Origin of the sequence: Streptomyces sp. TS71-3, from assembly GCF_018327685.1 — a bacterium.
Lineage (GTDB): Bacteria > Actinomycetota > Actinomycetes > Streptomycetales > Streptomycetaceae > Streptomyces.
This window is the reverse complement of the sequence record NZ_BNEL01000001.1, coordinates 2243057-2300727: the sequence shown is the minus strand read 5'-3', so window position 1 is coordinate 2300727 and position 57671 is coordinate 2243057. Positions and strand designations below refer to the sequence as shown.

The 57671-nt window shown below is 73.2% G+C and carries 43 protein-coding genes (1 of these 43 cut by a window edge); 16 read left to right on the top strand and 27 right to left on the bottom strand.

Going from position 1 to position 57671, the window contains the following annotated elements; translation table 11 throughout:
- The 3 genes in view from Sm713_RS09420 to Sm713_RS09410 are tightly spaced (at most 49 nt apart) and all read right to left on the bottom strand, a layout consistent with a single transcriptional unit that may run on beyond the window.
- Positions 1-100: the 5' portion of an ABC transporter permease gene (locus Sm713_RS09420; protein WP_249416190.1), read on the bottom strand. Its footprint begins 884 nt before the window's first position; only the first 100 of its 984 coding nucleotides appear in the window; the start codon lies at positions 98-100; its stop codon lies off the left edge, out of view.
- A complete protein-coding gene (locus tag Sm713_RS09415; protein ID WP_212909188.1) occupies positions 97-1206 on the bottom strand; it encodes an ABC transporter ATP-binding protein in 1110 nt (369 codons plus the stop codon). Before Sm713_RS09415 ends, Sm713_RS09420 begins: the two co-directional genes overlap by 4 nt.
- A gap of 49 nt (positions 1207-1255) precedes the next feature.
- Positions 1256-2485 carry an ABC transporter substrate-binding protein gene (locus Sm713_RS09410; RefSeq protein WP_249416189.1) on the bottom strand — a complete coding sequence of 410 codons (1230 nt, stop codon included), beginning with the start codon at positions 2483-2485 and terminating at the stop codon, positions 1256-1258.
- Positions 2486-2874: 389 nt separating this feature from the next.
- Here Sm713_RS09410 and Sm713_RS09405 point away from each other — a divergent pair, with 389 nt between their 5' ends.
- Genes Sm713_RS09405 through Sm713_RS09395 form a run of 3 tightly spaced genes read left to right on the top strand, consistent with a single transcriptional unit; the run spans position 2875 to position 8937 of the window.
- Positions 2875-7812, top strand: a complete 4938-nt coding sequence (locus Sm713_RS09405) for a CHAT domain-containing protein (protein ID WP_212909187.1) — start codon at positions 2875-2877, stop codon at positions 7810-7812.
- A 40-nt stretch (positions 7813-7852) separates the two neighbouring features.
- Entirely contained in the window at positions 7853-8284 is a 432-nt protein-coding gene (locus tag Sm713_RS09400) for a hypothetical protein (protein ID WP_212909186.1), read from the top strand.
- Positions 8281-8937 (top strand): hypothetical protein, encoded by a 657-nt coding sequence (locus tag Sm713_RS09395; RefSeq protein ID WP_212909185.1) that lies wholly within the window; start codon positions 8281-8283, stop codon positions 8935-8937. The genes Sm713_RS09400 and Sm713_RS09395 overlap by 4 nt, the downstream gene beginning before the upstream one ends.
- A gap of 272 nt (positions 8938-9209) precedes the next feature.
- On the opposite strand, the gene ispG is transcribed toward Sm713_RS09395, so the two are convergent.
- From ispG to dxr, 3 genes are all read right to left on the bottom strand, one after another.
- Positions 9210-10364, bottom strand: a complete 1155-nt coding sequence (ispG, locus tag Sm713_RS09390) for a flavodoxin-dependent (E)-4-hydroxy-3-methylbut-2-enyl-diphosphate synthase (RefSeq protein ID WP_212909184.1) — start codon at positions 10362-10364, stop codon at positions 9210-9212.
- A 172-nt stretch (positions 10365-10536) separates the two neighbouring features.
- Positions 10537-11838, bottom strand: coding sequence for an RIP metalloprotease (locus Sm713_RS09385; protein WP_212909183.1), 1302 nt, complete (start codon positions 11836-11838; stop codon positions 10537-10539).
- Entirely contained in the window at positions 11835-13097 is a 1263-nt protein-coding gene (gene dxr / locus Sm713_RS09380) for a 1-deoxy-D-xylulose-5-phosphate reductoisomerase (RefSeq protein ID WP_212909182.1), read from the bottom strand. The genes Sm713_RS09385 and dxr overlap by 4 nt, the downstream gene beginning before the upstream one ends.
- Positions 13098-13569: 472 nt before the next feature.
- Between dxr and Sm713_RS09375 the strand changes: the two genes are divergently transcribed.
- From Sm713_RS09375 to Sm713_RS09365, 3 genes are all read left to right on the top strand, one after another.
- Positions 13570-13842 (top strand): hypothetical protein, encoded by a 273-nt coding sequence (locus Sm713_RS09375; RefSeq protein WP_212909181.1) that lies wholly within the window; start codon positions 13570-13572, stop codon positions 13840-13842.
- A 247-nt stretch (positions 13843-14089) separates the two neighbouring features.
- On the top strand, positions 14090-15403 hold the full coding sequence (locus Sm713_RS09370) for a helix-turn-helix transcriptional regulator (protein WP_212909180.1): 1314 nt from the start codon (positions 14090-14092) through the stop codon (positions 15401-15403).
- 258 nt (positions 15404-15661) lie between these two features.
- Positions 15662-16219, top strand: coding sequence for a hypothetical protein (locus Sm713_RS09365; protein ID WP_212909179.1), 558 nt, complete (start codon positions 15662-15664; stop codon positions 16217-16219).
- A 182-nt stretch (positions 16220-16401) separates the two neighbouring features.
- On the opposite strand, the gene Sm713_RS09360 is transcribed toward Sm713_RS09365, so the two are convergent.
- The 4 genes from Sm713_RS09360 to Sm713_RS09345 all read right to left on the bottom strand — a co-directional run bounded on the left by Sm713_RS09360 (position 16402) and on the right by Sm713_RS09345 (position 25270).
- Complete coding sequence (locus Sm713_RS09360) at positions 16402-18360, bottom strand: acyl-CoA dehydrogenase family protein (RefSeq protein ID WP_212909178.1); 1959 nt, start codon at positions 18358-18360, stop codon at positions 16402-16404.
- 651 nt (positions 18361-19011) lie between these two features.
- Positions 19012-20457 (bottom strand): aldehyde dehydrogenase family protein, encoded by a 1446-nt coding sequence (locus Sm713_RS09355; RefSeq protein WP_212909177.1) that lies wholly within the window; start codon positions 20455-20457, stop codon positions 19012-19014.
- Positions 20458-20773: 316 nt separating this feature from the next.
- Entirely contained in the window at positions 20774-22450 is a 1677-nt protein-coding gene (locus Sm713_RS09350) for a PucR family transcriptional regulator (RefSeq protein WP_212909176.1), read from the bottom strand.
- A 459-nt stretch (positions 22451-22909) separates the two neighbouring features.
- The gene (locus Sm713_RS09345; RefSeq protein ID WP_212909175.1) at positions 22910-25270 is read right to left on the bottom strand and encodes an ATP/GTP-binding protein; all 2361 of its coding nucleotides are present in this window, start codon (positions 25268-25270) and stop codon (positions 22910-22912) included.
- A 513-nt stretch (positions 25271-25783) separates the two neighbouring features.
- Between Sm713_RS09345 and gabT the strand changes: the two genes are divergently transcribed.
- Both gabT and Sm713_RS40240 read left to right on the top strand, forming a co-directional pair.
- Positions 25784-27118 carry a 4-aminobutyrate--2-oxoglutarate transaminase gene (gene gabT, locus Sm713_RS09340; protein ID WP_212909174.1) on the top strand — a complete coding sequence of 445 codons (1335 nt, stop codon included), beginning with the start codon at positions 25784-25786 and terminating at the stop codon, positions 27116-27118.
- Positions 27119-27751: 633 nt separating this feature from the next.
- Positions 27752-28273, top strand: a complete 522-nt coding sequence (locus Sm713_RS40240; protein WP_249416188.1) for a phosphatase PAP2 family protein — start codon at positions 27752-27754, stop codon at positions 28271-28273.
- Positions 28274-28297: 24 nt separating this feature from the next.
- Here Sm713_RS40240 and Sm713_RS40235 read toward each other — a convergent pair whose 3' ends face one another.
- Positions 28298-28957: a DUF4190 domain-containing protein gene (locus tag Sm713_RS40235; RefSeq protein WP_249416187.1), complete on the bottom strand. Its 660-nt coding sequence runs from the start codon at positions 28955-28957 to the stop codon at positions 28298-28300.
- 690 nt (positions 28958-29647) lie between these two features.
- Between Sm713_RS40235 and Sm713_RS09325 the strand changes: the two genes are divergently transcribed.
- Complete coding sequence (locus tag Sm713_RS09325) at positions 29648-30700, top strand: adenosine deaminase (RefSeq protein ID WP_249416186.1); 1053 nt, start codon at positions 29648-29650, stop codon at positions 30698-30700.
- 87 nt (positions 30701-30787) lie between these two features.
- On the top strand, positions 30788-31531 hold the full coding sequence (locus Sm713_RS09320) for a glycerophosphodiester phosphodiesterase (RefSeq protein WP_249416185.1): 744 nt from the start codon (positions 30788-30790) through the stop codon (positions 31529-31531).
- A 195-nt stretch (positions 31532-31726) separates the two neighbouring features.
- On the opposite strand, the gene Sm713_RS09315 is transcribed toward Sm713_RS09320, so the two are convergent.
- Entirely contained in the window at positions 31727-33184 is a 1458-nt protein-coding gene (locus Sm713_RS09315) for a gamma-aminobutyraldehyde dehydrogenase (protein ID WP_212909170.1), read from the bottom strand.
- Positions 33185-33655: 471 nt separating this feature from the next.
- Here Sm713_RS09315 and Sm713_RS09310 point away from each other — a divergent pair, with 471 nt between their 5' ends.
- The 4 genes from Sm713_RS09310 (at position 33656) to Sm713_RS09295 (ending at position 37817) form a co-directional block, all read left to right on the top strand.
- Positions 33656-34387 carry an ABC transporter ATP-binding protein gene (locus Sm713_RS09310; protein WP_212909169.1) on the top strand — a complete coding sequence of 244 codons (732 nt, stop codon included), beginning with the start codon at positions 33656-33658 and terminating at the stop codon, positions 34385-34387.
- Positions 34369-35568, top strand: coding sequence for a hypothetical protein (locus tag Sm713_RS09305; protein ID WP_212909168.1), 1200 nt, complete (start codon positions 34369-34371; stop codon positions 35566-35568). The genes Sm713_RS09310 and Sm713_RS09305 overlap by 19 nt, the downstream gene beginning before the upstream one ends.
- Positions 35569-35980: 412 nt before the next feature.
- Positions 35981-36388, top strand: a complete 408-nt coding sequence (locus Sm713_RS09300; protein ID WP_212909167.1) for a VOC family protein — start codon at positions 35981-35983, stop codon at positions 36386-36388.
- Positions 36389-36743: 355 nt separating this feature from the next.
- Positions 36744-37817, top strand: a complete 1074-nt coding sequence (locus Sm713_RS09295) for an LOG family protein (RefSeq protein WP_249416544.1) — start codon at positions 36744-36746, stop codon at positions 37815-37817.
- A 265-nt stretch (positions 37818-38082) separates the two neighbouring features.
- Here Sm713_RS09295 and Sm713_RS09290 read toward each other — a convergent pair whose 3' ends face one another.
- The 5 genes from Sm713_RS09290 to rlmN form a co-directional block, all read right to left on the bottom strand.
- Complete coding sequence (locus tag Sm713_RS09290; RefSeq protein ID WP_212909166.1) at positions 38083-38961, bottom strand: maleylpyruvate isomerase family mycothiol-dependent enzyme; 879 nt, start codon at positions 38959-38961, stop codon at positions 38083-38085.
- A gap of 19 nt (positions 38962-38980) precedes the next feature.
- The gene (locus Sm713_RS09285; protein ID WP_212911889.1) at positions 38981-40006 is read right to left on the bottom strand and encodes an ABC transporter ATP-binding protein; all 1026 of its coding nucleotides are present in this window, start codon (positions 40004-40006) and stop codon (positions 38981-38983) included.
- A gap of 147 nt (positions 40007-40153) precedes the next feature.
- The gene (locus Sm713_RS09280) at positions 40154-41761 is read right to left on the bottom strand and encodes an iron ABC transporter permease (RefSeq protein ID WP_212909165.1); all 1608 of its coding nucleotides are present in this window, start codon (positions 41759-41761) and stop codon (positions 40154-40156) included.
- Between the two features lie 194 nt (positions 41762-41955).
- Positions 41956-43038: a thiamine ABC transporter substrate binding subunit gene (locus tag Sm713_RS09275; protein WP_212909164.1), complete on the bottom strand. Its 1083-nt coding sequence runs from the start codon at positions 43036-43038 to the stop codon at positions 41956-41958.
- Between the two features lie 326 nt (positions 43039-43364).
- Positions 43365-44492 carry a 23S rRNA (adenine(2503)-C(2))-methyltransferase RlmN gene (gene rlmN / locus Sm713_RS09270; RefSeq protein ID WP_212909163.1) on the bottom strand — a complete coding sequence of 376 codons (1128 nt, stop codon included), beginning with the start codon at positions 44490-44492 and terminating at the stop codon, positions 43365-43367.
- A gap of 300 nt (positions 44493-44792) precedes the next feature.
- On the opposite strand from rlmN, the gene Sm713_RS09265 reads away from it, so the two are divergent.
- Positions 44793-45923: a serine hydrolase gene (locus Sm713_RS09265; protein WP_212909162.1), complete on the top strand. Its 1131-nt coding sequence runs from the start codon at positions 44793-44795 to the stop codon at positions 45921-45923.
- 125 nt (positions 45924-46048) lie between these two features.
- On the opposite strand, the gene Sm713_RS09260 is transcribed toward Sm713_RS09265, so the two are convergent.
- The 5 genes from Sm713_RS09260 to rpsB all read right to left on the bottom strand — a co-directional run bounded on the left by Sm713_RS09260 (position 46049) and on the right by rpsB (position 50705).
- Positions 46049-47065, bottom strand: coding sequence for a phosphatidate cytidylyltransferase (locus Sm713_RS09260; RefSeq protein WP_212909161.1), 1017 nt, complete (start codon positions 47063-47065; stop codon positions 46049-46051).
- Positions 47065-47622, bottom strand: coding sequence for a ribosome recycling factor (gene frr / locus Sm713_RS09255; protein ID WP_212909160.1), 558 nt, complete (start codon positions 47620-47622; stop codon positions 47065-47067). Before frr ends, Sm713_RS09260 begins: the two co-directional genes overlap by 1 nt.
- A gap of 180 nt (positions 47623-47802) precedes the next feature.
- Positions 47803-48570: a UMP kinase gene (gene pyrH, locus Sm713_RS09250; RefSeq protein ID WP_212909159.1), complete on the bottom strand. Its 768-nt coding sequence runs from the start codon at positions 48568-48570 to the stop codon at positions 47803-47805.
- 187 nt (positions 48571-48757) lie between these two features.
- Positions 48758-49594 carry a translation elongation factor Ts gene (gene tsf / locus Sm713_RS09245; RefSeq protein WP_212909158.1) on the bottom strand — a complete coding sequence of 279 codons (837 nt, stop codon included), beginning with the start codon at positions 49592-49594 and terminating at the stop codon, positions 48758-48760.
- Between the two features lie 175 nt (positions 49595-49769).
- Positions 49770-50705: a 30S ribosomal protein S2 gene (rpsB, locus tag Sm713_RS09240; protein WP_212909157.1), complete on the bottom strand. Its 936-nt coding sequence runs from the start codon at positions 50703-50705 to the stop codon at positions 49770-49772.
- A 664-nt stretch (positions 50706-51369) separates the two neighbouring features.
- On the opposite strand from rpsB, the gene Sm713_RS40230 reads away from it, so the two are divergent.
- Positions 51370-51903 (top strand): M23 family metallopeptidase, encoded by a 534-nt coding sequence (locus tag Sm713_RS40230; RefSeq protein ID WP_249416184.1) that lies wholly within the window; start codon positions 51370-51372, stop codon positions 51901-51903.
- Positions 51904-52070: 167 nt separating this feature from the next.
- Here the strand turns inward: Sm713_RS40230 and Sm713_RS09230 are convergent, their stop codons facing one another.
- From Sm713_RS09230 to Sm713_RS40225, 5 genes are all read right to left on the bottom strand, one after another.
- A complete protein-coding gene (locus Sm713_RS09230; protein ID WP_212911887.1) occupies positions 52071-52637 on the bottom strand; it encodes a TetR/AcrR family transcriptional regulator in 567 nt (188 codons plus the stop codon).
- Between the two features lie 308 nt (positions 52638-52945).
- Positions 52946-53782 (bottom strand): RNA polymerase sigma factor WhiG, encoded by an 837-nt coding sequence (gene whiG / locus Sm713_RS09225; protein ID WP_212909156.1) that lies wholly within the window; start codon positions 53780-53782, stop codon positions 52946-52948.
- Positions 53783-54069: 287 nt separating this feature from the next.
- Positions 54070-55224 (bottom strand): DNA-processing protein DprA, encoded by a 1155-nt coding sequence (gene dprA / locus Sm713_RS09220; RefSeq protein ID WP_212909155.1) that lies wholly within the window; start codon positions 55222-55224, stop codon positions 54070-54072.
- Positions 55221-56831: a YifB family Mg chelatase-like AAA ATPase gene (locus tag Sm713_RS09215; protein WP_212909154.1), complete on the bottom strand. Its 1611-nt coding sequence runs from the start codon at positions 56829-56831 to the stop codon at positions 55221-55223. Before Sm713_RS09215 ends, dprA begins: the two co-directional genes overlap by 4 nt.
- Positions 56831-57175: a YraN family protein gene (locus Sm713_RS40225; protein WP_249416183.1), complete on the bottom strand. Its 345-nt coding sequence runs from the start codon at positions 57173-57175 to the stop codon at positions 56831-56833. Before Sm713_RS40225 ends, Sm713_RS09215 begins: the two co-directional genes overlap by 1 nt.
- Positions 57176-57671: the final 496 nt, after the last annotated feature.

Genomic DNA, 57671 nt, shown 5'->3' with positions numbered 1-57671 from the left:
GGCCCGCCCCGCCGGATGCGGGGTCGGGCGCCGGGGAAACGCTCCCATGACCTGTGCGCGCGGTGGGCGGCCGGCCCGGGTCGGCCTCCGGGGCGCTCACGTGCCCACCGCCGGGGCCGGCGCGGGCGCGGCCGGGGCGTCCGGGGCGTCGTCCGGTGCGAAGACCAGGACGCGCTCGGGCGGTGCCACCAGGCGCACCTCGTCGTCGGGGGCGAGCCTGGTGCGGGTGCGGAAGTGCACCGGCTGGCCGTCGGCGAGGCGGGCCTGCACGGCCAGCTCGCGGCCGTGGTACTCCACGACCTCGGCGGTCGCCGGCAGCCCGCCGCCCGCGGCGTCCTGGGTGACGTCCAGGTCCTCGGGCCGGATGGCGACCGCCGCGCGGGCGCCAGAGGTCAGCCCGTCGCGGTCCTGCCCGGCCAGCCGGGCGCCCGCCACCTCGATGACCGGCTCCGCTCCGCCGGTGACGACGGTCGCGTCGAGCATGGTGCGGTAGCCCATGAAGGACGCGACGTAGCGGTTGGCCGGGGTGGCGTAGACCTCCTCGGGGGTGCCGATCTGCTGGGTGCGGCCGTCCCGCAGGACGACCAGGCGGTCGGCGAGGGACAGGGCCTCTTCCTGGTCGTGGGTGACGTAGACGGTGGTCAGGCCGAGCCGCTGGTGGAGGCGGCGGATCTCGGCGCGCATCTCCAGGCGGAGCGCCGCGTCGAGGTTGGACAGCGGCTCGTCCATCAGGACGAGGCGGGGTTCGAGGACGATGGCGCGGGCGATGGCGACGCGCTGCTGCTGGCCGCCGGAGAGCTGTCCCGGCCGCTTGTGGGCCTGGTCCGTGAGGTGCACCAGTTCCAGCGCCTCGGCCACCCGGCGAGCGGCGTCCGCCTTCGGCACCTTGGCCATCTTCAGGCCGAAGGCGACGTTGCCCTGCACGGTCATGTGCGGGAAGAGGGCGTAGTTCTGGAAGACCATGCCGAAGCCGCGCCGCTCGGGCGCGAGACGGTCGATACGGCGGCCGTCGAGCTGGATCGCGCCGCCGGTGAGCGGCAGCAGGCCCGCGAGGCAGTTCAGCGCCGTGGACTTGCCGCACCCGGAGGGCCCGAGCAGCGCGATGAACTCGCCGCCCGAGATCTCCAGGTCGAGGCCGGCCAGCGCCTGGTGCCGGCCGAAGCTGCGCGAGACGCCTTCCAGCCGGAGGGTGGTGAAGTGGGTCATCGCCGCCTCACCCGGGGCGCGGTCGCCGGCTGCCGGTGGATGTGGTGGGTCACTTGCCGGCCACCTGACGGTTCCACAGGTCGAACGCGGTGACCTGGGCGTCCGCGGGCAGGGAGGGCTTCTTGGGGAACTGGTCGATCCACTGGTCGAACTCGGGCACCCCGTACTCCTTGACGACCTGCTGGGACTTGGCCGGCGCCATGGACAGCGGCACGTCCTTGACGGCGGGGCCGGGGTAGAAGTAGCCGTCGTCGTAGGCCTTGGCCTGCTGCTTCGGCGTCAGGATCCACTTGATGAGGTTGAGGTCGGCGGACATGGTGTCGGCGTCGACGCCCTTGGGGACGACCGCGTACTGGGCGTCCGTCACCCACGTCATGTTGTCGAAGTGGGCCGCCTTGATCTTCTTCGGGACGGTGCCGAGCGCCCGGGGGTTGATGTACCAGCCGGTGGTGCTGGTGGTCATGTCGATCTGGCCGTTGGCCAGGTTCTTCATGGTCTCGGCGGTGCCGGAGGCGTACACGGCGGCGTACTTGTCCAGTTCCTTGAGGTAGGCCCAGGTCTTGTCCCAGCCGTGCTCGGGGTCGCTCGGGTCCTTGTCGCCGAGGAGGTACGGCAGGCCCATCAGCCAGGTGCGGCCGGGGCCCGAGTTGGCCGGATCGGCGTACTGGAAGCGCTTGGGGTGGGCCTTGGCCCAGGCCAGCAGCTCCTGCGGGGTCTTGGGCGGGGTCTTGACGGCGTCGGGGTTGTACTCGACGAGCGGGCCCGACGGATAGTAGACGATGGCGGTGCCCTTGCCCTGGGCGAGCCCCGCCATATCGGCGGCGGGCGGCAGGTAGTCGGGGTTGCCGATGGCCTGCTGGTGGCTGCTCATGTCGGACCACAGGCCCTGGGAGATGCCCGCGGCGAGGCCGTCGGTGCCGGTGAGGACCAGGTCGATCTGGACGCGGTCGGCCTGCTGCTGCGCCTTGATCTTGCCGGCGAGGTCCGGCGCGGGGGCCTTGGAGTAGGTGATCTTGCCAACGATCTCCGGGTGCTGCTTGCGGAAGTCGTCGATCATGGCCTGGGTGAGCTGGAGGTTTCCGGCGACGTCCAGGATCTCCAGGTCCACGGGCTTGCTCGGTTTGGCGGGGACCTTCTGGGACTTGCCCTGGTCGTCCGCGGTGCCGGAGTCGGGCGCCCCGCAGCCGAAGGCCGCGGCGGCGAGCAGCAGGCCGGTGATCAGCATGCGCTGAGGGCGGTGGCGGGTGGGACGGGCATGGTGCTGCGTACCGATGGTCAAAGCGACTCCCTGCGCGGCACCTGGCGGTGCACATAGCGCTTCTCGGGCGACGAGCCGCACGGATCGCCCCTACCCGTACGCCTCTTGACGCCGCAAAAGATCCCTCTCTCCACTTGGACATGTCAAGACGGCGCGGGCACCTCAGGTGCCGTTCAGCCGCTGCCCGGGGTGCCGCGGGCGCGTGGGGCAGTTGTCGGGGGTGCGCTGTTGCCCGTGCAGGGGCGGGGTGCGGCTCGCCCGCACCGAGCCCGCCCGCAGGCGGGGCCGGCCCGTACACCGGCGGCGCTCGCAGGGGAACGATCTCGATCCGGCACCGGTGGGCGGCCGCGTGCCGCCGTCACGAAGTCGGACCGCCGTACGGGAAAGCACGTTCTCGGTAGTCTGGGGCGATGGGGGAGGAACCGACATCCGACGCTGCCCTGGGCCCGGCCTCGGCCATCCGACGGAGAATCGCCCTGTTCGAGGCGGAGGGGGACCCTCGGCACCTGACCGCTCGTCAGGCTGACGCCGAGCACGCCGCGGCCTTGACCGCGGCGGTCCGGGTGGGCCGAGCGGGCGAGCCCGAATACGACGTGGCCACGCTGGCGGAGCTGGCCCGGTTCCGCGTCCTGCGTGGCATGGTGTCCGGCACCGCCGTCGGAAAGGTCGAAGTCGACGAGGCCATCGGCTTCTTCCTCGGGCTGCGGCAGACGTTCCCGGACCTGGTTCCCGCCGAGGTGGCGGACGTCGTCGGGACCCTCTCGACGAACGCGGGCCACCGCCTGCGCTGGGTGGTCGACTGCGCCGGAAGGCTGCTGGCCCTCTTCGACGGCACCGACCCCGGCCCCGTCGACCGGGCCATCGAGCGCGTGCTGTGGGGCCTCCGGACAGCGCCGCCGGATCCCGCGGGCAGGATTCCCGCCCTCTCGCGTCTGGGGGAGGCCTACCACCAACGCCACGAGGCCACCGGGGACGTGGCGGACGAGCGGAAGGCGGTGTCGGCCCGCCGGGAAGCCGTCCGTCTCTCACCGCCGGGCCGGGACCGGGCACGCAGGCTGTCGCTGCTGGCCGAGGCCCTGCTGGCCGTGTACGACCAGACCGGAGACAGGGCATGCCTCGAAGAGGCCGTCCGGGGCCTGGAAGAGTCGATCGCCAGCACGCCGCCCGGCGACCAGTTCCTCTGGCTGAGGCACCACCGGCTGGGGCGGGCGTACCGGCACCTGGCCGGGATCACGGGCTCGCCGGCCGACTTCGACGCGGCCGTGCGGTGGAGCCGGCTCGCCCGCGACACGATCCACGGCTCCGACGCGGAGTACGCGTCCGCCCTGACGACGCTCGACAGGAGCCTTCGGGCCCGGTACGCGAAGACTCGGGATCGGGCCGACCTGGACGAGGGCGTGGCGTCGTGGCGGACGGCGCTCGCCCGCATGCCGAGGGACGATGCCCGGAGGGTGGACTTCCTGGTCGACCTGGGCAACGCCCTGTACCACCGGTTCGACAACGAGGGTGATCCGGCCGATCTCGAAGAGAGCGTCCAGGCGTGCGAGGACGCGGTCGCCGGGGCGACCGAGGGCAGCCCCTCGCGGGTCCGGGCCCTGTCCGATCTCTGCTATCGACTGCGCCTCAGGTTCGAACACGGTGGTGACCTCGCCGATCTGCGACGATCGGTTCGTGTGGGGCGTCCCGCGGTCGCGCTGACCTCGCCGGGCGACGGCGAGGACGGGATGCTCACCTACGGGAATCTCCTCCATGCCGACCTCGCGCTGTACGACAAGACGCGCGACCTGCCCTGCCTGGACGAGGCGATCGGCCTCTGGGCGGCCATCCTGGCGGCAACGCCGCCCGACCACCCGGAGCGGGACGCGCGACTCGCCGGCAGGCTCCACGCCCTCGCACTGCGCTTCGAGCACACCGGTGACCGGACCGACCTGGACCGGGTGTTCGAGGCCGCCCGCGAGTGCCTCGCCGTCGCGCGCCCTGACTTCGGACAGGCGGCCGAGACGCTGCTGCGGGTCGTCCACCGCCTCGATGTCCGGGCCGAGGAAGCCAACCGCCCGGCCCATGTCGGACTCGAAATCGACAACGCCCGGTTCTCGATGCGATCACGCAGCACAGCCGACCTCGCCGCCATGGACACCCTGGTCGACCTGGCCAGATCGACCGCACCGCGCACCGCGGCCGACGACAGGGACCGCGAGATACGCCAGGGCTTCCTCGCGATGGCGCTCACCACCCGCTACCGGGTGACCGGCTCGCCGGAGGACGGCGCCGAGTCCATCAGGGTGATGAGGGACGTCACCGCCGCCGCGGATCCGGACGATCCGCAGTTCGGCATCTACCTGTCGAACCTTGCGGACACCCTGCTCAGCAGGTTCCTCAGGGACGGTGACGCGACCGACCTCGATGCCGCGGTCGAGGCCCATGAGCGGGCCTTGCACACCGTGCTTCCGACCGCCACGGACCGCGCGGCGCATCTCCCCAAGCTGGCCTTCGCCCTCCGACTCCGCTACGACGAACGCCGGGACCCCGGCGACCTGGAGCGCGTCGTCGCGGTCATCCGGGACGCGGTGGCCGACGGGCTTCCCTCGCCTGACTGCCGGCCGGCGAGCCTGGCCGAACTGAGCAGGACCCTCGTCTGGCGCTTCCGTCACACCGGCGACAGGGCCGACCTGGACGCGGCGGTGACCGCCGGACGGGAGGCGGTGCGTTGCGACACCGCGAACGCATCCTCGTCCATCACTTCGCTCTCCCGCCTCGCGTCGGCACTGTTCACCCGCTACCAGCAGACCGGGAACGCCGCGGACCTCGACGAAGCAATCTCGACCCTGGAAACGGCGCTCGCGGCCATGCCCGACGGCGACACGCAACGCCCGTTCAGCCTCCAGGCCCACGCTGTCTACGTGCAGGCCCGGGCACTGCTGACCGGATCGTCGGCGGACTTCGACCGGTCCGTGGCCGAGATGCGCGAAGTGACGGGTGCGGGCTCTTCCGACGAACGGAGGCGCTGGCTGGACTTCTACAGCCTGGGCATGGCGCTGCGGGTCCGGCACACGCACCTGGGCGACGTCCTGGACATGCACGCGGCGGTCGAAGCCCACCGCACCGCCCTGCGGGGGGCGTCCAGGGATCCGCTGCAGCGGGCGACGGCCGCCGTCGGACTCGCGCACGTGCTCATGGAGGTCCACGAGTGGACCGGCGACCGCGCGGTCCTGGACGAAGCGATCACGTTGGCCTCCGAGGCGGAACACGAGTTTCCGGAGGACATCGCCAGCCAGCCGCTCTCGATCCTCTCCTGGCTCCTCATCACGCGGGTCGGCCTCCCCGGCGAACCCGACGCCACAGACGTCGCCGAGATGCTGCGGGTCAGCAAGCGGATGATCGACACGGCCCGCCCGGGCTCCGCCGACCACGGCATCTTCCTCCGGAACCGGGCTGTGGCGCTGACCACGGCGGCCCAGGTCGGGCGGGACACGACCCTGCTGGACCAGGCTGTCACCAGCGCCAGGCAGGCCGTGGAGGCCACCCAGCCGGGAGACGCCCGCCGCACCGAGTGGCTGTGGTCCCTGGGCCTGATCCTCCAGCAGCGCCACCAGGCCACCGGGGACGACGGGGATCAGGCGGCCGCCCTGGCGTGCTGGCGCGAGGCCGCCCGGGACCCCTACGGCGACCCGGACATGGTCACGCGGTGTGCGCTGCACGCCGGCCGGCTCGCGGCGCAGCGGGGCGACATCGACGGAGCGCTCGCCGACTACGGTCTCGCGGTCCGGAACCTGCCGACGGCGGCCTGGCACGGGATGCGGACCGAGGTACGCAGCGACACCCTCCGCAGATGGTCGGGGCTCGCCTCCGAAGCCGCCGGGGCCGCCATCGCCGCCGGACAGCCGGCCACCGCGGTCGAGATGCTCGAACAGAGCAGGTCGGTCCTCTGGACCCAGGCACTGCACCTCCGCAGCGACCTCGGCGATCTGGCCCGCTCCCACCCCGCTCTGGCCGAGCGGCTCACGGCGCTGCGGACCCGGCTCGACGCCTTCTCGCCCGTCAGCCGGCCCGAGGCGTCCTCGCCCCTCGGCGAGCCGCACCGCCTGGCAGCTCAGGCCGACGGGATCCAGGGGCCGGTGTTCCCCGCGGAAGCCGCCGAGCGCCGCCGGGAACTGGCCCGGGAATGGGACGAGACGGTCGAGCGGGTCCGCCGGATCGAAGGGTTCGAGCACTTCCTCGGGCCGACGCCGTACGCCGAGCTGAAGCACGCTGCCGCGGACGGTCCGGTGGTCATCGTGAACGCCAGCGTTCACGGGTGCCATGCGCTGATCGTCCGCGACGAGGAGCCCGAACCCGAGGTCGTGGAGCTCCCCGGGGTCTCCACGGGCAGCGTGTCCGGCAAGGCCAAGGACCTGTTGTCCGCCCTGCGGGTCCAGACCGGCTCCAGCGCGTCGTTCCTGGCCCGTGAGCGGGCCCGGCACGTCAACCACGACGTCCTCGGCTGGTTGTGGGACGACATCGTGGGACCGATCCTGGCACGGCTCGAACACGAAGGCCGGCAGCTCCGCGTCCAACCGGACGGTGCGCCACCGCGGTTGTGGTGGTGTCCGGTCGGACTGCTCGGCCTGCTGCCGCTGCACGCCGCGGGCCACCACCCCCGCCACGGTTCGGCGACCGGATCCGACGGCATGTGGACCGCCGACCTGGTGGTCTCCTCGTACACGCCGACGCTTGCCGCGCTGTCCCGCGGCCGGACCCGGCGCTCGGAGCCGACCATGCGACGGCACCTGGCAATCGCGCTGCAGGAGACCCCGGGACTGCCCGCTCTGCCGGCGGTCGCCGACGAGCTGGCCGGCCTGCGCCGGCACGCCGTGCACACGACCGAGGTGGTGAGCCTGGCCGGGTCGGCGGCGACCCGGCGGGCCGTCCTCGACGAGCTCCCGCGCTGCGACCGCGTCCACTTCGCCTGCCACGCGGCCCAGGACTTCGCCGATCCCGCGGCGAGCGCCTTCAGCCTCCACGACGGTCCACTGTCCATCGCGGACATCGCGTCGGTGGAACTCGGCGACGCCGAGCTGGCTTTCCTGTCGGCATGCCAGACCGCCACGGGCGTCCCCGACCTCGCGGACGAGGCGATCCACCTCGCGGCGGCCGTACAGCTGACCGGCTTCCGGCACATCGTCGCTACCAGCTGGTCCGTCGGCGACACTTCGGCCGCGGTCCTGTCGGACCACTTCTACCGGGAGTCGGCGTCGTCCGGCAGCGGCGTGGAGCCCGCCACGGCGCTCCACCGAGCCGTTCGCGCGCTGCGCGACAGCGACCCCACGGAACCCGTGAAGTGGGCGTCGTACGTCCATTTCGGATCCTGACCCCTTCCATCCGCGAACCCGCGTCCCGGCAGAGGTGACCATGACCCAGCAGCCCCAGCCTCCCATCCCGTATGAACAGACCTCGGACTACCGCTGGACCGAGGCCGCGTTCCGTCTCCTGGAGTCGGGCGCCCTCACCGCGTCGGTGACGGCGAGTGACAACGTCTCCTCGGCCGTCGTCGAAGGCGCATGCCCGCGCTGCGTGCACCGCTTCACCGACCGGCGTCCTCTGACGGCCGTCTCCAACGGGCTCGGCGAGAGCCGCGCGGGCGTGCCGGGCAGCGGCGGCAGGGACCTGGTGGAGCCTGCCGGTTCGCGCGAGCCGGTCGTGCTGGACGTCACCTGCTCGTGCGGCGTCGCGCACCCGACCGGCGGCCCCGGGACCGCCGACGCCAGTGCCACCGGCGGCTGCGGCGTCAGCTTCCGCATCGAGCTCGCCGCCGACCGCGGACCCGCCGGCGGACAGCAGTGAACGACACGCCCCTTCGGCCGCGGCTGCCCGAGCGCCCTCCGACGCCGGCGGACCTGGCCGAGCGCGACCGCTTCGCCGCCCTGGCCGAAGCCTCCCTGCCCACGGTCCGTGCCAACGCGGAGGCCTGGCGCAACGGCCTCGCCGCCTTCGTGACGCTGGTCACCACGGGCGCGGTGATCAAGGGCCGCGACACGACGGCCCACCTCACCCTGGGCTGGCGCACGGCGGTCACCCTGCTCATCGGCGGCGGCATCGCGCTCTCCCTGGCGGGGCTCTGGCAGGCCCTCGGGGCGCAGGCCGGCACCCGTGAGGGCACCGTGACGCTGGCGGACATCCACCGCCGCCACGCATCGGTCGCGGCGTACCAGATCGCCCTGGCCGACACAGCGGCAGCCCGGCTGAGGCGCGCCCGCACCATCGTCGCCGCGGCGCTGGTGTGCCTGCTCATGGGGATCGTCGCGACCTGGTGGGCCCCGGAGGCGGCCCCGGCCCCGCCCGCGTACGTGACGGTCACGCACGACGGGAGGTCGACGTGCGGGAGGTTGGAGAGCGCTGACGGCGCGAGCGTGCGGATCCACCGGGCGGGAGAGGCGGAGGCGCTCGTCGTGCCGACGAAGAAGGTCACCGATCTGCGCGTCGTGTCCCGCTGCTAGGCCACGTCGGGGTGGCCTGTTCCCCGCCCACGAGCGGGGTGCGCTTGCGCGCCCCGAGGCGCACTCCGGGCCGGCCGGTACGTCGAACGCCATCCGCGCCCAGTCCCGCCGCTCCGGCAAGCAACCAACGACAAGGTGCCCGGCGGTGCCGAACCCGGCGAAACCGCCATCCCCGGCGTCGAGCGAGCGGAGCCGGACGGGCACTCCAGGCAACGTGCGCCGCCCGGCGCGAGGGGTGCCTCAAGCGCCGGGCGCGCAGCGCCGTGGGAGCGTCAGCTCACCGAGATCTCGGGCTCCCCCGAGACGACGCCGTCCTTCTCCATCTGCTCGGCGATCTTCATCGCCTCGTCGATCAGCGTCTCCACGATCTTCGACTCCGGCACCGTCTTGATGACCTCGCCCTTCACGAAGATCTGCCCCTTGCCGTTGCCCGAGGCCACCCCGAGATCCGCCTCACGCGCCTCACCCGGACCGTTCACCACGCACCCCATGACCGCCACCCGCAACGGCACCTCCATCCCCGTCAACCCGGCGGTCACCTCCTCCGCCAGCTTGTACACGTCCACCTGCGCACGACCGCACGACGGACACGACACGATCTCCAGACCCCGCTGCCGCAGATTCAACGACTCCAGAATCTGAATACCGACCTTCACCTCCTCCACGGGAGGCGCCGACAACGACACCCGAATCGTGTCCCCGATCCCCTCCGACAACAGCGCACCGAACGCCACCGCCGACTTGATCGTCCCCTGGAACGCGGGCCCCGCCTCCGTCACACCCAGGTGCAACGGATAATCACACCGCTCAGCCAACAACCGGTACGCATTCACCATCACCACCGGATCGTTGTGCTTCACCGAGATCTTGATATCCCGGAAACCATGCTCCTCGAACAACGACGCCTCCCACAGCGCCGACTCCACCAGCGCCTCAGGCGTCGCCTTCCCGTACTTCTCCAGAAGCCGCCTGTCCAACGACCCCGCATTCACCCCGATACGAATCGGCGTCCCCGCGTCGGAAGCCGCCTTCGAGATTTCACGAACCTTGTCGTCGAACTGCTTGATATTCCCCGGATTCACCCGAACCGCCGCACACCCCGCGTCAATGGCGGCGAACACGTACTTCGGCTGGAAATGAATATCCGCGATCACCGGAATCTGCGATTTCTTCGCAATCGCCGCCAGCGCGTCCGCATCATCCTGTGTGGGGCACGCCACCCGCACGATCTGGCACCCGGACGCGGTCAGCTCCGCGATCTGCTGCAATGTCGCGCCGATGTCGGACGTGCGCGTCGTCGTCATCGACTGCACCGACACCGGGGCGTCCCCGCCCACGGGAACGGACCCCACCTGGATCTGCCGGGATTTACGGCGCTCGGCGAGCTTGGTCGGAACGGACGGCATGCCAAGAGAAATCGCAGTCATCTGCTGTGCAACCCCAAGATGTGGATCAAGGTCCCGTCAGCGGGCGGGTCGGGATCCGAGATTACGGCACGGGCGCATGCCGGGGCACATCCGCAGGATATTCCGGGCTCTGCGTCACTCGCCCGGGGCGGCCGGGCCGCAGGGCAGCCCGGCCGCAGTGAACCGCTGCCAATCAGGAGATTTTGACCGGGTTAACGACGTCGGCGATGAGCACCAGGATCGTGAAGCAGACGAAGATCCCCGCGACCACGTACGCGACCGGCATCAGCTTCGCCACGTCGAACGGACCGGGATCGGGCCGCTTGACGAGCCGGGCGGTGTGCCGGCGCAGCGCCTCCCAGAGCGCGCCCGCGATGTGCCCGCCGTCCAGGGGCAGCAGCGGGAGCATGTTGAACAGGAACAGGGAGAGGTTGAAGCCGGCGACGAGGAACAGCATCATCGCGATCTGGTTCTGCGGCGGGATGTCCAGGGTGAACACCTCACCGCCGACCCGGGCCGCCCCGACCACTCCCATCGGGGAGTCGGGCTGCCGCGGCGCGCCCTCGAAGGCCGCGTCCCACAGGGCGGGGATCTTGGACGGCAGGGCGACCAGGGAGTGGACGCCCTGCTGCATCATGTCGCCCATCCGGTCCACGGAGGCCCCGAAGGACTGCTTGACGATGCCCGAGGCGGGGCTGAAGCCGAGGAAGCCGGCATAGACGTATTTGCCCTGCACGTAGCCGCCGTGCCCGTCGACCTTGCTGACCTGGTTCTTTATGAGGTCGGCGTGCAGGACCTGGCGGTCGCCGTGGCGCTCCACGGTGATGCTGGCGGGGCCGATGGTGTCGCGGATGGTGTCCTGGAGGGTGGACCAGTCCTTCATGGGCCTGCCGTCCACCGCGACGATCTTGTCGCCGGCCTGGAGGCCCGCGGCCTTGGCGGGGGCCGCCTTGTCGCCCTTGTGGCAGGTCGCGCGGTTCTCGCTCTGCTGGATGACGCAGTCGGACACCTTGCCGACGGTGGTCGTCTGGGTCTCGATGCCGAACGTCATCATGACGCCGAGGAAGACCGCGACGGCGAGGATCAGGTTCATGAAGGGGCCCGCGAACATCACGATGACCCGCTTCCACGGCTTGCGCGTGTAGAAGAGGCGGTGCTCGTCGCCGGGCTGGAGTTCCTCGAAGGCCGCCGAGCGGGCGTCCTCGATCATGCCCCGCCAGGGTGAGGTGGAACGGGCCTCTATCCTCCCGTCGGGGCCCGGCGGGAACATCCCGATCATGCGGATGTAGCCGCCCAGGGGGATGGCCTTGAAGCCGTACTCGGTGTCGCCCTTCCTGCGGGAGAAGAGCGTCGGCCCGAAGCCCACCATGTACTGGGGCACCCGGATGCCGAACATCTTGGCGGTGGTGAGGTGCCCCAGCTCGTGCCAGGCGATGGAGATGAGCAGCCCGATCGCGAAGACGACTATTCCGAGGATCATCATCAGTGCCGTCATGTACGGGCCTCCGCGATCGCCTGAGCCGTGAGTTCACGGGCCCGGGCGCGCGCCCAGGCCTCCGCTTCGAGGACGTCCGCGACGGTCAGTGAAGTTCCCGTTCGAGGCATGCCGTGTTCGGCGACGACCTCGGTGACGGTCTCCATGATGCCGTTGAAGGGCAGCGCTCCGTTCAGGAACGCGTCGACGCACTCCTCGTTGGCCGCATTGAACACCGCCGGAGCCGTCGACGCGAGCCGTCCGACGTGCCGGGCGAGGCCGACCGAGGGAAAGGCCTCGTCGTCGAGCGGGAAGAACTCCCATGCCGACGCCTTGCTCCAGTCGAAGGCGGGTGCCGCGTCCGGGATGCGCTCGGGCCAGCCGAGCCCGATGGCGATCGGTCCCCGCATGTCGGGCGGGGTGGCCTGGGCGATGGTGGAGCCGTCCAGGAACTCCACCATCGAATGCACGTACGACTGCGGGTGGACGACCACCTCGATCTGCTCGAACGGGATGTCGTAGAGCAGGTGGGCCTCGATCACCTCCAGGCCCTTGTTGACGAGCGTGGCGGAGTTCACCGTGATCACCGGGCCCATGGCCCAGGTGGGGTGTGCGAGCGCGTCCTTGGGGGTGACGTTCGCCAGGTCGGCCTTGCTGCGGCCGCGGAAGGGCCCGCCGGAGGCGGTGACGACCAGCTTGCGCACCTGGGCGCGGGTGCCGGCGGCCAGCGCCTGGAAGAGGGCGGCGTGCTCGGAGTCGACCGGGATGATCTGGCCCGGCTTGGCCAGCTCCTTGACCAGGGGGCCGCCCACGATCAGCGACTCCTTGTTCGCCAGGGCCAGGGTCCGTCCGGCGCCGAGGGCGGCCAGGGTGGGCGCGAGGCCGATGGAGCCGGTGATGCCGTTGAGCACGGTGTGGCAGTCGGATGCGGCGAGTTCGGTGGCCGCCTCGGGCCCTGCGAGGATCTCGGGCAGCGGCTCCCCGGTGCTGTACCGGGCGGACAGCGCCTCGCGGAGCGCGGGCACCACGTCCTCGCGCGCCACGGCGACCGTGCGCACCCGCAGGCGGTAGGCCTGCTCGGCGAGGAGGGCGACCCGCCCGCCGGCCGCCGAGAGGCCGGTGACGCGGAAGCGGTCGGGATGGCGCAGCACCAGGTCGATGGCCTGCGTGCCGATCGAGCCTGTGGAGCCGAGGATGACGATGTCCCGGTGGGCCGAGGGGCCGCCGCCGGGATCGAAGACGAGGTGCGGATCCGCTAGGGGCGCAGGGCTGTCGCTCATCCCCCCATTGTTGCGGCTCCGGGTCGGGGCGCCGACAGCGGCTGCCCGCCCGCGCGCCGCCGGTGCCGGGCGGACGCCACAGCCGGATGGGGGCGGCGTTGGCCGCTGCTCCGGATGGGGCTCCGGGCGGGCCTCCGGTAGGGGAGACGGCCCGTGCCGGGGCGCGGCTGCGGGCGCGCGGGAAATGCGTTTTACCGGGCACGGAGTTTCGGGCCGGGCGGGGAGAGAGGGGCGCGGGGGGCGCGTTCAACTGCTGTCATTGCCCTGGCATATGACAGTTCTTCCGTTGAGAAATGCACCTGCCTGCGATTTCTCCGATCCGACCGAAAAGACTTCCCGTTTACGTGACGATAGGTTCGCTCAGCGTCACGCGAGCGGTTAAGGTCGGCGAACACAGCGTGACCCCGGGAACACGGTCTGCCAACCACCCGGGGCCCACTGCTTAACAAATGTTCGAGACCAAGGAGCATCAATGCCCCGACATCTCGCCGCTCCTCCCGACCCGCACGGGGGCCGGACCAGCGGCTACGCAACTTACATGTCTCCCTTCGGGGACGTCCAAACATCTGGAGCCGTTTGCGGCCGGGTCAACATCCGGCTGGGCGCCTTCCTCGCCCTGCCCGTGCTGCTGATCCTGCTGATCCGTGACGTCCCGGCCGCCCCGCTGCTCGGCACCGCCGCGCTGGGGACCCTCACGGCGGCAGGCACCGTCACCTACCGCTATGCCAGGAGCGAGGGCTCCTGACCCACCCGCCGGGCCGCGTCCCCACGGCCGCGGCCCGGCCCGCGCACCCCGCCGCCCCACCGGCACGGTCCCCTCCTTTCGTTCCGCCGACCCGCCAAACCGGCACGGGCGGCGTGACGAGAGACGGCTGCCGCCCCCGGCAGGGTCCGGCCGCCGCCGTCCCGCACGGTTCCCGCCGCCTCGCGGCAGGGCCCCTGCCGCCGTCCGGCGGGGGTCCCGGCCCCAGCGCCCCCGAAGGAGTCCCCGCATGCCTGCACGGCCCTCCGACCTCACCTGCCCGTCCTGCGGAGCGGCGTTCCGGCGCCCCAGCAACCGGGGACGCCTCCCCCGCTTCTGCAGCCCGTCCTGCCGCAGCTCCGCCTACCGCGCACGGACCGCCGTCCGCGTCGGCGTCCCTCCCGAACACGACGAGGCCGCCGCGGGCCTCGCCGAGGAGACCCTGCGCGACGCCCGGGAACTGCTCGGCGCGGCGGAGAGCGCCGCGCCCGACGCGCCGATCCAGCTGGTGCACCGCGCGGTCACGCTGAAGCTGGACGCCGAGGACATGCTCGCCGTGGCGGTGCGCAAGGCCCGCAGCCACGGGATCACCTGGGCGGAGATCGGCGAGGCGACCAGCATGGCCGCCGGGTCGGCGCGCGGGCACTGGTCGGCGGACCAGGTGGCCCGGGCGCTGGAGCGGCGCCGGCGCAGGGCCCGCGGCACCCGCGCCCTGCCTGCCCCGGCCGGGGAGAGCCCCGTGCAGGCGGCGGGGACGGGGGGAGGCGGCACGTCGAGCGGCGGCACGTCGAGCGGCGGCACGGTGCCGGGTGCTCCGGACGGCAGCTCAGGGGCGGGCACGAGGGGGGTTCCGCGTTCCGGTGCGGTGCCCCGACCCGGTGCGGTGCCCCGACCCGGCGGGGCGCCGTCCCGACCCGGTGCCGTGCCGGACGCCGGCGGCTCGCGGACCCCGGGCCGGCGCCCGGCGCCGGCGCGCGCTCCGGCAGTCGGGGACGGCCGGGAGAGACCGGCGGCAGGACAGCTCACCCAGGCCATGGGCCACCTTCGGGAGTCCCGCGCCATCTCGGCCCGCGCCCTCGCCCGGCGCATCGGCGTCTCGGCCTCCTACCTTTCGCTGGTGCTCGCCGGCAAACGACTGCCGTCCTGGGACGTGACCAGGAGCTTCGCCGAGGCGTGCGGCGCCGACCCGGACGACCTGGCCGACCTCTGGCGCCAGGCGCACGGCACCGCGCCCGCCCCGCCGCGCTCCTCGTCCGAGGGGCAGACGGCGATCCGCATGGCCCTGCGCGGCCTGTACCTGGCCGCGGCCGAGCCGGACCTGCCGGCCCTGGGCGGCGCCGCGGAGGGGCTCACCCATGACCACCTCGCCTGCCTCGTCGACCCGGCGGCCCCGCCGCCCGCGGACCAGGCGGTGATCGCCCGGCTGGTGACGGCGCTCGGCGGCCGGGACGAGGACGTCCAGCGGCTCTGGTGGCAGGCGTCCGCGCTGGTCGCCGGTGCGCAGCTGCCGCCGCCCGAGGCCTCGCCCGGCCTTCCCGTCATCCCCGCGGCCGCCTTCGGCTGACCGCGGCCGGTCCGGGGGACCCGCCAGGGCTTTCCCTACCGGCCCGGCAGGCCCCAGGGCCTTCCCCTGCCGGCCCGGGGCCCCCTCAGGGCCTTTCCCTACCGGCCCGGGGGACCCCTCAGCTTCCCTGCCAGTCCGGGGGCCCCTCAGGGCCTTCCCTGCCAGTCCGGGGGACCCCTCAGGGCCTTCCCGACCGGCCCGGTAGACCACCCCCCAAGGCCGTCCCCTTCCCTCCCTCCCCCAGCTCAGGAGCCCGGTATGTCCCGCGACGACGTCGGTGGTGCCGACGCCAGCCTTCCGCTGGAGTTCAGCGGCATCGACGTGAGCCTCCCCCTGGAGTTCGGCGCGTTCTGCATGCTCCACGGCGCCCGCTACCGGGCGTACGCCCTGTGCCGGCTGGGAGACGGCGCCGCCGCCGAGCACGCGGTGCGGTGCGCCCTGGGCGAGCTGCTGGTGGCCTGGCCGGCGGCGCTCAAGCTGAGCCCCTCGGCGGTGGGCTGGCGGATCCTGCGCCGCAGGCTGGCCATGTCCCTGCGGGCGCGTCCACGGCCGATCACGGACGCGCTCCACCGGCTCGTGAGCGGCCCCGCCGCCGACGCCGGGGTGCTGCGCCACGGCCTCGGGCTCGGCGCGAAGGACATCGCCGACCTCATGGGGTGCGACACCGAGCGCGCCATGTACTGGCTGATGGCCTTCGAGCGGCACCTGGGCAGCGCGGACGTCGAGGCCGCGGTGGCGGCGCTGCGCGCGCGGCGCCGCGGTGGCAGGGGGCCTGCGGCGGGGGCGCCGTCCCGGGAGCCGGCCGCGGGCGGGTAGGGCGTGCGGCATTCACCGTGCGCTCCAGACCGGGCGCACGCTGCTTACCGTGCGCTCAAGGCCGGGCGCACGCTACGTACCGCATGCCCGGTGACCGCGGCGCCGGGCCGGAATGCGAACCCGCAACCGGCCCGGAGCCGCCCGCCGCGAACGCCCTGGGGCGAGCGTCCCCCGAGCCCGGCTCACCGGATGCGCCGGTGGACGTTCTCCTTCTGGGAGGGGCCGGGAACGGTGTCCGCGATCCAGGGGCCCTCGCCGCTCGGGTCGATGACGCCGTCCTCCAGCCAGCCGAAGGAACCGTCCATGATGCCCTTCACCAGGCGCCGGTCGGCCGAGTCGGTGTTGGACCACAGCCGGGTGAAGAGCTCCTCGACGCGGAGCCGGGCCTGGCGGCAGAAGACGTCGGCGAGCTGGTAGGCCTCGCGGCCGTGCTCGCCCTGCGAGCGCAGCAGCTCCGCGCGCACGCAGGAGGCGCTCATCGCGAAGAGCTCCGCGCCTATGTCGACGACCCGGCCCAGGAAGCCCTGCTTGGTCTCCATGCGGCCCTGCCAGCGGGACATGCCCATGAACGTGGAGCGGGCCAGCCTGCGGGCGCTGCGCTCGACGAACCGCAGGTGCGCGGCGAGGTCGGCGTGCCCGGTGGGGTGGAAGTCCCGGTAGGTGCCGGGAAGCTGACCGGGTCCCGCGACGAGCTTGGGCAGCCAGCGGGCGTAGAAGCCGCCGGCCCGGGCCCCTGCCTTGGCCTTCTCGCTCAAGGACTTGTCGGGGTCGATCAGGTCGCCGGCCACGGAGAGGTGGGCGTCCACCGCCTCACGGGCGATCAGCAGGTGCATGATCTCCGTGGAGCCCTCGAAGATCCGGTTGATGCGAAGGTCGCGCAGCAACTGCTCGGCCGGCACGGCGCGTTCGCCGCGGGCGGCCAGCGAGGCGGCGGTCTCGAAGCCCCTGCCGCCGCGGATCTGCACCAGCTCGTCGGCCATCAGCCAGGCCATCTCGGAGCCGTAGAGCTTGGCGAGGGCCGCTTCGATGCGGATGTCGTTGCGGTCCTCGTCGGCCATCTGCGAGGCGAGGTCGAGCACCGACTCCAGGGCGAACGTGGTCGCCGCGATGAACGAGATCTTGGCGCCCACCGCCTCGTGCGTGGCCACGGGCTTGCCCCACTGCTCGCGGGCGCCGGACCACTCCCGGGCGATCTTCAGGCACCACTTGCCGGCCCCCGCGCACATCGCGGGCAGCGAGAGGCGGCCGGTGTTGAGGGTGGTGAGGGCGATCTTCAGGCCGGCGCCCTCGGGCCCGATGCGGTTGCCCGCGGGGACCCTGACCTGGTGGAAGCGGGTGACGCCGTTCTCGATGCCGCGCAGGCCCATGAAGGCGTTGCGGTTCTCGACGGTGATCCCCTCGGCGGAGCCCTCCACCACGAACGCGGTGATGCCGCCCTTGTGGCCCTCGGACTGCGGAACCCGCGCCATCACGACCAGCAGGTCCGCGATCACCCCGTTGGTCGTCCACAACTTGACGCCGTCGAGGACGTAGTCGTCCCCGTCCGGTACGGCGGTGGTGGCGAGGCGGGCCGGGTCGGAGCCGACGTCCGGCTCGGTGAGCAGGAAGGCGGAGACGTCGCTGCGGGCGCAGCGCGGCAGGAAGGCGTCCTTCTGCTCCTGGGTGCCGAAGATCTTCAACGGCTGCGGCACGCCGATCGACTGGTGGGCGGAGAGCAGGGCGCCGATGGCCGGGCTCGCGGAGCCGACGAGGGCGAGGGCCTTGTTGTAGTAGACCTGCGTGAGGCCGAGGCCGCCGTACTTCTCGTCGATCTTCATGCCGAGCGCGCCGAGTTCCTTGAGGCCGATGATCACCTCGTCGGGGATCCGGGCCTCGCGCTCGATGCGGGCGGCGTCGACCTTGGTCTCGCAGAAGTCGCGCAACGCGGCGAGGAACGCCTCACCGCGGCGTACGTCCTCGTCCGCCGGCAGCGGGTGCGGATGGATCAGGTCGAGCCGGAAGCGGCCGAGGAAGAGCTCCTTGGCGAAGCTCGGCTTGCGCCACTGCTGTTCACGGGCGGCCTCCGCAACCTGCCGTGCCTCCCGCTCGGTGACGGGACGGCCGGTGGCGGACGATGCCTCAGACGTGGTCGGTGCGGACATGGAGAACTCACCTCGCCGCGGTCTCGTGGCTGCCGGCCGGTGGTTACCGGCCGGTTCTACTCGGTCGTATACCCCCGATCGAAGACCCCTACCGGGCCAGCCCCACTTCACGACACGACCGGGTGAGCCCTACGCCCCCCGACTCCAAGGGCACCACGGAGGGGCGCGGGGAACCGCGCGACCAGCCCCCCCGCGACCCGACACCCGGCAACGAACCCGCAAGGTTCAGAAGGAGCCCCGATCAGGGGCGCGGGGAACCGCGCAACACCACCCACCGACCGACACCCGGCGACGAACCCGAAAGGAATCGGTCCAGCCCCTGATCAGGGGCGCGGGGAACCGCGCGAAAACCACCCACGGACCGGCAGCCGGGCAACGAACCCGCAAGGGAGCCGTCCAGACCCCAATAAGGGGCGCGGGGAACTGCGCAAAACCCCCACATACCGACAAGTCGGCCGCGAGACAGCAAGGGCCGGGGCAGCCGCCGAAAAGGGGCGCGGGGAACTGCGCAAACACCCTCACCGGCCGGCAGACGACAACCCCGCAAAGGGCGAAGCCCGAACCCCCTCGGGCGGAGCCCGGAGCCCCTCGCACCGCCCCAGGTGGATTCCCGGCCACAGGCCGATGGGGGGCAGGGGCCCAGAAGGGCCCCTAGAGGTCGAGGCCCGTGAGCACCATCACCCGCTCGTACGTGTAGTCCGCCATCGCGAACGCCACCCCCTCCCGCCCGACACCGGACCGCTTGACCCCGCCATACGGCATCTGGTCCGCACGGTAGGAGGGAACATCGCCGATGACGACCCCGCCCACCTCCAGCGCACGGTGCGCCCGGAACGCGGCCTGGAGGTCGTGCGTGAAGACGCCCGCCTGGAGCCCGTACTTGGAGTCGTTCACGGCGGCGAACGCCGTGCCCTCGTCCCCGGCCCTGGCGACCGTGAGGACCGGCCCGAAGACCTCCTCGCAGGAGACCGCGACATCCGTGGGCACGTCCGCGAGAACGGTCGGAGTGTAGGCGGCGCCCTCCCGCTTCCCGCCGGTGAGCACGGTGGCACCGGCCTCCCGCGCGTCCTCGACCCAGGACTCCACGCGCCGGGCGGCGTCCTCGCTGACCAGCGGCCCGACGTCGGTGGTGTCGTCGGAGGGGTCGCCGGTCACCTGGGCCTCCACGGCGCGCACGATGCGCGGCACCAGTCGGTCGTAGAGAGCCGCGTCCGCGATGACGCGCTGCACCGAGATGCAGGACTGGCCGCCCTGGTAGTTGGCGAACGTCGCGATGCGCTGGGCGGCGTGGTCGAGGTCCGCGTCACAGGCATAGTCGCCGAGGACGACCACGGCGCCGTTGCCGCCGAGTTCCAGCGTGCAGTGCTTGCGCGGCACCGAGTCCATGATGGCGAAGCCCACCTTGTCGGACCCGGTGAAGGAGACCACCGGCAGCCGCTCGTCCTGCACGAGCGCCGGCATCCGGTCGTTGGGCACCGGCAGCACGGACCAGGCCCCCGCCGGCAGTTCGGTCTCGGCGAGGAGGTCGCCGATGAGGAGCCCGGAGAGCGGGGTGGCCGGGGCGGGCTTGAGGATGATGGGGGTGCCGACGGCGAGCGCGGGGGCGATCTTGTGGGCGCACAGGTTCAGCGGGAAGTTGAACGGCGCGATGCCGAGCACGACGCCCTTCGGGAAGCGCCGCGTGAAGGCGAGCCGCCCGGCGCCGGCCGGGTCCGCGTCGAGGCGTTGCGCGTCGCCGCCGTTGAACCGCCGGGCCTCGTCCGCCGCGATGCGGAAGACGGAGACGGCGCGGCCGACCTCGCCGCGGGCCCACTTCACGGGCTTGCCGTTCTCGGCGGAGATCAGCGCCGCGATCTCCTCGCCGCGCTCGGCGATCCGCCGCGAGACGTGGTCCAGGGCGGCGGCCCGTACGTGCGCCGGGGTGGCCGCGAACTCGTCCCGGACGGCGTACGCGGCCGCCACCGCCTCCTCGACCTGTTCCTCCGTCGGAACGGCGACCCGTCCGACGAGACGCCCGTCCCACGGGCTGGTGACGTCGAGGGTGGTCTCGCCGGTGGCCTCGCGTCCGGCGAGCCAGAAGGCATGGGTGGAAGTCATCGTGGGACCAGGCCCTTCCGCGGTGTGTGGTGTCCTGGCGTCCACGGTAGGCGCGCGGGCGGGCGCGGTCGCTTGTCCGGTGCGTAGCGTTTGCGGGGGCTACCCCTACGGATTGGCAGATGTGGCCGGACGGCTTCCGTTCCGGCTCCGGACGGGGCGGAACGGCCGTCGATACAGGAGCGGCAGTGGCACGGCGGACCGGCGACGAACGGCCGTCCACCGGGCGTCCTGAGGCGGGCTGCGGTCGGCACGAGGCAGGAAGACGCGACGGCGCGACGGCGCGACTGGCGGCAACGCCCCTGCTCGGGCCCCGCCGTTACTCGGGCCCCGCTGTCACCTTCAGCGCGAGCCACAGCTCCATGCGGACGTCCGGATCGTCCAGGGAGCGGCCCAGGATCTCCTCGACGCGGCGCATGCGGTAGCGCAGGGTGTGCCGGTGCACGCCGAGGTCGGCTGCGGCCGCGTCCCACTGTCCGTGGTGGGAGAGCCAGGCGCGCAGCGAGGCGACGAGATCGCCGCGACCGTGCGCGTCGTGCTCGCGCAGCGCCCGCAGCAGGCCGTCCGAGAAGGCCCGCACCGCCTCGTCGGCGAGCAGTGGCAGCACGGAGCCGGAGGCCAGCTCAGCGTGCTCGACCAGTGCCCGGCCGCGCCGCCTGGCCACCGAGAGCGCCTGCTCCGCCTGCTTGTACGCGGTCGGGGCGCCCACGAACCCGGCCGGCGCGGAGACTCCCACGACGACCTCGGCCACCTCCGGGGGCGCCGCCGATTCCGCCGCCTCCGCGCGGGCCTCGTCGAGGGCTTCGGCGTGCTGGGCGCAGGCGTCCGCCGCGACGCCGCCGTCCGCGGCAATCAGCACCAGGCGCTCGCCCTCGGGCACCACGAGCACGGATTCCCCTGCGCGGGCGGCGGCGGATTCGACGGCGTCCACGAGCGCATCCAGCGGACCGGCGACGGGCACGGCGCCGTCCGGCGCGGCGCCGGGCTGTTTGGCCCCGGCGGGTGCGGAGGCCGGGGCTGCGGCGCGGGCCCCGGAGGTCTGCTCGGCGATGATCAGCCGGTAGGGGGCATCGAGCAGGCCGCCGTAGAGGTCTCCGGCGACCACGCGCGCGTGGTCGGGTTCGCCCGCCAGCAGCATCCGCAGCACGGCCGCGCCGATGCGCAGCTCAGCGGCGTGCAGGGAGCGGGACCGCTCGGTGGTGAGGGTGAGCAGGGCGATCGCGGAGTGCACGGCGTACCGGTCGGCGGTGCCGAGAGCGGAGGCGGTGCCGACGGCGAGCGCGGCGCGGGGGCGGCGGCCGGTGCCGAGGGTGTGCAGCTCGACGCGGTCCTCGACGCCGGCCCTGCGGTCGGCGGTACCTCCGCCGACGACGGCGCTGGACGGCGCGGGCCTGCGGCGCAGCCGCTCCACCTCGGGAGTGAGCCGGGCGGCCCTGCGGGACGACCACTCGGGGGCCGCGGCGACGACGGCGCCGGACGCGTCGTACAGCGCGGCCCAGCCGTCGACCTGCGCCGCGAGGGCGCTCAGCAGCCGCTCGGGGCCGTCGGCCATCGCCTGCTTGGTCAGCTCGCGCTGGGCGGCGAAGCCGGCGGTGACCGCGCGGTACTGCTCGGCGGCTATGGCCGCGGACACGGCCTTGCTGATGGCGAGGAACGGGGTGCGGCGCGGGACCTCCAGCAGCGGCAGGCCCTCCGCCGCCGCGGCGTCGACCAGGGCCTGCGGGATGTCCTCGTAGTGCACGCCGACGGCGAAGCCGACGCCGGCGACGCCCGCGCGGGCCAGTCGGTGCACGTAGCCGCGCATCGCCTCGTGGTCCTCCGCGTCGAGATTGAGCGCGGCGATCAGCAGCAGCTCGCCGCCCTCCATGTACGGCACCGGATCGGACAGCTCGCTGGCGTGCACCCAGCGCACGGGCACGTCCAACCGGTCCCCGGCCGCGCGCACCGTGAGTTTCAGTGCGGAGTGGTGGACCAGCGAGGCGAGGGTGGGAGGCATGGGACCAGGGCCTTCGGTTTCTGTGACGGACGCACACCGGCGGCCTCGCCCTGAACGCTGACGGGGCCGTGCCGGCGCACGGTGACGCAGTGACGGCGACGAGGACGTATGCCCGGATCTGACGCCACCGGGCACACACGCGGCCCTCACTGATCATTTGGCCGTCGCGTATGAACGGTCCCTATCGATTCTGCCTCAGTGTAGGGGGCGGATGCGATCCACGCCGCACCGCATCCGGACAATCCGATCACTGTTTCCCGGCCGTCCACGGCCCGGTTCCCCACCCGGAACCGGGCCCGCGGTGCCCGTTTCCGTACCGGGTCCCTCGCCTTCTCGTCCGTATCGGGCCGGGGCCGTGCGGTCGCCTCCGTACCGGGCCGGGCCGTGCCTTCGCCCCGGTACGGCGCCCGCACTCTCGTCCGTAATGAGACCGCGGGCGCGCGGTGCCTGCCGGACCCGTCAGGTGCGGAGGTCGACGAGGAGCGGCGGCGCGTGCTCGCCGTCGACCGCGGTGAACGAGACGACGGCGTGTCCCGGCGGCACCTCGTGCGCCAGCTCCGAGGCGGACCAGCGCTCCCGCTCCACCTGCCGCACGGTCACGGCGTCCCTGGTCACCTCCCGGCCCGTGACCAGCTTGCGCAGCGCGTGGATGGCGCGGGTCATCGGCTGGTCGGCGAAGACGGTGTGCTTGGCGACCTCCGTGGTCTCCACCCACTGCGTGCCCCAGGCCTCCGCGAAGCGCCGGCCGTCCCACGTGCTGACGCCCGAGAACGCCATACGGCAGCCGACCGCGCTGTGCAGCGCGCCGTGCAGCGCCTCCGGAACGTCACCGATGGTGCGCAGCGCGAGGACCACGCCGGCGTTCACCGACCGCAGCCGCTGGATGCCGCGCACCGTGCGGGGGGTGAGGGTGTGCGTGGCGTCGTCGAGGACCAGGCAGGCGAAGTGCCTCCGATCGGTGCGGGAGGCGGCGATGGAGGTGAACTGCGCGAGCAGCAGGCGGGTGAGCAGCCGTGCCGCCTCCTCGTGCCGCTGCTCCGGCAGGTCGATGCGGACCCGCAGCGGGTGGTGGGCCATCGCACGCAGCGAGAAGCTCCTGGCCGCGCGCTCCCCCGCGCCGAAGAACCCGGCGAACGCCGGCCGGTCCAGCACCGCCAGCCGGTCCGCGAGGACCAGGCCCGGGTCGGCGGGGCTCGACGCCTGCCGCGCGCGGGCGTCCAGCTCGCGCAGCATGGCGTCGTCGCCGGCCGCGTCGAGCGCCGACCGCAGGGCATCGAGGGCGGGCGGTGCGCCGCCCAGCAGTTCGGCGAGTTCGGGGACCGTGGGGAAGCGGCCGCGTGCCGCGTGGAACGGACCGAGGAGCTGGGCCAGCGCGGTGGTCGCGCGCCGGTCGTCCACGCCCTCCACGTCGCCGACCAGGCCCTCGGCGAGGAAGGCGGCGGCCTCGTCGGGGTCGGTGGTGCCGGCGTACAGGTCGAGGTCGTGCACGGACGCCGGGTCGCCGGGCCGCACCACGACGTCGAAGGCGCCGTCCGGGCCCAGCGGGGTACCGGCGGCGCAGACGGCGGCCACCGCGCCCGCGCCGGTGAGCGCGAGGAGTGCGAGGGACTCGACGGCGGGCCGTACGAGCCGGGCCGTCTTCCCCGCGCCGGGCGGGCCGACGGCGATCAACGAGGTGCCGAGCACGGCCGGGTCCAGGGCGGCACCCGAGCCGCGGTGCTCGAACGGGTTGCGCTCGCCGTCCACGCAGGTGCCTATCCGCACCTGGGTGGTGAGCAGGTCGTGGTAGGCCGTGCGCTCCGGGAGGTCGCGCGCGCCGGACGGGTGCGTCCAGGCGGCCGCTCCCTGACTCAGCACGGTGTCCGTGAAGGCGGCCAGGGCCATGGGGCTGTGCTGGGACGCCGCCCACGCCTGCCGCACCCGGGCGCAGTCGACGTCGCTCATCCGGCCGGCCCGCACCTCCGCGGTGAGCCGGTCGGCCGCGTCGTGCCGGCCCGCGGCGCGCAGCTCCGGCCACTCGCCGGCGGGCGCCGTGGGGGCCGGGTCCTTCGGGGGCGGGAGCGGCGGGTCACCGGCTTCGGGCGTGTCGCGCCCGCGCAGGGCGGCCGTCAAGCCGCTGATCCTGGCGAAAGGCCAGAGGACGATGACGGTGATGGCCACGAAGACCGTGTACGTGACGACGTTCGACAGGTAGACCGCGCCGCCCGCGACAAGAGCGACGGTGGCGAGACCGAGGTCGACGACGGGGACGGTCTGCGTCCACACCAGCAGCGTCACGAGCGCTGCGGCGAGCAGCGCCAAGGCGCCCCTTCGCGGCTGAGGACGGCTCGTCACGAAGTGCCGTATCCCCTCGGGCCAGTTCCCCAGCCGGCCGAAGACGACGACCACGAGGGTGAAGACCAGGCTGTCGTAGAGCTTGAGCGCGCTGTGGCCCTCGTCGGTCCGGGGGGAAGCGGTCCCCGGCCACCACCAGGAGTCGGGCGTGAAGAGCTTCAGCGGGACGATCTTGTACGGGACGTACCCGTTGCTCCACAGCGACCAGACCAACGCCGCCGACAGCAGGGAGACCAGCATGCCGGTCAGCAGCGCCCGGTCGGAGGCGCGCTCCGGCGTGCGCGGGCGAACGCGCGGCGCGTACCCGTAGCGCCACAGGCCCGGTGCCGCGGTGGGCCGCGGGTGGCTCAGCCATTCGGCGGTGGCCGGGTGGGCGATCTGGGCCGGAGGGCGCCCGGGGTGCGGGGGCGCGGCCGGCGGTCCCGCCGGGCGCGGCGCCGGAACGGCGTGCGTACCCCATGTCTCCTGCGTGCCGTCCCTGTCCATCGCCCCTGTCCCCATGACCAGCCGCTCTCGTTGCGAGCCAATCTAATGCCCGTGCAGGGGGAGTTCACCGGTGACGGCCGCTCTTCCACGTCACCCCGCCACCGCTCCGGTGCCGGCGGACCGGCGTGCCGGGGTGTCCGGTGGCGGGCGCGCGGAGTGGGTGCGCCGGCGCGAGCCGGCGCCTTGGCTATGTCCACCGCGGACAACCCCTTTCCCGGACAACTCCCCCGCGGAGCATGCCTCCATCCCATCCGCGGCCCTAGCCTGCGAAAGGGACCGGTCATACCCGCAGGACACGGAGGGCACGGGAGAAGAAGCGGGGACCGGAAACCGGCAGAGTCGTCCGACCGGAGACGGCGGAGAGGCGTCGAGTCACAACCCGTCGAATCCGAACTCGTCGAATCTGAACCCGTCCAATCTCAACCCGTCGAACCGGAAGACGACGAACCAGAAGACGACGGAAGCCGAACAACCGCACAGGCAGCGTCCGCACCACCTCACAGGAGCCCCCTCATGACCGCACTTCCGCAGGAGCGCCGTCTCGTCACCGCCATCCCCGGCCCCAAGTCGCAGGAGCTTCAGGCCCGACGTGCCGCCGCGGTCGCGGCGGGTGTGGGCTCCGTGATGCCCGTCTTCGCGGCCCGTGCCGCCGGCGGCATCCTTGAGGACGTGGACGGCAACCGGCTGATCGACTTCGGCGCGGGGATCGCCGTCACCTCGGTGGGCGTCTCCGCCGAGGCCGTCGTCCGGCGCGCCACCGCGCAGCTCGCCGACTTCACCCACACCTGTTTCATGGTCACGCCCTACGAGCCGTACGTGGAGGTCGCCGAGCGGCTCGCCGAGCTGACCCCGGGGGACCACCCGAAGAAGTCGGTGCTCTTCAACTCGGGCGCCGAGGCCGTGGAGAACGCCGTCAAGATCGCCCGCTCGTACACCAAGCGGCAGGCGGTCGTGGTCGTCGACCACGCCTTCCACGGCCGCACCAACCTGACGATGGCGCTGACCGCCAAGAACATGCCGTACAAGGACGGCTTCGGCCCCTTCGCGCCGGAGGTCTACCGGGTGCCGGTGGCCTACGGCTACCGCTGGCCGACCGGCCCGGAGAACTGCGGTCCCAAGGCCGCGGCGCAGGCCATCGACGAGATCACCAAGCAGATCGGCCCCGAGAACGTCGCCGCGATCATCGTGGAGCCGGTGCTCGGCGAGGGCGGCTTCATCGAGCCCGCGAAGGGGTACCTGCCGGCGCTGCGGGAGTTCGCGACGGAGCACGGCATCGTCTTCGTGGCCGACGAGATCCAGTCCGGCTTCTGCCGCACCGGCCAGTGGTTCGCGTGCGAGGACGAGGGCATCGTTCCCGACCTGGTCACCACGGCGAAGGGCATCGCGGGCGGCCTGCCGCTCGCCGCGGTCACCGGCCGCGCCGAGATCATGGACGCCGCGCACAGCGGCGGCCTGGGCGGCACCTACGGCGGCAACCCGGTGGCCTGCGCGGCCGCGCTGGGCTCGATCGAGACCATGAAGGAGCTCGACCTGGCCGCCCGTGCCCGCCGGATCGGCGAGATCATGAAGCCCCGGCTGACGGCGCTCAAGGAGAAGTACGACGTCATCGGGGACGTCCGCGGCCGTGGCGCGATGCTCGCCATCGAGCTGGTGAAGGACCGCACGACCAAGGAGCCCGCACCGGAGGCCACCGCCAAGCTGGCCAAGGCCTGCCACGCGGCGGGGCTGGTGGTGCTGACCACGGGCACCTACAGCAACGTGGTGCGGTTCCTGCCGCCGCTGGTGATCCCCGAGCACCTGCTGAACGAGGGTCTGGACATCCTCGAGCAGGCCCTCGCGGACCTCTGAGGGGCCTGGTACGAGGCGGTACGCAGGTCGAACGAGGGGTCCTGGTACGGGTCCCGCCGCCCCCGCGGCCGGCGCCGCGGCCGGCGCCCCGGTCGTCCGGGGGTCGGCCGCCTTCGGGTCCCGCACCGTGTCGGGTGGTGTCCGGCCGGTCGCGGCCGGTCGCGGCCCTTCGCGCGGGGCCCGGTACCCGGCGGCCCGCCGGGGGTCTTCCGGGCGGAGCCGGAGGGGCTGTCAGACGCTGTGAAGAAGGTGTGGGAGGGCAATGACGGGTTGCCGTTCGGGCTGTCGGAGTACACGTCCGCTGTCGTACGTTCTCTGTAGATGAGAGAGACACCCCGCCCACAGGGGACTGCGGGCGGTTCCGGATCGTGGCCTCCCCAGCCGCCTTCCGGCTGTGCCCTCGCGCACATTACCGGGGCTTCTGGTCCCGGAACTCCTCACCGATCGGATGGCCGCCCGCCCCAAACCCCCCGGGGCGCGCGGCAAACCGATCAGAACGGCCACCCCGAAACCATCCCCCCTGTTCCGGGGTGGCCGTCCACATGTCTGGCACTGCTGCTGTTCGCCCTGGTCACCTGGCAGATCGCCCTCGACGGCCCGCTGTGCCACGCCGACCAGCGCCTCGGCCACGCCATGCGCGGCGGACTCCCCCGCCCGCTCGCCGAACTCCTCGCCGACCTCGGGAACGCCTCGGTCGCGGTCCCGGTACTCGCCCTGGCACTCGCCCACGCCGCGCTGCGCGACCGCCGCGGGGGTCTGCCCCGCTGGTGGCTGCCACCGCTCGCGGCTGCCCTGGCGATGGCCGTGGTGCCCGCCCTGGTCGCTCCCCTCAAGGCAGCCGTAGGTCGGGCGGGGCCGCCCGGCGCGGATCCCGGCGGCTACTTCCCCTCGGGCCACGCGGCCACCGCCGTGGTGGCCTACGGCCTGGCGGCGCTGCTGCTCCTGCCGTCCCTGCGCCGCCGCGCGCACCGCCGGCTGCTACTCGCGGGCGTGCTCGTCCTCAACGCGGCCATCGGCGCGGGCCTGGTGGTGCGGGGCTACCACTGGCCGCTGGACGTGCTCGGGAGCTGGCTGCTGTGCTGGGCCCTGCTGGGGGTGTGGGGCGGCGGCGTGCGGCTGTCGGGTGCCTCCGCTGGGGCCTCCCGGGGGCGGTAGCCGGGGGCGTTTCGGGCCGCCCGTTCAGCGCCCCCGCCCGTGTGCGGGGGCCGGCCGGTGATCCGGGGCCGGCGATGCTGCCGAGTAGCCGTAACCGCTGTCGCTGCCGCCATCGCTGTCGGCGCCGCTCTCGGCTATCGCGAAGGCGATGGCGATCACCACGAACGCCCCGAGGACGAGCCCGATGATGCCCAGCACGAAACCGGCCTGCGCCTGCCCGCCGTTGGTGGCCTCTCCCCGCCTGACGCGTCTGCGGCCCTTCACACCGAAGACCATCGCGAGGACGCCGAGGACGAGGGAGATCACGCCGTAGAGCCAGAAGAGGCACACGGCGAGGATGCCCAGCACCAGGGCCGCGGTGCCCTGGCCGTTCTGCGGCATGCCCATGCCGGGCCAGCCGTATCCGGGGTAGCTCCCCGGATAGCCGGGGCCCATCTGGTATCCGGGGTAGCCGCCCGGTGCGCCGGGTCCGGCCGTCGGGCCTCCCGGGTAGCCGGAATAGCCCGAGTAGCCGGGGTAACCGGCCTGGCCCGGGAAGCCGTAGCCGCCGGGGCCCGTCGGGGCGATGGGCGGGGGCGGGACGGCACCGGACACGTCGGCCGGCGGACGGGGCCCCGGGAAGCCGGGTGCGGCGGTGCCGCCGCCGGGCGGCGGGCTGCCGGCGATCGTCTGCTGGCCGTGCACATCGGGCCCGGCGTGCTGCTGCGGTGCGGTAGGGCCCTGAGGTGCGGGATACCCCTGCTGCGGCGACCAGGGGGACTGCTGCCCGGCGGAGGACGGCGACGGCCGGCCCGGCGGCTGGTCCGGGGCCTCGGACGGGTGCGGGGCGGGGTACTGCGGAGCCCCTGCGCCCTCACCGGCGGGCCCGGATGGGACTCCCGGTCCCTGACTTCCCTGACCGGTGGGTTGGTGCGGGGCGGCCCAAGGATGTGCGCCGGGAGGCGCCGGGGCGGGCGACGGGGTTGGAGATCCTGGCTGCTGGAACCGTCCCGGGGCCGGCGGGGCGGGCGGGGGCGGCGTGGCGCCGTGCACGGGGCCACCCCCATCCTGGGCACCGGCACCGTGCGCCGATGCGCCGGGCTCGGCGTCCCGCGGGGACGGCGTCGCCGCGGCGGGCGGCTTCTCCAGGGACGGTCCGCGCTCCGGCGGTGCCCCGGATCCGTCCCGCTCCGCAGGACCGTCCACGGGCTCCCCCTGCTCCCCCGGGCCCCCCGCGGGCTGTGCTCCCTCTGGCATGGGCTGCAACCCCTCTCGCTCGTCCCGTCATGCTACGGGCCGTATCCGCCGCAGGTGAGTGGGCCGCCTACGATGAGCCGGCACCACCGATCAGCCGATCACCGCGCCCGGAGCGGGCGCCCTTCCCGGGGAGGGACCTTGACCGACCTGCACGCCTTCATCGCCGGACTGCCCAAGGCCGAACTGCACGTGCACCACGTGGGCTCCGCCTCCCCCCGCATCGTCGCCGCCCTCGCAGCCCGCCACCCGGGCACCAAGGTGCCGTCCGACCCCGAGGCGCTCGCCGAGTACTTCACGTTCACGGACTTCGCGCACTTCATCGAGGTCTACCTGTCGGTCGTCGACGTGATCCGCACGCCGGAGGACGTCCGCCTGCTGACGTACGAGATCGCACGGGACATGAGCCGGCAGAACGTGCGCTACGCCGAGCTGACCGTGACCCCGTACTCGTCGGTCAGCCGCGGCATGGACGAACGTGCCTTCATGGCGGCCATCGAGGACGCGCGGACGGCCGCCGAGGCGGACTTCGGCACCGTGCTGCGCTGGTGCTTCGACATCCCCGGCGAGGCGGGACTCGCCGCCGCCGAGGTCACCGCGCGCCTGGCGGTGACGGAGGAGCTGCGGCCGGAGGGCCTGGTGTCGTTCGGGCTCGGCGGCCCCGAGGTGGGGGTGCCGCGCCCGCAGTTCAAGCCGTACTTCGACCGGGCGATCGCGGCGGGCCTGCGCTCCGTTCCGCACGCCGGGGAGACCACCGGGCCCGAGACCGTCTGGGACGCGCTGCGCGAGCTGCGGGCCGAGCGCATCGGGCACGGCATCGCCGCGGCGCAGGACGAGAAGCTCCTCGCGCACCTCGCCGAGCACCGGATCCCGCTGGAGGTCTGCCCGACCTCGAACATCGCCACGCGCGCGGTGCGCACCCTGGAGGAGCACCCGATCAAGGCCCTGGTGGACGCCGGCGTGCTGGTCACCGTCAACTCGGACGACCCGCCGATGTTCGGCACCGACCTCAACAGCGAGTACGAGGTCGCGGCGCGGCTGCTCGGCCTGGACGAGCAGGGGGTGGCCGCGCTCGCGAAGAACGCGGTCGAGGCGTCGTTCCTGGACCCGGCGGGCAAGGCCGCGATCTCCGCGGAGATCGACGCGTACACCGCGGCCTGGCCGCAGGCGGCGACGGCCACGGCCACTGCCTGAGCGGCGGACGCGGCCTCGGGCCGGAGCCCCGCGCCGCGAACGGCGGCGGGGCGAGGCCGCCCCGGCCCGACGGACCACAATGGGCCCATGCAGCCCATGCAACCCACTCCGCCCGCTCAGCCCGCGCACACCGTGACCGCCGTCGCCCACCGCGGCGATCCCTACCGTTTCCGCGAGAACACCGTGCCGTCGCTGCGCTCCGCGCTCGGCCGGGGTGCGGACGCGGTCGAGATCGACGTCCGGGTGACACGCGACGGCGTTCCGGTGCTGCTTCACGACGACACCCTGGAGCGGCTGTGGGGGCACGAGGCCCCCTTGGCTGCTCTCACCGCGGCCGAGGTCGCGGAGGTGACGGAGGGCGGAGTGCCCACGCTGGCCGAGGCCCTCGACGCGGTGGCGGAGCGGGACGCCGGGGCCCGGGTGCTGATCGACCTGCCGGGCGCCTCGAAGGCCGCGGTGTCCCGGGTGGTGGCGGTGGTGCGCGACCGCGGGGCCGGGGATCGGGTGTACTACACCGGGGCCGCCCAGGCCATGCTTTCGGTGCGCGCGGCGGACCGGGACGCCGAGATCGCCCTCACCTGGACCACCCTCGCCGCGCCCCGTCCCGTGCTGCTCGACGCGGTGGCGCCGCGCTGGCTCAACTACCGCTTCGGCCTGGTGAGCCGGGACCTGGCGGACCATGTGCACGCGGCCGGTCTGCTGCTGTCCGTGTGGACGCCGGACACCGGCAGGTCGATGCGGAGGCTGCTGGCCATGGGCGTGGACGGCATCACGACCAACCGCGTCGACGTGCTGCACGCGCTGCGGACGCCCCGCGGCGACGCCGGCTAGCCGGGCGCGGGCGTACGACCTGCCCCGTGGCCACCCACCCGTCCGTGCGCCTGCGACCCCGGCGCGTCCACCCGCGCGCCGCTCGTCAGCCGTCCACGGGCCGCTCCCCGGCCGGCCGCCGGGGCCGCTCCGGCCCCGCGGGCAGGACCGATGCACCCTGCCAGCGGGTTCCGTCGCGGAGACCCCTCGGCCCCCTCAGAACTCCAGTGACGTCATCACGTGCTTGACGCGCGTGTAGTCCTCGAAGCCGTAGGCGGACAGATCCTTGCCGTAGCCGGACTTCTTGAAGCCGCCGTGCGGCATCTCCGCGACCAGCGGGATGTGGGTGTTGATCCAGACGCAGCCGAAGTCGAGCGTCTTGGACATCCGCATCGCGCGCCCGTGGTCCTTCGTCCACACCGAGGACGCGAGCCCGTACTCGACTCCGTTCGCGTACGCGACGGCCTCGGCCTCGTCCGTGAAGGGCTGGACGGTGATGACGGGGCCGAAGACCTCCTGCTGGACGATCTCGTCGTCCTGCTTGAGCCCGGAGACCACGGTCGGCGCGTAGAAGTAGCCCTTGTCGCCGATCCGCTGGCCGCCCGCCTCGACCTTGGCGTGCGCGGGCAGCCGGTCGATGAACCCGCTGACCTGCGCGAGCTGGTTCGCGTTGTTGAGCGGCCCGTAGAGCACGTCCTCGTCGTCGGGCTGCCCGGTCTTCGTCTCGGCGGCGGTCTTGGCGAGCGCCCGGACGAACTCGTCGTGGATGCTCTCGTGCACCAGGACGCGGGTCGCGGCGGTGCAGTCCTGGCCGGCGTTGAAGAAGCCGGCCACGGCGATGTCCTCGACGGCCTTGGCGAGGGCCGCGGCGTCGAGGTCGTCGAAGACCACCACCGGGGCCTTGCCGCCCAGCTCAAGGTGGACCCGCTTGAGGTCCCGCGCCGCGGCGCCCGCGACCTCCCGGCCGGCCCGTACCGAGCCGGTGACGGAGGCCATGGCGGGGGTCGGGTGCTCCACCATCAGGCGGCCGGTGTCCCGGTCGCCCGTGATCACGTTGAAGACGCCCTTCGGCACGATCGAGCCGATGATCTCGGCCATCAGGACGGTGGACGCGGGCGTGGTGTCGGAGGGCTTCAGCACCACGGTGTTCCCGGCCGCAAGCGCGGGAGCGAACTTCCACACCGCCATCATCATGGGGTAGTTCCAGGGCGCGACCTGCGCGCAGACCCCGATGGGCTCGCGCCGCACGAACGACGTCAGCCCCTCCATGTACTCGCCGCCCGAGCGCCCCTCCAGCATCCGGGCCGCGCCGGCGAAGAACCGGATCTGGTCGACCATGGGCGGGATCTCTTCGGTGCGGGTGAGGCCGACGGGCTTGCCGGTGTTCTCGACCTCGGCGGCGATCAGGTCCTCGGCGCGCTCCTCGAACGCGTCGGCGATCTTCAGCAGCGCCTTCTGCCGTTCGGCGGGGATCAGGTCGCGCCACGCGGGGAACGCGGCCTCCGCGGCGGCCATGGCGGCGTCGACGTCCGCCGTGCCGGACAGCGGCGCGGTGGCGTAGGCCTCGCCCGTGGCCGGATTGACGACCTCGGTGGTGCGCCCGTCCGCGGCCTCGCGGAACTCGCCGTCGATGTAATTCCGTAGCGTGCGCAGCGGACGCAGTTCGGTGGTCATGGCCGGCCCTCCTGTCGGATGCCCAGATGTCCAGTTGGTCAGGTGCACGCGCCGTTCCAGGTGCGCGCCCTCAGGTGCTCGTGCTCAGGCGCGCGCCGCCAGGTGCTCGGGCGCGCGCTTTCGGGTTGTGCGGGTGTGCGGGTGCGGAGTGTCCACGGTGTGAGACGCCCGCGGGCTCCACCCTAGTCGTATGCCCAGCGGGCCCCGGGGCGTGAGCCGCGCGCACCGCGGTGGAGGGCCGGCACGGACGCTGCCCGGGAAGGCCGCGCCCGGCGCGGGCCGCCCGGCCGGACTCGGCCCCTCTTTCGGGTGAGGCGGCGGTGCCCGCGGTTGCGCGGCGCTGACCCGTGTGAGCTGGGCCGGACGGGGGAGGGACGGCCGCGGAGCTGCCGGGCGCGGCGGCGGATGCGTGTTAAGTTCACGCCGTTTCGGGTGGAATGACGGCTGTGACCGGAAACTGAGGTGTTCGCCATGGAGGCCCCGCCGGACAACGACGTGCTCAAGGCCCATGCCCTGAACGTCACGTACCACGGCTCCCCCGCACTCGCCGAGGTCTCCCTCGGGGTGCTGGACGGCGAGATCCTGGCGGTCAGCGGCCCCCGCGGCAGTGGCAAGACGACCCTTCTGCGGTGCCTGTCCGGACAGCTCGTACCGGACAAGGGCGAGGTGTGGTTCCGCAACACCGGCGTGCACACCCTGGGGCAGGCGGCACGGGAGCGGCTGCGCCGCGAGCGGTTCGGCTGGGTCGGCCCCCGCCCCGGTCTCGTGCCCGAGCTGACCGCCTGGGAGAACGCCGCGCTGCCCCTGCTGCTGGGCGGCACCGCGCACCGCACGGCCCGCGCCGCCGCCCTGGAGTGGCTGGGCCACCTGGACATCGCCCACTGCGCGCGCAAGCGCCCGTACGCCCTCAGCCAGGCGCAGCGGCAGCGGGTGGCCGTGGCCCGCGCCCTGGTCGCCAGCCCCACGGTGCTCTTCGCGGACGAGCCGACCGCCCCGCTGCACCACGCCGACCACGACCACGTCCTGCGCACGGTGCTGACCGCGGCACGCGCGCGTGGCATCACGGTGGTGCTGGCCACCTCGGAGACGCGGACGGCCGCGCTCGCCGACCGTTCGATGTCGCTCCTCGACGGGCGGGCCACCGGAGGGCTGCCCTACGGCGCCGGGGCGGAGGGCGAGGCCGCGTGCTCGCTCTCCGTCTAGCCCGCGGGGCCCGTCCCGCCGTCCAGTTCCGCAGGCTGCTGGTGGTGCTCGCCGCGGGCGGCACCGGCCTTCTGCTGCTGTGCACCCTCGGATACGCGCTGGGCCACCCGGGGACGCCGGCGAACGCCCTCTTCAGGCTGCTGTGGTGCCTGGCCCCGCTGGTGGCGACGGTGGGCCTCGCCGTCGCCGTCGCCCGCAGCGACCCCGGTACCGGGGCACGGTCCGCGCTGTTCGCGGTCGGCCTCGGGCCGGCCCGGCTCACGGTGCTCTCCGCGCTCTCCGCAGGGCTCTACTGCGCCCTGGGGTCGCTGCTCGCGCTGCTGCTCTTCCTCGACCTGCGCGGGAACCTGGGCGGTCTGCCGTTCCACGGCGCCGCCGACGGGCTGCTCGCCGCGGACCGGACGCTGCCGCTGGCCGCCGTGCTCACCCTGCTCGTGCCGGTTCCACTGGCCGCCGCCGGTGTCAGCGCCCTCGTGCTGCGGCCCCGTCCCGGTCGCGGCCGCCAGGACCCCGGGGATCCCGAGGACCCGGAGAACGCCGACCGCCCGCCGGCGCCCGCGAGGCGCCCCGCGGGTCTGGCCACGGGCGTCGCGCTCCTCGCCGCCGGCTTCGCCGCCGAGTTGTGGGCGGCGGGCGGCACCGAGAAGGCCAAGAAGCCCTCGGACGGGCTGCCGCTGCCGAACGGCCTGGCCCACGGCTCCCTGGGCGTCCTGTTCGGCTGGGGCCTGACGGCGCTCGGCCTCGCACTGGCCGGGCCGGCCCTCACCCATCTCGCGGGCCGGCTGCTCCAGTCGGCCAGGCCCAGCGCGCTGCGGCTGCTCGCGGGGCGCATCCTCCAGCAGGAGGCACGGCGGCTCGGCCGGCCGCTCGGCGTGGTGTGCGCCGTGGTGTCGGGCGGCTACGCGGCCGTCACGCTGTACGACCGGAAACAGCCGGGCACCGGGCCGCTGAGCCTGCTCGGGGCGGTGATCGTCGCGGGGTGCGCGTTCGCCACCCTGCTGATGGCCGCCCTGGAGGTGCGCAGGTCCCGCGCCGAGACGACGGCGGCCCTGCTGCGGCTCGGCGCGCCCGCCCGCGTACTGCGCACGGCTGTGGCCCTGCGCGCGGCGGCCCTGCTGGCCGTGTTCCTCCCGCTGACCTGGGGGGTTTCCGCGCTGGCGGCGGTCCCGCTGGGGGGCTGAGGCGGGGCGGCTGTCCCGCTGGAGGGTCGAGGCGGGGCATCGGGCCCGCTCACCGGGCGTTTTCGGCGCCTGCTCCGGTCCTCGGATCCTCCCTGTTTCCTGGTCCTTCAGGTTCTTGGCCTCTCAGGTTCTTGGCCCCTCAGGTTCTTGGCCTCTCAGGTTCTTGGCCCCTCAGGTTCTTGGCTCCCGCAAGTTCTTGGCCTCTCAAGTTCCTGGTCCCTCAGGCGTTCCCTGTGGCTTTTCGGGGCTCTCTCCCCGCGAGCTTTCGGGACCCGTAGGTGCTTCTTCGCCCGGGAGCGATGAGTTCCCGACGGCCGAACGGTCCACCACCCCGTAAGGCCGTTCCGCACCGGCCGCGCGTGCGCGCGGGGACCGGCGCGGGGGCGCACAGCGACATCCCGGGAGGGACCCCGTGTACCAGCAGATGATCTTCGTGAATCTGCCCGTGAGCGACGTCGACCGCAGCAAGAAGTTCTTCACGGAGCTCGGCTACACCCTGAACGAGCAGTTCACGACTGACGACTGCGCCTGCGTGGTGATCAGCGACACCATCGTCGCGATGCTGCTGGCCAAGGAGCGGTACCAGGAGTTCACCGACAAGCCCGTCGCGGACGCCACCACCACCTCCGAGGTGCTGATCTGCCTGAACTCCCCGGCCCGCGAGAAGGTCGACGAACTGGTGGACCGGGCGATCTCGCTCGGCGGCACCGCGTCCGGCAAGACGCAGGACATGGGCTTCATGTACGGCCGTGCCTTCGACGACCCGGACGGCCACACCTGGGAGGTCATGTGGATGGATCCCGCGGCGGTACAGGGCTGAACGGGACGGGCTCGGCACGCGCGTGCAGCGGGTCGCGGGACGGGCACCGGCGGGCGGAGGGGACCCGCCGGCGTCCGTCCACCGTCCGCATCGCGCGCGTGCCGCGCCCGTCCCCCTCCGGCCTCCGGCCCGCGCAAGGCGTCCGGCGTCCGTCCTGGACCCGGAACCCCGTACCGTCGGGATCCGCTCGCGACCCCGGGGGCCCGTGGACCGGTCCGCTCCCTAGCATGGGCGCGTGCAGCCGACTTCTGAGACCAGCCCCGCCGCCGCGCCGTCGCCCTCCGTGCCCTCGCAGGCCGGGCCGCCGCCCGTCGCCGACCCCGCGGAGAGCACCGCCTACGAGACCGACTACGAGATCGAGACGCTCGCCGAGTTCGACTCGGTGCTGGCGGCGAGCCCCGCCCTGACCGGATACCGCGTCCAGGGCGTCGACCTGACGGACCGCACGGACGCGCTGCTGACCGCCGAGGTGTCGGGCGCCGTCTTCCTCGGCTGCCCGATGGACCCGGAGGCTGCGGCGACCGTGCGCGCCGCGGGAGCGCTGGTCTTCCCGCCCGTGCCCGGCCTCCCGTTCGATCCGTACCGCGGGCTGCTGTACACGCCCGACGAGCTCTTCCAGGGGATCTCCGAGGGCTACGAGACGACGCCGGACGCGCGCGCGTACGCGTGGTTCCGGCGGACCGGCTCCGACGGCGACATCTTCTCGTCGATGCTGCGGGCCGTGCACGACGACTCCGTCTCGGACGCCCTGGACGAGCTCGTCGTGGGCGCGCGCGTGGTGGGCGTGATGGGCGGCCACGCCATGGCGCGCGGCACGGACGCCTACGCGGGCGCCGCCCGCCTCGGCAGGACCCTCGCCAGGGCCGGGTTCACCGTGGCGACGGGCGGCGGTCCGGGCGCCATGGAGGCGGCCAACTTCGGCGCCTACGCGGCCCCCTTCGAGGACGCCATGCTGGCGGAGTCGCTGGACCTGCTCGGCAAGGCGCCGTCGTTCCGCCCGTCGGTGACGGAGTGGGCCAGGGTCGCCTTCGAGATACGCTCGCGCTGGCCCGAGGGGGGCGCCTCGATAGGCATCCCCACCTGGTTCTACGGGCACGAGCCGCCGAACGCGTTCGCGGCGCACATCGCCAAGTACTTCGCCAACGCCCTGCGCGAGGACGGCCTGCTCGCCCGCTCCAACGCCGGCGTGGTCTTCCTGCCCGGCGCCGCGGGCACGGTCCAGGAGATCTTCGACAACGCCACGCCCAACTACTACGAGTCGCGCGGCGAGCCCACCCCCATGGTGCTCGTCGACCGCGCCCACTGGACCGAGCACCTGCCCGCCTGGCCCCTGCTCCAGGCGCTGGCCCGTGAGCGGTCGATGGAGCACCGGATCGCGCTCGTGGACTCCGTGGACGAGGCGCCCGAGGCGCTGGCCCGGATGGCCTGAGGGCGGGCCTGTCGGCCCGGGTCAGCCCCTGCTGGCCTGGGCTGGGCACGGGGGGATCGGCGTTCGCCTCGGCCCGGCGGCTCGGCGGCTCCGGGCAGGCTCTTCCGTCGCCTGGGTTGGGCGTGCAGTTGCCCGCGCTCCTGGCTGCCTCCGGCGAGGCTGCTTCCGCGCACGCGGTGCGAGGCCACATCCAGCTGGGGCTGCCCCGCCTTGCGGGCGGTGAGGGGGCACCTCTTCCACCCTCACCGCAGCGGGAGCGTCGCCCTCAGCCGAACGACGCCCGTTCGAGCCAGAAGTCCAGTAGCCCCCGCTCCCCCGCCACGCTCAGGCGCCCGTCGTCCAACGACCGTCTCCGGTAGAAGGCGAGCAGCACCTCGGTGAGCGGCCCCCGCAGCGCGACATCGGCCGCCGGGGCCGCCGTCGCGTCCGAGGCGCCGTGGGCACCGCCCCGGCCGCGGCTCCAGGTGAAGTCGTCCTTGTCCAGCCGGATGACCCACTCGGCGTCCAGGCCGGGTGGGGCGTCGGTGGCGTCCAGGAGCAGGGAACGGCCCGCGCCGTCCTCGGGGACGACACCGGCGCCGCTGCCCGGGGCGACCGTGCTCTGCTTGAAGCGCACGACGTCCAGCCACTCGTCGAGTGCGTCGGCGGCCACCTCGGGTGCCACCGCGTACGGCAGGCCGGCGGCGAGGGACGCGTCGGCGCGGTGGATGACCAGCTCGTGGGTCATGCGGCGGGCCCAGAAGCCCGCGGTCCGGTCCGGGGACCAGCTCCACACGTCGGCCTCGGCCCCGGCGGCGCGCAGCGTCTCGGCCGCCATCTCGGCGGTCTCGGCGAGCCAGTCGTCGAGTGCCTCGGGGCCCTCCTCGTCGGGGCCGCCGGCACCGGGCACGCTGCCGTCCGGAACGTCCTCCGGTGCCTGGGTGCGGACCATCAGCTCGACCCAGCGCAAGGCCCCGCCAACGTGCCGCACCAGGTCGTCCAGGGTCCATCCGGGGCAGGTCGGAACCGGTGCCGCGAGGTCGGTCCCGCCGGTCAGCGCCTCCCGCAGGAGCCGGGTCTGTTCGACCACCTCGGCGCAGTACCGCTCGTGGCCGAGCCCGTTCGCGAGCCGCGCCGCGCGCAGCTCACCGTCCGGAAGTGTCATGCACGCACCCTACGCGCGGTCACGGCAGCACGACGATGTCCGCGGCGTCGAACACCACGCCCACCTCGGCCCCGGTCTCCGGCGCGTCCGCGAGCGGACGGGCCGCCTCCAGGCGGGGGCCGTCGCCGCGCGGGGCGAGCCGGACGGCGACGTGGCTGCCGCGGAACGTACGGGCCGTGACCGTGCAGGCCAGGCCGTCCGCGACCGGCACCAGGCGCACGCCCGTCGGGCGGACCAGCAGGCGGCACCCGCCCTCCGGGGTGCCGACCGGGACCGGCAGCTTGCCCCACGGGGTCTCGGCGACCTCGCCGGTGACCCGCGCGTCGACGACGTTCTCGAAGCCGAGGAAGCGGGCCACGAACGCGTCGGCGGGCCGCTGCCACACCGTCAGGGGCGTGCCCGACTGGGCGATGCCGCCGTCCCGCATGATCACGACCCGGTCGGCGAGCGCGAAGGCCTCGCCCTGGTCGTGGGTGACGGCGAGCACGGTGGTGCCCAGTTCCCCGAAGAGTTCCCGCAGCTCCACCACGAGGCGTTCGCGCAGGGTGCGGTCGAGCTGGCCCAGGGGCTCGTCCAGCATCAGCAGCCGGGGCCTGGGCGCGAGCGCGCGGGCCAGCGCGACCCGCTGCTGCTCGCCGCCGGAGAGCGAAGTCACCGCGCGTCGCTCGGCTCCGGGCAGTCCGACCAGCTCCAGCAGCCGGGCGACGCGCTCGTCCCGCTCGCGGCGCGGCACGCCGTGCATCCGGAGCCCGAAGGCGACGTTGCCGCCGACGTCGCGCCCCGGGAAGAGCTGGTGGTCCTGGAACATCAGGCCGACGCCGCGCCGGTGCGGGGGCACGTCACGCTGGTCGCCGCCGGCCAGCAGCACCCGTCCCGAGTCGAGCGGCTGGAGACCGGCGACGGCCCGCAGCAGCGTCGACTTGCCGCTGCCGCTGGGGCCCAGCACGCACACGATCTCGTGCTCGGCGACCGTGAGGTCCACCCCGTCCAGCGCGGGCCGCGCGGCCCTGCCGAACCGGACGGTGGCGGCGTCGAGCGTGAGCATGCGCGGCTCTCCCGCGTCCGTCCGCGGTTCTTCCGTGTCCGTCCGCGGTTCCTCCGTGAGCATGCGGAACTCTCCCGCGTCCGTCCGCGACTCTTCCCTGGGCTTCCGCGGCTCTCCCGCGGCCGTCCGCGACTCTTCCGTGGGCATCTAGAACTCTCCCGTGTGGTCGGTCCTGACGCGTTCGAGCAGCAGCAGCGCCAGCGCGCAGACCACCATCAGCACCACCGAGAGCGCCATGGCCTGCCCGTAGTTCAGGTCGCCCGCCCGGCCCAGCAGCCGGGCCACGGCCACGGGCAGGGTGGGCTGGTCGGGCCGGGCTATGAAGACGGTGGCGCCGAACTCGCCGAGCGAGACGGCGAACGCGAATCCCGCGGCCGTGAGCAGGGCCCTGCGCACCATCGGCAGGTCCACCTCGCGCCAGACCCGCAGGGGCGACGCGCCGAGCACGGCCGCGGCCTGGCGCAGCCGGTCGTCCACGGCGCGCAGCACGGGCAGCATGGTGCGCACCACGAAGGGGGCGCCGACGAGGGCCTGTGCGAGCGGCACGAGGATCCATGACGACCGCAGGTCGAGCGGGGGCCGGTCGAGCGTGATGAGGAAGCCGAAGCCGACGGTGACGGCGGACACCCCGAGCGGCAGCATCAGCAGCGCGTCGAACCCGCGCAGCAGCGCCCCGGCGCGCCGGCTGAGCGCCGCCGCGGCGAGCCCGCCGATCACCAGGGCGATGGCGGTGGCGGCGAGCGCGTACTCCAGGGAGTTGGCGACGGCGTCGATCGGCGGTACCAGGAAGGCGCCGCTGTCCGCGGAGGCCAGCGCCCGGTAGTAGGCGAGGCCGTAGCCGCCGGCGGTGTGCAGGGAGCGTTCGACGAGGACCCCGAGCGGCAGCAGGAGCAGCAGGCCGACGGTGGCGAGGACGCCGCCGAGCAGGGCCCACTGCGCGGCGCCGCGGGGCCGCTGGGCGGTGCCCGCCGCGTCCACGAGATGCAGGGCGCGTTCGCGGCGCCGGACCGTGACGGCGTGCACGGCGAGGATGGCGCCGACGGCGACGAGTTGCAGCAGGGTGAGCACGGCTGCGGCCGGCAGGTCGAACAGCTCGGCCGTCTGCCGGTAGATCTCCACCTCGATCGTGGAGAAGGTGGGGCCGCCGAGGATCTGCACGATCCCGAAGGACGTGAAGGTGAACAGGAACACGATGAGGCCGGCCGCGGCCACGGCCGGCGCCAGCGCGGGCAGGGTGACGGTGCGCCAGGCCGCCGCCCGCGAGGCGCCGAGCACCCGTGCGGCTTCCTCCTGACGGGGGTCGAGCTGGCCCCACAGGCCGCCGACGGTGCGGACGACGACGGCGTAGTTGAAGAAGACGTGCGCGAGGAGGATGGCCCACACGGTGGTGTCCAGGCGGACGCCCCACAGCTGGTCGAGCAGGCCGCCGCGGCCGAGCAGCGCCAGGAAGGCACTGCCCGCCACGACCGTGGGCAGCACGAACGGGACGGTGACCACGGCGCGCAGCAGCCGCTTGCCCGGGAAGTCGAGCCGGGCGAAGGCGTAGGCGCCCGGCAGGGCGAGCACCAGGGTGAGGGCGGTGGACGCGAGAGCCTGCCAGACGGTGAACCAGAGCACGTGCCCGGTCCCGGGTCCGGTGAGCACCTCGCCGATCCGCCCGGCGTGCCACGCACCGCCGTCCCGCAGGCCGCGCGCCACGATCTCGACGAGCGGGTAGGCGAAGAAGACCGCGAAGAACGCGACGGGCAGCACCATCAGGCCGAGGCGCAGGGCACCGGCCCGCCGGGCGCGGGGCCCGCCCGCCAGGCGCGTGCAGGGGCGCCGCCCGCCGGCACCCGAAGGCCGGAGGCACGCCCCGTCCTGGAGGGGCGACCCACCCTGGAGGCTCACCCCGTTCTGAAGAGGTGCCCCATCCGCACCGGACCCGCGGCCGCCCTGACTGTCGTCCGTCACTTCAGAACGAGGGACGTCCATGTCCTGACCCACTCGTCACGGTGCTGCGCGATCTCGTCGGGCGGCATCGTCTGCGGGGTGGCGACCCGCACGGCGTACTTCCGGTAGTCGGCGGGCGCCTGCGCCTTCTCGTTGACCGGGTCGACGAACATGTTCAGCGGCATGTCGTCCTGGAACCTGGTGGATATGAGGAAGTCGATCAGGGCCTTGCCGCCCTTGGGGTTCTTCGCGTGGGCGAGCAGGCCGGCGTACTCGATCTGGCGGAAGCAGGTGCCGGTGGCGACGCCGGTCGGCGCGGTCCTGGGCTGGGGGTGCGCGTAGATCGCCTCGGCGGGCGGCGACGAGGCGTAGGAGACGACGAGGGGGCGGTCGCCGCCGGCCTTCTTTCCGCCGGCCGAGCCGGAGAACTCCTCGTTGTACGCCTGCTCCCAGGTGTCGACGACCTTCACGCCGTTGCCCTTGAGCTTCGTCCAGTAGGCGGGCCAGCCCTTGCCGCCGTACCGGGCTGCGCTGCCGAGCAGGAAGCCGAGGCCGGGCGAGGAGGTCGAGGCGTTCTCGGTGACGAGGAGGTTCCGGTAGGCCGGCTCTGTGAGGTCGGCGAAGGTCGCCGGGGGCTTCACGTGGTGGGAGGTGAAGTAGGCCTTGTCGTAGTTGACGCAGATCTCTCCGGTGTCGATCGGGGTGACCGCGTGGTCGTGGCCGGGCAGGGACTCGGGGCGGACCTGGTTGAGGCCGGCGGCCTGGTAGGGCTCGAAGAGGTGGTTGTCGAGCGCCCGGCTCAGCAGGGTGTTGTCGACGCCGAAGAAGACGTCGCCCTGGGGGTTGTCCTTGGTAAGGATGGCTTTGTTGACGGCCTCGCCGGCGTCGCCGTCCTTGAGCACCTTGACCCGGTAGCCGGAGGTCTTCTCGAACGCCTTGAGCACGCTCGCGGACGCGGCGAAGGAGTCGTGGGAGACGAGGGTCACGGTCTTGGAGTCCGATCCCGATGACCCGCTGCCGGAGTCCGAGCAGGCGCCGAGCGCGCCGATGCCCAGTCCGGTGGCCAGCGCGACGAGCGCGGCCTTCTTGATGGTGCTCACTGGATTCCTCCTGGTCTGACCAGGAGAAGACGCGGCCCCGCCGCCAGGGCCCCGCGGGGCCGGCTCCCCGCTCTTCGGGGCAGCCCCGTCCCGGGGCGATGGCGGGGCCCAACAGCTGGAGTGGTGACCGAACTTCCTACCCGGAGCGCGGGGCGCCGCGAAGCGCACCCGTGCCCCCGACGGCGAGGTTCAGAGGGTCTGCGGCAGCGCGCCCGGAGCACCCGGAGGTGTCCACGCGTGCCGCACTCTCAGCGCTGTGGCGCTCCCCTGTCGGAATAGTGCAGTTGTGTGTCGTGCGGGCATGTGTACGGAGTCAGCGTACAAGTTCAGCGCTCGGCACCCGCGAGTTGTCCACAGGCACCCTCGATCTCCTGGCCACGGGTGTCGCGGACCGTGACGGGCACGCCGTGGGCCGCGATGGCGGCGACGAAGGCGTCCTGGTCCTCGGGACGTGACGCGGTCCACTTGGAGCCGGGGGTGGGGTTGAGCGGGATGAGGTTCACGTGGGCCCGCTTGCCCTTGAGCAGCCGGCCGAGCCGGTCGCCGCGCCAGGCCTGGTCGTTGATGTCCCGGATGAGGGCGTACTCGATGGAGACCCGGCGGCCGGACTTCGCCGCGTACTCCCATGCCGCGTCGAGCACCTCCCGGACCCTCCAGCGGGTGTTCACGGGCACGAGCGTGTCGCGGAGCTCGTCGTCGGGCGCGTGCAGCGACACGGCGAGGCGGCAGCTGAAGCCCTCGTCGGCGAACCGGTGCATGGCGGGCACCAGGCCGACGGTGGAGACGGTGATCCCGCGCTGCGACAGGCCGAGGCCGTCCGGCTCGGGGTCGGTGAGGCGGCGGATGGCGCCGATCACGCGGTTGTAGTTCGCCAGCGGCTCGCCCATGCCCATGAAGACGATGTTGGACAGCCGCGCGGGGCTGCCCGTCCCCCCGGCGTCCCCGCCGCCGATCTCGCCGTCCCGCAGCGCCCGTATGCCGTCGACGATCTGGTGGACGATCTCGGCGGTGGACAGATTGCGGTCCAGGCCGGCCTGGCCGGTGGCGCAGAACGGGCAGTTCATGCCGCAGCCCGCCTGGGAGCTGATGCACATGGTGACGCGGTCCGGGTAGCGCATCAGGACGGACTCGACGAGGGTGCCGTCGAAGAGCCGCCACAGGGTCTTGCGGGTGGTGTCGCCGTCACAGCTGATGTGCCGCACCACGGCCATCAGGTCGGGCAGCAGCGCGTCCCGGAGCCGGCCGCGCGAGGCGGCGGGGATGTCGGTCCACTGGCCGGGGTCGTGCGCCAGGCGTGCGAAGTAGTGCTGCGAGAGCTGCTTGGCACGGAACGGCTTCTCCCCGAGCGCGGCAACGGCCTCCTTCCGCTGGGCGGGCGAGAGGTCGGCGAGGTGCCGCGGGGGCTTCTTGGCCCCGCGGGGAGCGGCAAAGGTGAGTTCTCCGGGTGCAGGCATGGTGTCGTCCAGTGTCGCATGAGCGGCATGGGCGCCTGCCCCGATCGCCCTTGTGACGGTCGTCATCGGTAGCGGTTGGTCGCTGTCGGCCCCGCGACCGGCGACCGGCGACCGGCGACCGGCGACCGCAGGGTGCGGCCAGCCTCAGTTCAAGTGGGGGGTTGTCTCCATGGTCGTGTCGCGGGCGGGGCGGTTGACTTCCAAAAGCGCCGTGAAGCCGCGACGAGTGAGCACGGCGGGTGGGGCCGCAACGGCCCCGACGTGCGTCCGTTCCGAGGGAGCCGAGGGAGTCATATGAACATGTCCGTGCGGGCACTGGGTGTCGCGTTAGCCCTTGCCATGAGCGTCACGTCGTCCGCGCTGGTCGCGCCGCGGGCCCTCGCCGGGTCCTCCGGCACCGCCTCGGTGCAGCGTGCGCTGGACCGGCTGACCCGCGACGACGGGGCGCCCGGAGCGCTCGCGGACGTGCGCACCAAGCACGGGACCACCGTGCTGACCAGCGGCGTCGCGGATCTGGAGACCGGCGCGGCGATGCCTGCCGACAGCGACTTCCGCATCGGCAGCATGACCAAGACGTATGTCGCGACGGTCGTGATGCAACTCGTCGGCCAGGGCAGGGTGGCGCTCGACGCGCACGTGGAGCGCTACCTGCCCGGCGTCGTGCGCGGCCACGGCAACGACGGCCGGAAGATCACCATACGGAGCCTGCTCCAGCACACCACCACGCTGCCGGAGATCCTGGAGTACTACACGCCGCAGGACATCCTGGCCGACCGGTACGCGCACCACGATCTCGCCGACCTGCTCGCGATCCCGCTGGCGCACCCGCCGGTGAAACCCGACACGCCCGGCCAGTTCCGCTACTGCAACACCAACTACCTGGTGCTCTCGATGCTGATCGAGAAGGTGACCCACCACCCGTACGGCACGGAGATCAAGCGGCGCATCCTGACGCCGCTGGGCCTCGGCTCCACGTCGGTGCCCGGTGACGAGGTCACGATCCCGAGACCGCACCCGCGCGGCTACGTGCGGACGGCCGCCGGCGCGGATCCGATCGACGTGACGGAGTTCAACCCCACGGCCGCCGCGGGCGCCGGCGACATGATCTCCAGCGGCTCCGACATGTCGACGTTCCTCGACGCCCTCCTGAGCGGGCGGCTGCTGCACCGGGCGGAACTGGCCGAGATGATGGGCGTGACGCAGACCGGGCACTCGGACGGCGGCGCGTACGGGCTGGGCCTGGAGCAGTGGTCGCTGCCGTGCGGTGGCGTCTTCTGGGGGCACCAGGGCGACATACTGGGCTTCCAGACGATGAGCGGCGCCACGACGGACGGCCGCCAGGCCACGGTCATGGTCAACGTGGACCCGGGCGGCCCGGACGCCCAGGACGACGACGTGCAGGACGCGGTGACGGCGGCGCTGTGCTCGTGAGCGCCTGACCGGCCGCTCGGTGTGCCGTGTACCCGCCCGCCTCAGCTTCCGCGGGTCGGCGCCCGGCGACCCACGCCAAGGGCCCGCTGCCCCGCGGGACAACGGGCCCCAGCCGGGGTCACCGCTCAGTTCGCTCCGACGAAGATCACCATCAGCAGCCACACCACCGGCGCGGTCGGCAGCAGGGAGTCCAGCCGGTCCATGATGCCGCCGTGACCCGGCAGCACGGTGCCCATGTCCTTGATGCCAAGATCGCGCTTGATCATCGACTCGCCGAGGTCGCCCAGGGTGGCGGACACGGCGACCGCGAGGCCCAGCAGCAGGCCCTGCCACCAGGTGCCCCTGTCGATCATCAGCTGCATGCACAGCGCGCCGGCGATCATCGCGGCGGTCACCGCGCCGATCAGTCCCTCGCGGGTCTTGCCGGGGCTGATCCGGGGGGCGAGCTTGTGCGACCCGAAGCGCCAGCCGACGGCGTAGGCGCCGGTGTCGCTGACGACCGTCAGGATCAGGAACGTGAGCACCCGCCGCGGCCCGTCGTCGGCGCTCAGCAGCAGCGCGACGAACGTCGCGAGGAACGGCACGTAGAAGGCGGCGAAGACGCCCGCGGTGACGTCCCTGAGGTAGCCCTCGGGTGGCTGCGTCATCCGCCACACCAGGACGGCGAGCGCGGTGAGGGCCACCGCCGCCCATGCGCCCTCGGTGTCGCGGACGTACCCGGCCACCACCATCGCGGCACCGCCGACGACGAGCGGGACCAGAGGGGCGTTGATGCCCTTGCGCTCCCGCAGCCGCGAGGTGAGCTCCCACAGGCCCACGACGACGGCGGCGACGATCACCCCGACGAAGACGGCCTTCACCACGAACAGCGCCGCGAGGATCACCACGCCGAGTCCGAGGCCGACCCCTATGGCCGCACCCAGGTCACGGCCGGCGCTCTTCTTCTGCTGCGGGCCCGGGGCGGGCGCGGGAGTGTTGGGCATGGGCTCCTGCGGGGTCTGCGACGACTGCGACGGCACTTCGCGGAATGCATCGTACGCAGGACCCGTCCGTGCTGCCCGTTCTGCGGAGCCCGGCTCGGTCGGGAGCAGCGGGCCGGCGTATCCGGTCCGGGACGGCGCTCCCCAGGATGAGTCGTTCATCAGACCTCGAGCAGCTCGGATTCCTTGTGCTTGAGCAGCTCGTCCACCTGGGCGACGTACTTCGCGGTGGTGTCGTCGAGCTCCTTCTCCGCGCGGCGGCCCTCGTCCTCGCCGACCTCGCCGTCCTTGATCAGCTTGTCGATGGCCTCCTTGGCCTTGCGGCGCACCGAGCGGATCGAGATCCGGGCGTCCTCACCCTTGGTCTTGGCGACCTTGATGAACTCCTTGCGGCGCTCCTCGGTGAGCTCCGGGAAGACCACCCGGATGATGTGGCCGTCGTTGCTCGGGTTGACGCCCAGGTCGGAGTCGCGGATGGCCTGCTCGATGTTGCGCAGGGCGGACTTGTCGAACGGGGTCACCACGGCCATCCGGGGCTCGGGCACGGAGAACGAGGCGAGCTGGTTGATCGGGGTCATCGCACCGTAGTAGTCGGCCACGATCTTGTTGAACATCGCCGGGTGCGCACGGCCCGTGCGGATCGCGGCGAAGTCCTCCTTGGCGACCACGACGGCCTTCTCCATTTTCTCCTCGGCCTCGAGGAGGGTCTCTTCGATCACCACTTGCTCCTGCGTGTCTTGAGCTGGCCCGGCTTCGCACGGGCTGCGGCCGGCTGCGTCGTGTCTGTTGCCTGCACGGTGTCCTTCCGGCAGGCCTTTGTCCATCCCCCCAGGGGGCCGATTCCCGGCCGCGTACCCGGCTCCCCGGGGCACACGTCGGGTACCCGGGCGCGGGCTCGGTCAGGCCCGGCTGCCCTGATCGCTTACGAGGGTGCCGATCTTCTCACCCCGGACCGCCCGCGCGATATTCCCTTCCTTCAGAAGTTCGAAAACGAGGATGGGCAGCCTGTTGTCGCGGCAGAGCGTGACGGCGGTGGCGTCGGCGACCCGGAGGTCGCGGGTGATGACCTCGCCGTATTCGAGGGCGTCGAACTTCACCGCGTCGGGGTTGGTCTTGGGATCGGAGTCGTAGACGCCGTCGACGCCGTTCTTGCCCATCAGCAGGGCCTCCGCGTCGATCTCCAGGGCGCGCTGGGCGGCGGTGGTGTCGGTGGAGAAGTACGGCATGCCGGTCCCGCCGCCGAAGATCACCACACGGCCCTTCTCCAGGTGCCGCACCGCCCTCAGGGGGATGTACGGCTCGGCGACCTGTCCCATGGAGATGGCGGTCTGCACGCGCGAGACGATGTCCTCCTTCTCCAGGAAGTCCTGGAGGGCGAGGCAGTTCATGACCGTGCCGAGCATGCCCATGTAGTCGGAGCGGGCCCGGTCCATGCCGCGCTGTTGCAGTTCCGCGCCACGGAAGAAGTTGCCGCCGCCGATGACGACGGCGATCTGCGAGCCGTCGCGCACGACGGCCGCGATCTCGCGAGCGATCTTGTGCACCACGTCGGGGTCGACGCCGAGCCCTCCCCCGCCCGCGAACGCCTCACCGGACAGCTTCAGCAGGAATCGGCCGGGCACTTTGCCGTCATCGCCGTGATCGCCCTGGGCGGCCTTGGTGGTCATGGTGATCTCCTTGTGGTGCGCAGACGAAGAAGGCCACTGCCGGTGGGTGATCCCGCATCCCATGCACGGCAATGGCCTCCTCGTCGGATCTGCGTTCGTCCGTCACGTACGGCCCCTGGCGTGTTCGCCGTACGCGGGCGACTGCTGGGTCGACCCTAGCGGGGTCTTCCGCGTGTCCGTGACGGACTCAGATGCCGACCTTGATGCGCGTGAAGCGCTTCAGGGTGACACCGGCCTCGTCCAGGACCTTCTGGACGGACTTCTTGTTGTCCTTGGCGAACGGCTGGCCGAGGAGGGTGACCTCCTTGAAGAAGCCGTTGACGCGGCCCTCGACGATCTTCGGCAGTGCGGCCTCGGGCTTGCCCTCGTTGCGGGAGGTCTCCTCGGCCAGGCGGCGCTCGGTCTCCACGACCTCGGCCGGCACGTCCTCGCGGGAGAGGTACTTCGGCGCGAAGGCGGCGATGTGCTGGGCGACGTCCTTGGCGATCTCGGCGTTCTCCTTGTCGAGCTCGACCAGCACGCCGATCTGCGGCGGCAGGTCGGGCATCGTGCGGTGCATGTAGGCCGCGACGTAGCCGTCGGAGAACTGCGCGAAACGGTCCAGGACGATCTTCTCGCCGAGGTTGGCGTTGGCCTCGTCCACGTAGGCCTGGACGGTCTTGCCGGGCTCGATCTCGGAGGCGAGCAGCGCGTCGAGGTCCGCCGGGGAGGTGGCGGCCACGTGATCGGCCAGCGCGCCGGCGACGGCCTGGAACTTCTCGCCCTTGGCGACGAAGTCCGTCTCGCACTTCAGCTCGACCAGGACACCGCTGCTGTTGTCGCCGGCGATGCGGGAGACCACGGCGCCGTTCTCGGCGGAGCGGCCCTCGCGCTTGGCGACGCCCTTCTGGCCCTTGACGCGGAGCAGCTCGACGGCCTTGTCGACGCTGCCGTCGGCCTCGTCGAGTGCCTTCTTGCAGTCCATCATGCCGGCGCCGGTCAGCTCGCGGAGCTTCTTGACGTCGGCGGTGGTGTAGTTCGCCATCAGTCTGTGTGTCTTTCTCGAAGTCGGGAAGGTCGGTGGTCCCGGTGCGGGCTCCGGGGCCCCGGCGCCGGGCTGCGCGAGCCCGGCCGTCGGGAGCACGCCGGCCCGCGGGGCCGGCGACGAGGGCGGTGGCCTGGCGGTGCCGCCGCCCCCGTCGCCGGCGACCGGACGGTCGTCAGGCCTGCTCGGCGTCCGCGGCCGGCTGCTCGGCGTCCGCAGCGGGCTTCTCCGCGTCCGCGTCGGCCTTCTCCGCGTCCGCGGCCGGCTGCTCGGCGGCGTCAGCGGCCTTCTCACCGGCTTCGTCGGTCTTGGCGCCGGCTTCGTCGGCCTTCTTCTCGCCTTCGAGCAGGTCACGCTCCCACTCGGCCAGCGGCTCGCCGGCGGCCTTCTCACCCGGCTTGGAGTCGCCGGTGGCGACGCCGGAGCGGGCGATGAGGCCCTCGGCGACGGCGTCGGCGATCACGCGGGTGAGCAGCGTGACGGAACGGATGGCGTCGTCGTTGCCCGGGATCTTGTAGTCGACCTCGTCGGGGTCGCAGTTGGTGTCCAGGATGGCGACGACAGGGATGTTCAGCTTGCGCGCCTCGCCGACGGCAATGTGCTCCTTCTTGGTGTCCACGATCCAAACGGCGCTGGGCACCTTGGACATCTCGCGGATACCACCGAGGGTCTTCTCCAGCTTGGCCTTCTCGCGGGAGAGGACCAGGAGCTCCTTCTTGGTGAGGCCGGAGGCGGCCACGTCCTCGAAGTCGATCTGCTCGAGCTCCTTCAGGCGCTGCAGGCGCTTGTAGACCGTCGAGAAGTTGGTGAGCATGCCGCCCAGCCAGCGCTGGTTGACGTAGGGCATGCCGACGCGGGTGGCCTGCTCGGAGATGGCCTCCTGCGCCTGCTTCTTCGTCCCGACGAACATGACGGTGCCGCCGTGGGCGACGGTCTCCTTGACGAACTCGTAGGCGCGGTCGATGTACGACAGCGACTGGAGCAGGTCGATGATGTAGATGCCGTTGCGCTCGGTGAAGATGAATCGCTTCATCTTCGGGTTCCAACGGCGGGTCTGGTGACCGAAGTGGACGCCGCTTTCCAGCAGCTCCCGCATCGTGACGACGGCCATGGCCGTGTTCTCCTTGGTTCTCGGTTGTCGCGTCCGCCGGACGGCGGTCGCTCCTGACGCCCCGGCGCGCTGTGCCACGAGGGACCGAGGAGCGCGGACATCGCCGATGAAGGGGGATGTCGGGGCGTGCGAAGTCGACCCGGTGACCCGGATCGCCACCAGAAGTGTACGGGAACGCTGACGCGGAGGGTGACGCCCTTGTCCACAACCGGCGAGTAGTCCACAGATCCCGGCCAAGATCCCTCCCGGGCGTGTCGGCGTGCGACCTTGGGCTCGGGTACGACGACGAGCGGGGGACGAGGTGGCTTCACAGGGGCCGGGGATTCGTGGCCGGGTGCCCCGAACAGGGGTGATGCGGGGGCGCCGGGCAGCCGGGCTGGTCGCGGCGCTGATCGTGGCGGTGCTGTTCGCGGGGGTGGCGGTGGCGGCGCCCGCGGGGGTGCGCGCCGGGACGGGGCCGGCGGCTCGGGAGGCCGGGGTGCGCGGGGCGGGGGTGGCGGGGGCGGAGGCCGTGGGGGGTGAGCGGGAGGGTCCGGGTCCGGACTCGGCGGGTCGCTCCGGGGCCCGGACGCAGCGATACGAGGGGGCGGGTGCGCTTGGCCGTTCAGGGGGACGGTCGCAGCCGAACGAGGGAGTGGGCGAGGCCAGGGCGCCGGGGGCCGGGGTGGGCACGCGGGCAGGGCAGGGGCGCGGGTCCACCGAGTCCTCGGCGCCCGGCACGGAGGCCGTGCCGCGGGTGGGCCGGGTGTGGCCGGTGGGAGCGCGTCCGGTGGTGGTGCGGCGCTGGGAGCCCCCGTCGAGTCCCTACGGTCCGGGCCACCGCGGCGTGGATCTCGGCGCGCCGGCCGGGTCACCCGTGCGCGCGGTCGCGCCCGGCCGGGTGACGTTCGCGGGGCGGGTGGCAGGGCTCGGCGTGGTGTCCGTGCAGCTGGACGGTACGGGTGAGCCCGCGCTGCGTACGACGTACGAGCCGGTGCGGGCGGCGGTGCGCGAGGGCGATCAGGTCGCGGCCGGCCAGGTGGTGGGGGTCGTGGAGGCCGGGCCCTTCCACTGCCCGGCCGTCTGCCTGCACTGGGGCCTGCGGCGCGCGGCCGCCTACCTGGACCCGCTCCTGCTCCTGCCACCGGCGCTGCTGCACGCGGGCCCCGCGCGCCTGCTTCCGGTGATCGGCGTGCCGGAACCACCGGAGGAGGGCTGACGGGACAGGGCGGGTCGGTCAGTCGGCGGTCCGCCGGCGGTGCAGTGGCGGTCCGACGACGTGGTGCAGTGACGGTCCGACGACGTGGGCTCCGACAGTCCGACGACGTGCTGCTCCGATGCTCCGCCGAGCAGGGCCCGGAACTGTCGGACCGCCCAGGATGGGTCCTACGCCGGCTCGCCCCGCACCCCGTGGAGTGCCATCCGTACCGCCGCCTCCGTGATCGCCGCCGGGTCCTCGCCCCCGGAATGCTCGATACGGCGAACGGCGACGTCGACGATGCCCTGGAGCAGCATCGCCGCCAGCCGGGGCTGCGCGTGGCCCATGGCGTCGAGGGCTTCGACGATCATGCCGGTCAGGCCGGCGTGCGCCGCACGGATCTTCTCCCGGGCCCCGGCGTCCAGCTCGCTCGCGGAGATCGCGACCACGGCGCGGTGCCTGCGGTCGCCGACCAGGCCGAGCTGGCTCCTGACGTAGGCGCCGACCTTGGCCTCGGGGGTGTCCGCCTGCTCCATGGCGGACTCGACCTCGGCCGCCCAGACGGGGAAGTCGGCTTCGCAGAGTTCCTCCACGACGGCGGCCCGGGAGCGGAAGTACTCGTAGACGGAGGACCTGGCGAGGCCGGTGCGCTCGGCCAGCGCGGGGAAGGTCAGGGCGTCGGTGCCGCCTTCGGACAGGAGGGCCCGCGCGGCGTCCAGCAGGGCCTTGTGCTGCATCGACCGGTGCTCGGCCACGGAGGCCGCTCGAATCCTTGGCACCCGCCCACTCTACGTATGCCCGCCGCCGGAGTACCCCGGTCCCCGTGTACCAGCCGAAGTGGATCGGTCCGGGCCGGGCCGAAGCGGGTCGGTCGGGCTACCGGCCGAAGCAGGTCGGCTGCTCCCGGCGCGCCCTGCCCCCACACTTTGCCCCCTCTGGGCGGTGCCGGCACCGGCTCACGGCCCCCGGTCCGCTACCGCGCCTGCGCCACCGGGGTGCGACGGCAGCCGCGGCGTGCGCCGCCGCGGCACGCCGGCGGGCCGGGCATGCGACGGCGCAGGGATCAGCGCCCGAAGCTGGCCAGCTTGGCGCGGAGCTGGAGGACGGACTTGGTGTGGATCTGGCTGACGCGGCTCTCGGTGACTCCGAGGACATTGCCGATCTCGGCGAGCGTGAGGCCCTCGTAGTAATAGAGGGTGACGACGGTCTTCTCGCGTTCCGGCAGGGTGTTGATCGCGCGGGCCAGGAATCTGCGCAGCTCGCGGTCCTCGGCGACCTCGACGGGGTTGTCGGCGGCGGTGTCCTCCAGGGTGTCCATCAGGCTGAGGCGGTCGCCGCCCTCGCCCCCGACGTGCAGGAGCTCCTCCAGGGCGACCACGTTGGCCAGGGACAGCTGGCTGAAGACGGCGTGCAGCTCCTCCAGGGGGATGCCCATCTCCGAGGCGACCTCGCTCTCGGAGGGGGTGCGGCGGAGCTGGGCCTCCAGGGTGGCGTAGGCGCGCTCGACGTTGCGTGCCTTCTGCCGCACGGAGCGGGGGATCCAGTCCAGCGCGCGCAGCTCGTCGATCATCGCGCCCCGGATCCGGGTGATCGCGTAGGTCTCGAACTTGATGGACCGCTCGATGTCGAACTTCTCGATGGCGTCGATGAGGCCGAAGACTCCCGAGGAGACGAAGTCCGCCTGCTCGACGTTGGGAGGCAGCCCGACGCTCACGCGGCCGGCGACGTACTTGACCAGGGGCGAGTAGTGCAGGATCAGCTGTTCGCGCAGACGTTCGTCACCCGTCTCCTTGTACGACCGCCACAGCTCGTCGAGCGACGAGGGGCCGGGAGGCCGCTCGCTGCCGCGGGCAGCGGGTGGAACTGCCGCCCGGTCGGACCCGGAGATGTGCTGGGGCATTCGTCGCCTTGTGCCGTTCTGCCGTGAACTGTGTGGGCCGGACTGAGGGGCCGGTCCGATTCCGGATGGTCGGTGCGGAGATGAGGGTCCTGTACCGGAATCCTTTGTGAGCGTAGCGTGACTATGGCGTCGCGGTGTGCGAAGGCCAGGGTATTGCCTTGCCGCAGATACGTTCCGCCGGACGGCCCACGGTGACCGCCGGCGACCTCCGGCCTTGACCCCCGGCACCCCAACTGCGGGAACTGGCAAGGCTGTCGGGGTTCGGCCGAATGGAGTGGTGCGCGAGGTCAGGGCGTACGGCGAGCGGGGTTCGCGCCCCGGTCCTTCTGGCGTGTCAACTGCCAGCCATCGCCATGTCGTTCGACGAACCCCAGTGAGCGGAGTTCGTACAGCCGGGCGACGGCGTCGTCGGGAGTGGTGACGGCCGAACGGGCGATGTCGTCCGGTGCGGCGGCGCCCCGCGCGGGCAGCGCGTCCAGCACCTGGGCGAGGGCCGGGGCGAGCAGGTCCCTGGGGCGGGTCGTGCCGGGCCGCGGCGGGGCCAGCTCGCCCATGTCACCCACCAGTTCCACCACTTCCGCGGCGTCGGTGACCAGCACGGACTCACCCCGGAGCAGGTCGTGGACCCCCGCGGACAGCGAGCTGGTGGCCTGCCCCGGCACACCCATCGTGAACCGCCCGAGCCGCTGCGCGATGCGTGCCGTCGAGAGGGCTCCGCTGCGGTGCGCCGCCTCCACGACGACCGTGCCGCGGGTGAGGGCGGCGATCACGCGGTTCCGCAGCACGAACCGCCTGGGTGTCGGGTGGTCGCCAGGCGGCAACTCGCCGATGACCAGGCCCTGTTCCGCGATACGGGTGATCAGCTCGGTGTGGCCGCGCGGGTAGGGGCTGTCGACTCCGCAGGCCAGCACGGCGACGGTGGCACCGCTGGCCCCGAGCGCGCCCCGGTGGGCCGCGCCGTCCACCCCGTAGGCCCCGCCCGAGACCACCACCCAGCCGCGCTCGGCGAGCTGGCTGCCGAGGAGTGCCGCCATATGGGCGCCGTACTCGGTGCAGGCCCGGGCGCCGACGATCGCGACCGACCGCAGGGCCCATATCCGCAGCGACGGCCGGCCGCGCACCCACAGGCCGATGGGGCGCCCGTCGCCGAGGTCGTCGAGCTGGGCCGGCCACTCCAGGTCGCCGGGGCAGACGAAGCGGGCGCCGGCGGCGCCGGCCGCGGCCAGGTCGGCTTTCGGCCGCGCGCGGGCCGCCCGGGACAGCAGACCTGCCCACCGGTTGGCGCCGACGCCCGGCAACGCGTCTCCACCCGACGTGAGCCGATCGGCGAGGGCGACGGCTCCCAGCTCGCGCAGCCAGCGGCCACCCGTCTCGTCGCCGGGCTCGATGACGCGGGTCAGCGCGGCCCTTGCGAGGCGCTCGGAGTCACTCACCGCCGTCATGCTCCGACGACCTCCAGGCCGGCGCCCCTGCGGACGCCAGTGCGCAGTTCCAGGGCCCAGTCGACGTCCTGGGCCGTCGGGCGGTCGCGGGCGGCGAGGTCGGCGACGGTCCAGGCGACGCGCAGGACACGGTCGAGGCCGCGGGCCGTGAGCAGGCCGCGCTCCAGGTCCTCCTCGGCCCTGCCCAGCGCCCCCGGAGCCACCTGCCAGCGGGTGCGCAGCTCGTGGCCGGGGACCTCGCTGTTGGTGGTCCAGGGCGTGCCGGCGTAGCGGGCCGCGGCCCGCTCCCGGGCGGCGGCGACGCGCTGGGCCACCGCCGCGGTGGGCTCCGCGCCCGTGTGCAGGCGCAGCAGCTCGGAGCGGGTGACGGGCTGCACGGTGACCCTGAGATCCACGCGGTCCATGAGCGGTCCGGAGAGCCGGGCCTGGTAGCGGCGGATGGATGAGGGGCGGCACTCGCATCCGCCCTCGGCCGAGCCGTACCGCCCGCAGGGGCAGGGGTTGGCGGCGAGCACCATCAGGAAGCGTGCCGGCATCCGCAGCATGCCGGCGGCGCGGGCTACGACCACGTGCCCGGACTCCAGGGGCTGGCGCAGGGCGTCGAGCGACTTGCCGGAGAATTCCGCGGCCTCGTCGAGGAAGAGCACGCCGTGGTGGGCCAGCGAGACAGCTCCCGGCCTGGGCAGGCCCGTACCGCCGCCGACCAGGGAGGCCATGGTGGCGGAGTGGTGCGGCGCGCAGTAAGGCGGGCGGTCGATCAGGGGCTGGCCGGCGGGCAGGGTGCCGGCGACCGAGTGGACGGCGGTGACCTCCAGCGACTGCTTGGAGGCCAGCGGCGGCAGCAGTCCCGGAAGCCGCTCGGCGAGCATGGTCTTCCCCGCACCGGGCGGCCCCTTGAAGAACGCGTGGTGGCGTCCGGCGGCGGCGACTTCCAGGGCGGCCCGGGCCAGGTGCTGGCCGGCGACGTCCGCCAGGTCGGGGATCTGGTCGCCCTGGGCCACTCCGGTACCGAGTCCGGTGCCCGGGACCGCGAGGCCGGCGAGGAACGGATCGAGGCGGGCCGGTTCGTGGAGCTCGTCCTCCTCGGGCACCGGTGCGTCGGTCAGGACCGCGATGAGCTGGCGCAGGCTGCGCACCCCGAGCACGGAGACACCGGGGACCAGCGCGGCCTCGGCCGCCGTGCTCTCGGGGACCACGACCTGCTCGTACCCGGCGTCCGCGGCGGCGAGCACCGCGGGGAGCACGCCGCGGACCGGGCGGGCGCGGCCGTCGAGACCCAGCTCGCCGATCATGACGATGTCCGCGAGGACGCGGGGGTCGATCCGCTCGGCGGCGCCGAGCACGGCGCACGCCACGGCGAGGTCGAAGCCGCTGCCTCCCTTGGGCACCGACGCGGGGCTGAGGCCCACGGTGAGCTTCTTCTGGGGCCACTCGGCGCCGGAGTTGACCACCGCCGCCCTGACGCGGTCGCGGCTCTCCGTGAGGCTCTTGTCGGGCAGGCCCACCAGGGTGAACGCGGCCACGCCCGGCTCCAGGTCGGCCTGCACCTCCACGACGACGCCTTCGACGCCGACCAGGGCGACCGAGCAGGTGCGCGCGAAGCCCATCACTGCACCCCCCTGACGTGCTCGACCACGGGGGCGCCCCGGGCCGGCAGGAGGACGCCGACGACGTCGATGCGCAGGCCGCCCGGGGGCGCACCGCCGTGTTCCTGGAGCCAGCGCTCCGCGAGGCCGCGCAGGCGGGCCGCCTTACCGGGGGTGACGGCGGCCATCGGGTGCTGGAAGGCGCCGGCCCGGCGGGTCTTGACCTCGCAGATCACCAGCGCGTCACCGTCCTGGGCGACGATGTCGATCTCGCCGGTGCGGCCCGGGCGCCAGTTGCGCTCCAGGATCGTCATGCCCGCTTCGGTGAGGTGCCGGGCGGCGAGCGACTCCCCGTAGCGGCCCATCGCGCTGCGTGCGCCGCCGCTCCTGGCTCGCGCGCTCGCCCGGCCTCCCGCGTCCGTACGGGCTCGCCCCTCCCGCGGGGAGTCTCCGGGGTCGGTGACGGCCGGCACCGAGCCCGGTAAGGCTCTCCCGGGACCGCGGGTTCCCCGGGTCCCGCGCGGGGGTGTCCCCCGGCTCCGGGTGCCCTCGCTCGCCGGCGGCTCCCCGATCCGCATCCCGACCGACCCCGGAGCCGCCTGCCGGGCCTGCCGTGGCTGCTGTGGCTGCTGTGCCCGTCCTGCTCGTCGCGTCTGCCGTACCTGCTGTGCGTTCATGTCGGCACCTCCTGGCGCCAACTCTCACGCACTGGGCCGCGGCTTGTTGATCTTGGTGGACAACTCCGGGGATGTGGAAAACTCCGTCACCCACGAGAGTGAAAGCCCCACCCTGACGTGCGCATCTCCGATGCATCAGCGAACCCGGCCGCGCGGACGGAGACCGCGCCGCACCGGGCAATGA

Bases quoted from the DNA above. Each gene is read 5' to 3' on its own strand.
- Sm713_RS40240 (WP_249416188.1), top strand. From the start codon at position 27,752: ATGCGCGGCGGACTCCCCCGCCCGCTCGCCGAACTCCTCGCCGACCTC.
- Sm713_RS09265 (WP_212909162.1), top strand. From the start codon at position 44,793: ATGTCCGTGCGGGCACTGGGTGTCGCGTTAGCCCTTGCCATGAGCGTC.
- Sm713_RS09290 (WP_212909166.1), bottom strand. From the start codon at position 38,961: ATGACACTTCCGGACGGTGAGCTGCGCGCGGCGCGGCTCGCGAACGGG.
- Sm713_RS09355 (WP_212909177.1), bottom strand. From the start codon at position 20,457: ATGACTTCCACCCATGCCTTCTGGCTCGCCGGACGCGAGGCCACCGGC.
- Sm713_RS09315 (WP_212909170.1), bottom strand. From the start codon at position 33,184: ATGACCACCGAACTGCGTCCGCTGCGCACGCTACGGAATTACATCGAC.
- Sm713_RS09365 (WP_212909179.1), top strand. From the start codon at position 15,662: ATGTCCCGCGACGACGTCGGTGGTGCCGACGCCAGCCTTCCGCTGGAG.
- Sm713_RS09360 (WP_212909178.1), bottom strand. From the start codon at position 18,360: ATGTCCGCACCGACCACGTCTGAGGCATCGTCCGCCACCGGCCGTCCC.
- Sm713_RS09415 (WP_212909188.1), bottom strand. From the start codon at position 1,206: ATGACCCACTTCACCACCCTCCGGCTGGAAGGCGTCTCGCGCAGCTTC.
- tsf (WP_212909158.1), bottom strand. From the start codon at position 49,594: ATGGCGAACTACACCACCGCCGACGTCAAGAAGCTCCGCGAGCTGACC.
- Sm713_RS09385 (WP_212909183.1), bottom strand. From the start codon at position 11,838: ATGACGGCACTGATGATGATCCTCGGAATAGTCGTCTTCGCGATCGGG.
- Sm713_RS09280 (WP_212909165.1), bottom strand. From the start codon at position 41,761: ATGGTGCTGCCCGTCGCGTTCTTCGCGGTCTTCTTCGCCTACCCGCTC.
- Sm713_RS09320 (WP_249416185.1), top strand. From the start codon at position 30,788: ATGCAGCCCATGCAACCCACTCCGCCCGCTCAGCCCGCGCACACCGTG.
- Sm713_RS09215 (WP_212909154.1), bottom strand. From the start codon at position 56,831: ATGGGCTTCGCGCGCACCTGCTCGGTCGCCCTGGTCGGCGTCGAAGGC.
- rpsB (WP_212909157.1), bottom strand. From the start codon at position 50,705: ATGGCCGTCGTCACGATGCGGGAGCTGCTGGAAAGCGGCGTCCACTTC.
- ispG (WP_212909184.1), bottom strand. From the start codon at position 10,364: ATGACTGCGATTTCTCTTGGCATGCCGTCCGTTCCGACCAAGCTCGCC.
- Sm713_RS09285 (WP_212911889.1), bottom strand. From the start codon at position 40,006: ATGCTCACGCTCGACGCCGCCACCGTCCGGTTCGGCAGGGCCGCGCGG.
- whiG (WP_212909156.1), bottom strand. From the start codon at position 53,782: ATGCCCCAGCACATCTCCGGGTCCGACCGGGCGGCAGTTCCACCCGCT.
- Sm713_RS40225 (WP_249416183.1), bottom strand. From the start codon at position 57,175: ATGGGCCGCTACGGGGAGTCGCTCGCCGCCCGGCACCTCACCGAAGCG.
- dprA (WP_212909155.1), bottom strand. From the start codon at position 55,224: ATGACGGCGGTGAGTGACTCCGAGCGCCTCGCAAGGGCCGCGCTGACC.
- Sm713_RS09375 (WP_212909181.1), top strand. From the start codon at position 13,570: ATGCCCCGACATCTCGCCGCTCCTCCCGACCCGCACGGGGGCCGGACC.
- pyrH (WP_212909159.1), bottom strand. From the start codon at position 48,570: ATGACCACCAAGGCCGCCCAGGGCGATCACGGCGATGACGGCAAAGTG.
- Sm713_RS09260 (WP_212909161.1), bottom strand. From the start codon at position 47,065: ATGAACGACTCATCCTGGGGAGCGCCGTCCCGGACCGGATACGCCGGC.
- gabT (WP_212909174.1), top strand. From the start codon at position 25,784: ATGACCGCACTTCCGCAGGAGCGCCGTCTCGTCACCGCCATCCCCGGC.
- Sm713_RS09345 (WP_212909175.1), bottom strand. From the start codon at position 25,270: ATGGACAGGGACGGCACGCAGGAGACATGGGGTACGCACGCCGTTCCG.
- Sm713_RS09405 (WP_212909187.1), top strand. From the start codon at position 2,875: ATGGGGGAGGAACCGACATCCGACGCTGCCCTGGGCCCGGCCTCGGCC.
- Sm713_RS09310 (WP_212909169.1), top strand. From the start codon at position 33,656: ATGGAGGCCCCGCCGGACAACGACGTGCTCAAGGCCCATGCCCTGAAC.
- Sm713_RS09350 (WP_212909176.1), bottom strand. From the start codon at position 22,450: ATGCCTCCCACCCTCGCCTCGCTGGTCCACCACTCCGCACTGAAACTC.
- Sm713_RS09400 (WP_212909186.1), top strand. From the start codon at position 7,853: ATGACCCAGCAGCCCCAGCCTCCCATCCCGTATGAACAGACCTCGGAC.
- rlmN (WP_212909163.1), bottom strand. From the start codon at position 44,492: ATGCCTGCACCCGGAGAACTCACCTTTGCCGCTCCCCGCGGGGCCAAG.
- Sm713_RS09370 (WP_212909180.1), top strand. From the start codon at position 14,090: ATGCCTGCACGGCCCTCCGACCTCACCTGCCCGTCCTGCGGAGCGGCG.
- dxr (WP_212909182.1), bottom strand. From the start codon at position 13,097: ATGAGCGACAGCCCTGCGCCCCTAGCGGATCCGCACCTCGTCTTCGAT.